The 57,671-nt window shown below is 69.6% G+C and carries 47 protein-coding genes; 27 read left to right on the top strand and 20 right to left on the bottom strand.

Annotated elements, in window-relative coordinates; genetic code table 11:
- Nucleotides 1–327 precede the first annotated feature (327 nt).
- A complete protein-coding gene (locus tag ACYVD1_RS17780; RefSeq protein ID WP_460773798.1) occupies nucleotides 328–2,049 on the bottom strand; it encodes an N-acetylmuramoyl-L-alanine amidase in 1,722 nt (573 codons plus the stop codon).
- A gap of 228 nt (nucleotides 2,050–2,277) precedes the next feature.
- On the opposite strand from ACYVD1_RS17780, the gene ACYVD1_RS17785 reads away from it, so the two are divergent.
- Entirely contained in the window at nucleotides 2,278–3,843 is a 1,566-nt protein-coding gene (locus ACYVD1_RS17785; RefSeq protein WP_460773800.1) for an NAD(P)H-hydrate dehydratase, read from the top strand.
- A gap of 57 nt (nucleotides 3,844–3,900) precedes the next feature.
- Nucleotides 3,901–5,286, top strand: coding sequence for a dicarboxylate/amino acid:cation symporter (locus tag ACYVD1_RS17790; RefSeq protein WP_460773802.1), 1,386 nt, complete (start codon nucleotides 3,901–3,903; stop codon nucleotides 5,284–5,286).
- 69 nt (nucleotides 5,287–5,355) lie between these two features.
- Here ACYVD1_RS17790 and ACYVD1_RS17795 read toward each other — a convergent pair whose 3' ends face one another.
- Nucleotides 5,356–5,847 (bottom strand): NUDIX hydrolase, encoded by a 492-nt coding sequence (locus tag ACYVD1_RS17795; RefSeq protein ID WP_460773804.1) that lies wholly within the window; start codon nucleotides 5,845–5,847, stop codon nucleotides 5,356–5,358.
- A gap of 35 nt (nucleotides 5,848–5,882) precedes the next feature.
- Nucleotides 5,883–6,521 (bottom strand): TetR/AcrR family transcriptional regulator, encoded by a 639-nt coding sequence (locus tag ACYVD1_RS17800; protein WP_460773807.1) that lies wholly within the window; start codon nucleotides 6,519–6,521, stop codon nucleotides 5,883–5,885.
- 130 nt (nucleotides 6,522–6,651) lie between these two features.
- Here ACYVD1_RS17800 and ACYVD1_RS17805 point away from each other — a divergent pair, with 130 nt between their 5' ends.
- The 3 genes from ACYVD1_RS17805 to ACYVD1_RS17815 all read left to right on the top strand — a co-directional run bounded on the left by ACYVD1_RS17805 (nucleotide 6,652) and on the right by ACYVD1_RS17815 (nucleotide 11,340).
- Nucleotides 6,652–7,614 (top strand): hypothetical protein, encoded by a 963-nt coding sequence (locus tag ACYVD1_RS17805; RefSeq protein WP_460773810.1) that lies wholly within the window; start codon nucleotides 6,652–6,654, stop codon nucleotides 7,612–7,614.
- The gene (locus ACYVD1_RS17810) at nucleotides 7,611–8,951 is read left to right on the top strand and encodes a methyltransferase family protein (protein WP_460773812.1); all 1,341 of its coding nucleotides are present in this window, start codon (nucleotides 7,611–7,613) and stop codon (nucleotides 8,949–8,951) included. The genes ACYVD1_RS17805 and ACYVD1_RS17810 overlap by 4 nt, the downstream gene beginning before the upstream one ends.
- A gap of 196 nt (nucleotides 8,952–9,147) precedes the next feature.
- Nucleotides 9,148–11,340, top strand: coding sequence for a PrsW family glutamic-type intramembrane protease (locus ACYVD1_RS17815; protein ID WP_460773815.1), 2,193 nt, complete (start codon nucleotides 9,148–9,150; stop codon nucleotides 11,338–11,340).
- On the opposite strand, the gene ACYVD1_RS17820 is transcribed toward ACYVD1_RS17815, so the two are convergent.
- The 4 genes from ACYVD1_RS17820 to ACYVD1_RS17835 all read right to left on the bottom strand — a co-directional run bounded on the left by ACYVD1_RS17820 (nucleotide 11,330) and on the right by ACYVD1_RS17835 (nucleotide 16,011).
- Nucleotides 11,330–12,172, bottom strand: coding sequence for an HpcH/HpaI aldolase/citrate lyase family protein (locus ACYVD1_RS17820; protein ID WP_460773819.1), 843 nt, complete (start codon nucleotides 12,170–12,172; stop codon nucleotides 11,330–11,332). The two genes, ACYVD1_RS17815 and ACYVD1_RS17820, sit on opposite strands and share 11 nt — an antisense overlap.
- A gap of 67 nt (nucleotides 12,173–12,239) precedes the next feature.
- Nucleotides 12,240–13,127, bottom strand: a complete 888-nt coding sequence (locus ACYVD1_RS17825) for an HTD2 family dehydratase (protein ID WP_460773821.1) — start codon at nucleotides 13,125–13,127, stop codon at nucleotides 12,240–12,242.
- 23 nt (nucleotides 13,128–13,150) lie between these two features.
- A complete protein-coding gene (locus tag ACYVD1_RS17830; RefSeq protein WP_460773824.1) occupies nucleotides 13,151–14,806 on the bottom strand; it encodes a FumA C-terminus/TtdB family hydratase beta subunit in 1,656 nt (551 codons plus the stop codon).
- Nucleotides 14,806–16,011: a CaiB/BaiF CoA transferase family protein gene (locus ACYVD1_RS17835; protein WP_460773826.1), complete on the bottom strand. Its 1,206-nt coding sequence runs from the start codon at nucleotides 16,009–16,011 to the stop codon at nucleotides 14,806–14,808. Before ACYVD1_RS17835 ends, ACYVD1_RS17830 begins: the two co-directional genes overlap by 1 nt.
- A gap of 92 nt (nucleotides 16,012–16,103) precedes the next feature.
- On the opposite strand from ACYVD1_RS17835, the gene ACYVD1_RS17840 reads away from it, so the two are divergent.
- Nucleotides 16,104–16,781 (top strand): GntR family transcriptional regulator, encoded by a 678-nt coding sequence (locus ACYVD1_RS17840; protein WP_460773829.1) that lies wholly within the window; start codon nucleotides 16,104–16,106, stop codon nucleotides 16,779–16,781.
- A 73-nt stretch (nucleotides 16,782–16,854) separates the two neighbouring features.
- Here ACYVD1_RS17840 and ACYVD1_RS17845 read toward each other — a convergent pair whose 3' ends face one another.
- On the bottom strand, nucleotides 16,855–19,233 hold the full coding sequence (locus ACYVD1_RS17845) for a molybdopterin-dependent oxidoreductase (protein ID WP_460773832.1): 2,379 nt from the start codon (nucleotides 19,231–19,233) through the stop codon (nucleotides 16,855–16,857).
- A 184-nt stretch (nucleotides 19,234–19,417) separates the two neighbouring features.
- Here ACYVD1_RS17845 and ACYVD1_RS17850 point away from each other — a divergent pair, with 184 nt between their 5' ends.
- From ACYVD1_RS17850 to ACYVD1_RS17860, 3 genes are all read left to right on the top strand, one after another.
- Complete coding sequence (locus ACYVD1_RS17850; protein ID WP_460773834.1) at nucleotides 19,418–20,365, top strand: HpcH/HpaI aldolase/citrate lyase family protein; 948 nt, start codon at nucleotides 19,418–19,420, stop codon at nucleotides 20,363–20,365.
- Nucleotides 20,366–20,473: 108 nt separating this feature from the next.
- Nucleotides 20,474–21,166, top strand: coding sequence for a response regulator transcription factor (locus ACYVD1_RS17855; RefSeq protein WP_460773837.1), 693 nt, complete (start codon nucleotides 20,474–20,476; stop codon nucleotides 21,164–21,166).
- 5 nt (nucleotides 21,167–21,171) lie between these two features.
- The gene (locus tag ACYVD1_RS17860) at nucleotides 21,172–22,626 is read left to right on the top strand and encodes a sensor histidine kinase (protein ID WP_460773841.1); all 1,455 of its coding nucleotides are present in this window, start codon (nucleotides 21,172–21,174) and stop codon (nucleotides 22,624–22,626) included.
- A gap of 442 nt (nucleotides 22,627–23,068) precedes the next feature.
- Here ACYVD1_RS17860 and ACYVD1_RS17865 read toward each other — a convergent pair whose 3' ends face one another.
- Nucleotides 23,069–24,721 (bottom strand): S1C family serine protease, encoded by a 1,653-nt coding sequence (locus ACYVD1_RS17865; protein ID WP_460773845.1) that lies wholly within the window; start codon nucleotides 24,719–24,721, stop codon nucleotides 23,069–23,071.
- 241 nt (nucleotides 24,722–24,962) lie between these two features.
- On the opposite strand from ACYVD1_RS17865, the gene ACYVD1_RS17870 reads away from it, so the two are divergent.
- Entirely contained in the window at nucleotides 24,963–25,568 is a 606-nt protein-coding gene (locus ACYVD1_RS17870) for a response regulator (RefSeq protein ID WP_460773849.1), read from the top strand.
- A gap of 55 nt (nucleotides 25,569–25,623) precedes the next feature.
- Here ACYVD1_RS17870 and ACYVD1_RS17875 read toward each other — a convergent pair whose 3' ends face one another.
- A complete protein-coding gene (locus ACYVD1_RS17875; RefSeq protein WP_460773927.1) occupies nucleotides 25,624–27,789 on the bottom strand; it encodes a SpoIIE family protein phosphatase in 2,166 nt (721 codons plus the stop codon).
- Between the two features lie 406 nt (nucleotides 27,790–28,195).
- Here ACYVD1_RS17875 and ACYVD1_RS17880 point away from each other — a divergent pair, with 406 nt between their 5' ends.
- Both ACYVD1_RS17880 and ACYVD1_RS17885 read left to right on the top strand, forming a co-directional pair.
- Complete coding sequence (locus tag ACYVD1_RS17880) at nucleotides 28,196–32,680, top strand: HAMP domain-containing protein (RefSeq protein ID WP_460773852.1); 4,485 nt, start codon at nucleotides 28,196–28,198, stop codon at nucleotides 32,678–32,680.
- Nucleotides 32,681–32,686: 6 nt separating this feature from the next.
- Nucleotides 32,687–33,328: a response regulator gene (locus ACYVD1_RS17885; protein ID WP_460747725.1), complete on the top strand. Its 642-nt coding sequence runs from the start codon at nucleotides 32,687–32,689 to the stop codon at nucleotides 33,326–33,328.
- 55 nt (nucleotides 33,329–33,383) lie between these two features.
- Here the strand turns inward: ACYVD1_RS17885 and ACYVD1_RS17890 are convergent, their stop codons facing one another.
- Entirely contained in the window at nucleotides 33,384–34,538 is a 1,155-nt protein-coding gene (locus tag ACYVD1_RS17890) for a GAF domain-containing protein (protein ID WP_460773930.1), read from the bottom strand.
- A 101-nt stretch (nucleotides 34,539–34,639) separates the two neighbouring features.
- Here ACYVD1_RS17890 and ACYVD1_RS17895 point away from each other — a divergent pair, with 101 nt between their 5' ends.
- Both ACYVD1_RS17895 and ACYVD1_RS17900 read left to right on the top strand, forming a co-directional pair.
- On the top strand, nucleotides 34,640–35,398 hold the full coding sequence (locus ACYVD1_RS17895) for an ANTAR domain-containing protein (protein WP_460773855.1): 759 nt from the start codon (nucleotides 34,640–34,642) through the stop codon (nucleotides 35,396–35,398).
- 93 nt (nucleotides 35,399–35,491) lie between these two features.
- Complete coding sequence (locus ACYVD1_RS17900; protein ID WP_460747727.1) at nucleotides 35,492–35,839, top strand: STAS domain-containing protein; 348 nt, start codon at nucleotides 35,492–35,494, stop codon at nucleotides 35,837–35,839.
- On the opposite strand, the gene ACYVD1_RS17905 is transcribed toward ACYVD1_RS17900, so the two are convergent.
- On the bottom strand, nucleotides 35,829–36,890 hold the full coding sequence (locus tag ACYVD1_RS17905; protein ID WP_460773858.1) for an anti-sigma factor RsbA family regulatory protein: 1,062 nt from the start codon (nucleotides 36,888–36,890) through the stop codon (nucleotides 35,829–35,831). The two genes, ACYVD1_RS17900 and ACYVD1_RS17905, sit on opposite strands and share 11 nt — an antisense overlap.
- A 17-nt stretch (nucleotides 36,891–36,907) precedes the next feature.
- Nucleotides 36,908–38,182, bottom strand: a complete 1,275-nt coding sequence (locus tag ACYVD1_RS17910) for a glycosyltransferase (RefSeq protein ID WP_460773861.1) — start codon at nucleotides 38,180–38,182, stop codon at nucleotides 36,908–36,910.
- An 802-nt stretch (nucleotides 38,183–38,984) separates the two neighbouring features.
- On the opposite strand from ACYVD1_RS17910, the gene ACYVD1_RS17915 reads away from it, so the two are divergent.
- A complete protein-coding gene (locus ACYVD1_RS17915) occupies nucleotides 38,985–39,746 on the top strand; it encodes a PP2C family protein-serine/threonine phosphatase (RefSeq protein ID WP_460773864.1) in 762 nt (253 codons plus the stop codon).
- Between the two features lie 96 nt (nucleotides 39,747–39,842).
- Here the strand turns inward: ACYVD1_RS17915 and ACYVD1_RS17920 are convergent, their stop codons facing one another.
- From ACYVD1_RS17920 to ACYVD1_RS17930, 3 genes are all read right to left on the bottom strand, one after another.
- A complete protein-coding gene (locus ACYVD1_RS17920) occupies nucleotides 39,843–40,484 on the bottom strand; it encodes a copper resistance CopC family protein (RefSeq protein ID WP_460773866.1) in 642 nt (213 codons plus the stop codon).
- Nucleotides 40,485–40,582: 98 nt separating this feature from the next.
- On the bottom strand, nucleotides 40,583–41,164 hold the full coding sequence (locus tag ACYVD1_RS17925; RefSeq protein WP_460773868.1) for a copper resistance protein: 582 nt from the start codon (nucleotides 41,162–41,164) through the stop codon (nucleotides 40,583–40,585).
- A 462-nt stretch (nucleotides 41,165–41,626) separates the two neighbouring features.
- Nucleotides 41,627–41,890, bottom strand: a complete 264-nt coding sequence (locus ACYVD1_RS17930) for a WhiB family transcriptional regulator (protein ID WP_460747734.1) — start codon at nucleotides 41,888–41,890, stop codon at nucleotides 41,627–41,629.
- 757 nt (nucleotides 41,891–42,647) lie between these two features.
- On the opposite strand from ACYVD1_RS17930, the gene ectA reads away from it, so the two are divergent.
- The 10 genes from ectA (at nucleotide 42,648) to ACYVD1_RS17980 (ending at nucleotide 53,127) form a co-directional block, all read left to right on the top strand.
- A complete protein-coding gene (gene ectA / locus ACYVD1_RS17935; RefSeq protein WP_460773871.1) occupies nucleotides 42,648–43,196 on the top strand; it encodes a diaminobutyrate acetyltransferase in 549 nt (182 codons plus the stop codon).
- A gap of 92 nt (nucleotides 43,197–43,288) precedes the next feature.
- On the top strand, nucleotides 43,289–44,557 hold the full coding sequence (gene ectB, locus ACYVD1_RS17940; protein ID WP_460773874.1) for a diaminobutyrate--2-oxoglutarate transaminase: 1,269 nt from the start codon (nucleotides 43,289–43,291) through the stop codon (nucleotides 44,555–44,557).
- Between the two features lie 151 nt (nucleotides 44,558–44,708).
- Nucleotides 44,709–45,110, top strand: a complete 402-nt coding sequence (locus tag ACYVD1_RS17945; protein ID WP_460773878.1) for an ectoine synthase — start codon at nucleotides 44,709–44,711, stop codon at nucleotides 45,108–45,110.
- Between the two features lie 457 nt (nucleotides 45,111–45,567).
- Nucleotides 45,568–46,431, top strand: coding sequence for an ectoine/hydroxyectoine ABC transporter substrate-binding protein EhuB (gene ehuB, locus ACYVD1_RS17950; RefSeq protein ID WP_460773934.1), 864 nt, complete (start codon nucleotides 45,568–45,570; stop codon nucleotides 46,429–46,431).
- A gap of 6 nt (nucleotides 46,432–46,437) precedes the next feature.
- On the top strand, nucleotides 46,438–47,175 hold the full coding sequence (gene ehuC, locus ACYVD1_RS17955) for an ectoine/hydroxyectoine ABC transporter permease subunit EhuC (protein ID WP_460773882.1): 738 nt from the start codon (nucleotides 46,438–46,440) through the stop codon (nucleotides 47,173–47,175).
- A gap of 65 nt (nucleotides 47,176–47,240) precedes the next feature.
- Nucleotides 47,241–47,846 carry an ectoine/hydroxyectoine ABC transporter permease subunit EhuD gene (ehuD, locus tag ACYVD1_RS17960; protein ID WP_460773936.1) on the top strand — a complete coding sequence of 202 codons (606 nt, stop codon included), beginning with the start codon at nucleotides 47,241–47,243 and terminating at the stop codon, nucleotides 47,844–47,846.
- Complete coding sequence (gene ehuA / locus ACYVD1_RS17965; RefSeq protein ID WP_460773885.1) at nucleotides 47,833–48,678, top strand: ectoine/hydroxyectoine ABC transporter ATP-binding protein EhuA; 846 nt, start codon at nucleotides 47,833–47,835, stop codon at nucleotides 48,676–48,678. Before ehuD ends, ehuA begins: the two co-directional genes overlap by 14 nt.
- A 195-nt stretch (nucleotides 48,679–48,873) precedes the next feature.
- Complete coding sequence (locus ACYVD1_RS17970) at nucleotides 48,874–49,815, top strand: lysostaphin resistance A-like protein (RefSeq protein ID WP_460773888.1); 942 nt, start codon at nucleotides 48,874–48,876, stop codon at nucleotides 49,813–49,815.
- A gap of 268 nt (nucleotides 49,816–50,083) precedes the next feature.
- On the top strand, nucleotides 50,084–52,138 hold the full coding sequence (locus ACYVD1_RS17975; RefSeq protein WP_460773941.1) for an RNA degradosome polyphosphate kinase: 2,055 nt from the start codon (nucleotides 50,084–50,086) through the stop codon (nucleotides 52,136–52,138).
- On the top strand, nucleotides 52,135–53,127 hold the full coding sequence (locus tag ACYVD1_RS17980; RefSeq protein WP_460773891.1) for an NUDIX hydrolase: 993 nt from the start codon (nucleotides 52,135–52,137) through the stop codon (nucleotides 53,125–53,127). The genes ACYVD1_RS17975 and ACYVD1_RS17980 overlap by 4 nt, the downstream gene beginning before the upstream one ends.
- Nucleotides 53,128–53,278: 151 nt before the next feature.
- Here ACYVD1_RS17980 and ACYVD1_RS17985 read toward each other — a convergent pair whose 3' ends face one another.
- Both ACYVD1_RS17985 and tnpA read right to left on the bottom strand, forming a co-directional pair.
- A complete protein-coding gene (locus ACYVD1_RS17985) occupies nucleotides 53,279–54,496 on the bottom strand; it encodes an RNA-guided endonuclease InsQ/TnpB family protein (protein ID WP_460773894.1) in 1,218 nt (405 codons plus the stop codon).
- Nucleotides 54,493–54,915: an IS200/IS605 family transposase gene (tnpA, locus tag ACYVD1_RS17990; RefSeq protein WP_460773944.1), complete on the bottom strand. Its 423-nt coding sequence runs from the start codon at nucleotides 54,913–54,915 to the stop codon at nucleotides 54,493–54,495. Before tnpA ends, ACYVD1_RS17985 begins: the two co-directional genes overlap by 4 nt.
- A 156-nt stretch (nucleotides 54,916–55,071) precedes the next feature.
- Here tnpA and ACYVD1_RS17995 point away from each other — a divergent pair, with 156 nt between their 5' ends.
- On the top strand, nucleotides 55,072–55,515 hold the full coding sequence (locus ACYVD1_RS17995) for an SRPBCC family protein (protein ID WP_460773898.1): 444 nt from the start codon (nucleotides 55,072–55,074) through the stop codon (nucleotides 55,513–55,515).
- Between the two features lie 77 nt (nucleotides 55,516–55,592).
- On the opposite strand, the gene ACYVD1_RS18000 is transcribed toward ACYVD1_RS17995, so the two are convergent.
- Nucleotides 55,593–55,820 (bottom strand): hypothetical protein, encoded by a 228-nt coding sequence (locus tag ACYVD1_RS18000; protein ID WP_460773900.1) that lies wholly within the window; start codon nucleotides 55,818–55,820, stop codon nucleotides 55,593–55,595.
- Between the two features lie 262 nt (nucleotides 55,821–56,082).
- Between ACYVD1_RS18000 and ACYVD1_RS18005 the strand changes: the two genes are divergently transcribed.
- Nucleotides 56,083–56,778: a M50 family metallopeptidase gene (locus ACYVD1_RS18005; protein WP_460773946.1), complete on the top strand. Its 696-nt coding sequence runs from the start codon at nucleotides 56,083–56,085 to the stop codon at nucleotides 56,776–56,778.
- A gap of 48 nt (nucleotides 56,779–56,826) precedes the next feature.
- On the opposite strand, the gene ACYVD1_RS18010 is transcribed toward ACYVD1_RS18005, so the two are convergent.
- On the bottom strand, nucleotides 56,827–57,183 hold the full coding sequence (locus ACYVD1_RS18010) for an STAS domain-containing protein (RefSeq protein ID WP_460747747.1): 357 nt from the start codon (nucleotides 57,181–57,183) through the stop codon (nucleotides 56,827–56,829).
- Between the last annotated feature and the right edge of the window lie 488 nt (nucleotides 57,184–57,671).

Genomic DNA, 57,671 nt, shown 5'->3' on the forward strand with positions numbered 1-57,671 from the left:
AACCCGCCGTCGTAGCGGAGCGGGTCAAGGTGGAGCGCCGTTGACGCGCGAAGCGCTCGATGGCGACGACCTTGAGGCGCGCAGCGGAGACGGCCACAATCGGGCGGCGGGAAAGGAGGACACCCCAACCCGCAAGGCAACCCCTTGACCCCCTGATCTCCCGAACCCCCTGATCTCCCGAACCCCCTGATCTCCCGAACCCCCTGATCTCCCGAACCCCCTGATCTCCCGAACCCCCTGATCTCCCGAACCCCCTGACCCCCCGAACAGGGCTTTCCGCACCGTCCCGAGCCTGGGCCAGTCCAGGAGTCCGTGATGCTAGCGGGGTCAGAACGGCCAGTAGAAGACGTCGGCGGTCGCAGAGGTCACGTGCGCCTCCGCGTCGCCGAACTGGGCTATCCGGATCCGCACACGGCGACCCTCGGACAGGTTTCCCTTCCAGGAGTAGGTGAAGTGCGCCTTGCCACCAGCGTGCACGGGGCTGTCGAGGGGACGGTTCCGCGCGATCTGCCATCCGCCGTCCCCGTCAGGCTCGTACTCGGTGGCGCGGATCTGCACCTCAGAGCCGGGGGTGACACCTTCCAGGATCACACCGACGGACAGGTCGTAGTAGGCGCCGTCGGTCTCCTCCACTCCGACCAGGGCGTAGAACTCACCGGTCTCGTCGTCGTGCCGCCGGTCGAAGCGCAGGCTGGCCCACGTGTCCGGCTCCAGGGACTGGCTGTCGTCCTTCTCGAACCTGCGGTGTCGGGGCATGTCGTCTCCTTCGATGCCGTCGGAGGGTTGCGTGAAGGTTCCGTCCTGGACCATCTGGTAGGCCCGGTCGCCGGGGCAGGACGTGGGGGTGAAATCGCGGTGCCCGAGCACGGTTCCCGCGATAGAGGTGTCGGATTCCATCAACCACTGCCGCAGAGCACGGACCGCGTTGACCTGTTCCGGGGTGATGCCGTCGTTCGGCCCGGTGGCCAAGGTGCAGGAGTAGTGCGAGGAGTTCCCTCCCGGCTGGGCCGCCTGGGTGCGGTACAGCCCGCGGCCTTCGATCACGTACCCGTGCGCGCAGGCCATGAAGGAGTTCCCGGTGAAGTACACCGTCCCCCGCCGCCGCGCCAGCCAGGTGCCGTTGGGTGTGGTCGGGCACCAGATGTGTCCGCCGTAGCGCTCTTCGGTGCGCGTGAGGTCGCCATAGGGGAGCAGCGCGCGCTGATCGGGCTCCACTGACCAGCCGTCCTCCTGGCAGCGCAGGTGTACGGTCTGCCCGGCCAGGACGGCGGCGAACTGGAGAGCCTCCGCCGAGTCCCGGTCCTGGAGCCGCCTCCAGTTCTGGAGCCGCCCCCAGTCCCGGCCCTTCTCCCAGCCCCCGTCCTGGAACCAGAAACGGCCGAGTAGCTGGGTGATCTGCGCAAGGGTGAGGGAACGCAGGAACTCGTGGTCGGGTGCGCTGCCGGTACCGGACCTCCAGCTCTCGGCCGTCTCCGCGACCAAGGAGTCGGGCCACTTGGGCTGGTCCGGCAGGTGGGCACAGGGCGCGGCGGTCCGGAAGAGGTCCTTCCCGTGGAGGGTGCCCGTAGTCGCCCAGACCTTGCTGAGTGCAGAAGCGTGGGGCGGTGTGCGCTCCACGGGCCAGCGGTGCTGACCGGTGGTGAGGGAGGAGTGCGCGCGCCCTTCCAAGCGGATGAGGGTGCGCTCGGTCGCGGGGAAGACGTTGACGGCCTGAACCGGCTGCCACTGGGACGTCCCGCTGCCGTGGTCGAGGGTGAGTACGGTGTCGCCCGCGCTGACCTGACGGAACGAACGCCAGCCGCCCTCGGTGAGGATCTCGGTCTCCTCATCCGCGCAGTAGCCGATGTCCGCCCATCCCCGGGAGGGGCCGGTGTGGAAGTCGCGGGTGTTGTTCCAGTAGGTGAGGCAGGCGGAGTGGTCTTGGTTGGGGAGCCCCTGGTCGGCGCTGTCGTAGTGGATAACGAGGCCGGACTGGGGATTGGCTTCGGAGGCCGGGGACGTACCCCAGCCCAGATCGGACCTGGACACGTAGTTGCTCGGTCGAGGCATACCTCCATTGTCCCCAGTGCGAACTTCTCTACGTGGTGATTCCGTGACAACGGGCGATAAGTACCAAAGATGAGCTCTGTACCCGCCACGCTTCGCCCGCCACCCGCCACCCGCCACCCGCCACCCGGAGTCCGGAGTCCGGAGTCCGGAGTCCGTGTGGCGGTGCGCGCACACCGCCGACCCGATGCGCCACGATGGGACCCCGACCCCGCCCCTCGGAGGTGACCGGTGCGCTCCGCCCACACCGTCAGTGTCGTACGTGATGCCGAACAGGCCCTCATGGACAGGCTGCCCGAAGGCGCCCTCATGCGCCGCGCCGCCTTCGGTCTCGCCGTCCACTGCTCCCGCATGCTGCCCCGCGTCTACGGGTCCAGGGTGACCCTGCTGGTCGGCGGTGGTGACAACGGCGGCGACGCTCTCTTCGCGGGGGCGACCCTGGCCGCACGGGGCGCCTTCGTGCGCGCGGTGCTCGCCGGGAAGCAGGCCCACCCCGGCGTGCTGGCGGCGTTGCGCGACGCCGCCCGCAGTGTCGTCCAGCTCGGGCAGTCCGACGGCCCCGGACCCGACTCGTACCGGAACGCGGTCTCCGACGATGCCGAGTCGGCGCTCTTCGACACCGACCTCATCGTGGACGGGCTCCTCGGCATCGGCGGCAGGGGCGGCCTGCGCGAGCCCTTCGCCGTGCTGGCCGCGCTGGCCTCGAACTCTCCGGCGCCCGTGGTCGCGGTCGACCTCCCCAGCGGTGTGGACGCCGACACCGGGGAGGTGCCCGGGCACGCCGTGCGCGCCGACGACACCGTCACCTTCGGTACGTACAAACCCGGCCTGTTCGTCGATCCGGGGGCCGAGCGGGCCGGTCGGGTCCACCTCGTCGACATCGGTTTGGCCCCGGAGCTTCCAGGTGCGGGCCTGTCCTGTCCACAGGCTGTGGACATCACGCGCCTCCTCCCCACCCCTTCGGCCGAGGACGACAAGTACCGCCGGGGTGTGCTCGCCGTTCGTGCCGGGTCCGACCAGTACCGCGGTGCCGCCGTCCTGTGCGTCGGGGGTGCCCTGCGCACCGGGGCGGGCATGGTGCGCTACGGGGGCGGCGAGGACGTCCTCGCGCAGGTGCTCTCGCGCTGGCCCGAAGCGGTCGGGGTGCACCTGGACCCGATGAGCAGCACGGACCTTGCACCCGGGCGGGTCTCGGCCGCGGTGGTCGGCCCCGGCCGCGGCACGCACCCCGCCCACGCCGACGAGCTTCGGGCGCTGTTGGAGAGCGACTGCTCGGTGCTGCTCGACGCCGACGCGCTCACCCTGTTGGCGGACAGTATGCCCCTCACCGACCTGGTACGCCGACGCACCGCGCACACCCTGCTCACCCCGCACGCCGGTGAGCTCTCCCGGTTGCTGCCCAAGGCCGAGCGCGCGGACATCGAGCAGCGCCGCCTCGAACACGCAGCCCATGCGGCTTCGCTGTACCACTCGACCGTGCTGCTGAAGGGGTCGACGACGGTGATCGCGCATCCCGGCGAGCCGGCGGTGGCCAACCCGACCGGTACCCCGCTGTTGGCTACGGCGGGTTCGGGGGACGTGCTATCGGGGGTGGCGGGGGCGCTACTCGCATCCGGGCTTCCCGCCCAGGAAACCGCCATGTGCGCCGCCTACCTGCACGGGCGGGCGGCGGTACTCGCGCGGGCGGGGGCGCCGATCAGCGCGTCGGACCTACTGGACGCGGTGCCGCTCGCGGTCGCGGAGGCTTCTGGAGCCGCCGGGCTCCTTCGGGGTCGGCAACCGGATCGTGACGTGTGACCAGCCGAAACCAAGGTATAAAACGGACATTTGCTTCCTAGCTGATTGAGGACGACGATGTCCGCGGACGTGACCGAAAGCCCTCCGAGCCCGCCGAGTCTGTGGCGCCGCTACCTCGACTTCCCCCTGATCTGGAAAATGGCGATCGCCCTCGTCGTAGGGGTGGTGGTCGGCCTCACCGTCTCGGTGACCGGCACCCAGTCCTGGGCCCTGCCGATCCTGGAGCCGCTCGGGGAACTGTTCCTGAACCTGCTCCAGCTCCTCGTCTTCCCGTTGATCATCTCGACCCTCATCGCGGGCGTGGTCTCGATCTCCCCGCAGCGGTTGGGGAGGATCGGGCTGAAGGTCTTCGTCTTCTACCTGGTGACCTCGGCACTGGCCATCTCGATCGGCCTCGGCATCGCCCTCGCGGTCTCTCCCGGTGCCGGGCTGAGCATGCCCGGTGACGGTGAGGAGGCGGCCGACCCGCCGGCGGTCTCCGAGACCCTGCTCAGCATCGTGCCGTCCAACCCGTTCGAGGCGCTGGTCGAGGGCAACGTCCTGGGCATCATGTTCACCGCGATCGCGTTCGGCCTGGCCCTGACCTTCATGGTCAACAGTAACGAGCACCGCACCCGGGAGCTGGGCATCTTCCTCCGCCGGGGTGTGGACGGGGCCGTGGAGCTGGTGTTCCGCGTGGTCAAGGGCGTCCTGCAGTACGCCCCGGTCGGTGTGTTCGCGCTGATCGCCGTGGTCCTCGCGGAGACCGGTTTCGAGGCCATCGGACCGCTCCTCCAGCTCACCGGTGTGGTGTACGGGTCGATGATCATCATGATCCTGGTCTACGCGGTCCTGCTCATGCTCTTCCGGGCGCGGGTGGGCCGTTTCTTCGCCGAGGCCAAGGAACCGATGCTCACGGCCTTCGTCACGCGTTCCAGCAACGGCACGCTGCCGGTCTCCACCCGGGCCGCGGACCGGATGGGCGTCAAGGAGGGTGTCTACGGTTTCACCCTCCCCCTCGGGGCGACCATCAACATGGACGGCACCGCGATCTACGTGGGCGCGGCGACCGTGTTCGTCGCCAACATCGCCGGGGTCGACCTCACCATCGGGCAGCTCGCCACGGTCGTGCTCACCGGTGTCCTCGCCTCGATCGGCACCGCAGGTGTTCCGGGCGCGGGGCTCATCATGCTGTCCATGGTGGTGACCTCCGTGGGCCTGCCGATGGCCCCGGTCGCCCTTGTGGCCGGTATCGACGCGATCCTCGACATGGCTCGGACCATGTGCAACATCACCGGTGACCTGACCGGTACCCGCATCATCGCGGGGACGGAGGAGGGCATGTTCCAGGATCCGGATGCTCCAGCACCGGAGGCCTCGGAACCGGACGCCCCCGAGGACCCCGGTGACTCCTCCGACGGGGAGCCCGAGAGCTCGTCGGCGGGTCCCCGGGACGCGACCTGACCCGACGGGCCTGGCCCGGACCGCGCCGTCACGCTGTGGCGGCGCGGTTCCGCGCTCTGCCGACCCGGTTCACCCGAGCTTGCGGGCGGCGTCCAGGCCCAGCTGGACGATGTCCGTGATGAAGTAGTCGCCGGGGTCTCGGGAGTCGCGCAGCAGGTGCACTTTCGAGTCGTCGACCCACATGAACTCGGTGTGCTTCTCGGCCTCCAGGACCGGGGCGTTCAGGTCGCCGTCCACGCGGACCAGGTAGTCGACCTCGCGGCGGGTCAGGCCGTCTCCCGGGTCCCAGTCGAGCCGGTACAGCTCCGCGACCACGCCGGACAGGGTCCAACCGGTCTCCTCGCGGACCTCGCGGGCCAGGCCCTCGAGCATGCTCTCGCCGTCCTCGACGTGTCCCCCGACCACGTCCCAGCAGTGCGGGAACACCTTGCGGGTGGCCGAGCGGCGCTGGGCGAACACGTGCCCGGCACCGTCGGTGATCACCGCGCCGGCGACCCAGCGGTTGCCGTCGGCGGTGTCGGGGAACTCGATCCCGTCGGCGACGTCCACGTTCACTGTCATTCGCTCTTCCTCACTGGGTTTTCCGTGGCCTTCCCTTAGGCCGTGTTTCCGCGCCGGGGTAGGCGCAGGGTGAGCAGCTTGGCCCGGGGCGCGAGGCTCCCGGCGAGGTCGAACACGGCTTCGGTCCGGCTGTGGTCCTCGTCCAGCACCGAGAACAGGTTGACCCCCAGGTAGTAGGTGATCGCCGCGTACGCCACCTCCCGGGCGGGCAGCAGCTTCCCGAGCGGGGAGCCGCCGACCACACGCTCCCACTGACCGGCGATGAAGTCGATCCACGGCTGTGCCCGCCGGTTGACCTCCGGGCGCAGGTCGGGTTTGGTGACCGCGGCAGCGACCAGTTCGGAGAACTCGGTGATGTAGCCGCGTTCCAGGTCGGTCCGGTAGATGCGGGTGGCGACCTCCATGAGCTCCTCCAGGGTGCGTGCCTGCCCGGCGAGCTCCTCGTACATGGCCATGCGTTCGGCGCTGGACCGGTCCAGCGCCGCCAGCAGCAGTTGGTCGACCCCGCCGAAGTGGTAGAAGACCAGGGCCGAGTTGGCCTCGGCGCGGGTGGCGATCGCCCGGGCCGACGCCCCGACGTACCCCTCCTCCCGCAGGATCTCGCTCGCCGCCGTGAGCAGGCGGTCCTTGGTCTCGGCGCTGCTCTTGCGGCCTCCGCCGCCACTCCTTGCCATCGTCCTCCCTCTCGATCGACCTTCATCATACGTTTTAATCGAGTGATTAAAACTTGTGCTTTAATCGTGGCATCGAAGCAGTGCGAAGGACCGTGCGACCAGAGGACCTTGCGACAAGGGAGTCCCCGCCATGACGCATCCACCCGAACCGGCCGACGCACCCGAACCGGCCCCGTACCGCCCCAGCCGCGCCCGCTGGATCCTGGCCGGGATCGTCCTCGCGGCATTCGGCGGCCTGCTCGCCGTGCGGGTCACCCAGTTCGGCGGCCTGGACCAGACCGCCCTGTTCTACGTCGGGCTGCCCGCGCTCCTGGCCCTGCTGGTCGTCCTGTGCGTCCGGGTCCGCAGCGCTATCGGCGCCGCCATGGCCGTCACCACCCTGGCCCTGCTGCTGGCCGGGCCGCTGCTCGGGGAGGGCGTGGTCTGCCTGGTCATCTCCGCTCCGCTGATCTACGGGGTGGTCTCCCTGGTCACCTGGCTGGTGGTGACGGTGCTCCAGCTGGACCGGCGCAACCCGCACGCGCTGGTCGCGATCCCCGTCCTGTTCGCCCTCGCCATGGAGGGGATCGGCGGGTTCTCGCTGCTGCCGAGTGAGAGCGCGGGCCGGGGTTCGGTGGTCGTCGACGCCGCCCCCGACCAGGTCGCCGACGCCCTCGCCGCCCCGCCCGAGTACGACGCACCGCGGGCCCTCTTCCTCACCGCCATCCCCTTCCCCCTGCCGCTGGAGGCCTCCGGGGAGGGCCTGGTTGAGGGCGACACCCGCGTCGTCGATTTCACCCCGCGCCGAACGCTCGCCTTCGGCGCTGAAGCCACCCCGCGCCACATGGAGCTGGCGGTCACGGAGAGCGAGACCCGCCCCGACGGCGGACGGGTGGTCTTCGACGTCACCGACGACACCGCCTTCGACAACTGGATGGAGATGGAGCGCGCCGTGGCCACCTGGGAGGAGACAGCGGAGGGGACCGCAATGACCTGGGAGATCGAGTACGAGCGCACCTACGACCCCTCCTGGTACTTCGGCCCGGTACAGGCCTACGCCACCGACCTGGCCGCCGAGTACCTCGCTGAGACCTTCGCTGAGGCGGCCCGGTGATCCCCGAAGAACTGCCCGCCCTCCTCGTCCGGGGCCTGGGCCTCGCACTGCCGGTGGTGGCGCTCGTCGCCCTGTGCCTGTGGCGGACGCCGGGGCAGCGGGAGACGGCGGCGATGATCGTGGCCTCCGGATGGGTGCTGCTCACCCTCATTCCGCTCAACCTGGTCGCCCAGCGGGAGGGGTGGTGGTCCTTCCACGCCGAGGGTGCCGTCTGGCAGGGCATCCCCGTCGACCTGCTGCTCGCCTGGGTCCTGCTGTGGGGTGCCCTGCCGGCGCTCATACTCCGGTTCCTGCCGGTCCCCTTGGTGACGGTGCTGCTGGTGTGGTTGGACGTGATCCTCATGCCGCTGGGCGAGCCCGTGGTGGTGCTGGGCGCGTGGTGGCTGCTCGGCGAGATCCTCGGTGTCGCGCTGTGCCTGATCCCCGCCCTGATGCTGGCCTACTGGACCCGGCGCCGCCAAGCGGTGCACGCCCGGGTGTGGGCCCAAGCCGTGCTCGCCCTCGGGCTCATGGTCGTCCTGCCCCTGTACGTCCTGGCGACCGCGCCCGTCCCGGCCTTCGCGTCCGCCCCGGCCATGGCTGATTTTCCGTGGGTTCCCTGGGCGGCGACCCCGGAGTCCCTGGCCGTCGGTGCCCAGGTGGTCGCCCTGGTCTGCCTGCCGGGCCTGGCTGCGGCGCGTGAGTTCGCGGCGGTGGGCGGGGGCACCCCGCTGCCCTACGACCCGCCCGCCCGCTTGGTTGCCAGCGGACCCTACGCCTACGTCCGCAACCCGATGCAGCTCACCGTCGTGCTGCTCTACCTGGTGCTCGGTGTCCTCCACCCGCCGCTGTTGCTGGGCGCGCTGGTGGCCCTCGGATACGCCGTGGGGTTCGCTTCCTGGCACGAGGGCGGGCAGTTGCGCGAGGCCTTCGGGGAGGAGTGGGACGCCTACAGCACGGCTACGCGTCCCTGGCTGCCGCGCTGGCGCCCGTGGGAGGGGCGGGCCCGGGGCACCCTCTACGTGGCGGTGGACTGCGGCATGTGCCGGGGCTTGGGGAGCTGGGTGGCGGCGCGGAGGCCGACGGCGCTGGCCATGCGGCCGGCCGCGGAACACCACGAGGTGCTGTACCGGCTCACCTACGAGAACGCGGAGGGGGTCCGGTGGAGCGGGGTGGCCGCCCTGGCACGGGCCATGGACCACCTCAACCTGGGGTGGGCGATGACCGGTTGGGCGCTGTCGCTGCCGGTGCTGCGCCACTTCGTCCAGCTGTGCGGGGACGCGTTCGGCGCGGGCCCCCGTCCGTCGCGGACGGTCCGGATAACCGAGGCACCGGCGCCCTCCCCGTCCGGGAACTGACACAGCCCCGTCCGGGAACTGACCCCCAGCTTCGCCCGGAAACCGGACTCCGGTGTCCAACGGCGGCCGCTAGGGCCGGACGCACATGTTCCGCGGAAGCCCTTCGCCGTTATGCTCGTGCGGGGCCGCCCCAGTGCCGGACAACTCCGGACATGGACGGCCCCCGTGTACTCAGCCCCCCGGCACGAGGAAGTCCATGGAAGTACAGGCGATGCTCGCGCGCGACCTCGTGCTGCGTGTCTGTGCCGGAGCGACCGAGTTCGACCTCCAGTGGGTGCGGGACGGGGAGAAGGTCACCACGCCCTTCTCCGTGCCGCGCGACCGCAACCTGATCCGCGGGATCGTCGAGGCCGGACGGGCGATGGGCGTCGACCGCCTTCTCGTCTGCCGAACCCGGGCCGAGTTCTCCTACGACCCGGTCACCGAGGTGCCCCTCGACACGGACACCCTCATCGCCCTGATCCGCGGCTGGGGGCCCAAGCCCACCGACTTCCTCGTCTGCGTCGAGGACTTCTCCGCCGCCGTCCTGGTCGCGTCCAACGAACTCACCGTCGCCGCGGGGCCCGCGGACTTCGTCCGGGAGATCGTCGGGCCGGACATCCCGCAGGCCCGAGCGGACTTCGCCCGCAAGGCGCTGGAGGGCAACCGGTCCGAACTGGTCCGGGCCGCCCAGCACCACAACTGCGTCGAACCCGGGGCACGCCACGCGCGCGCCCCCCGTGGGCCCGGGCCCGACCTGGCCGAACGCCTCTCCCGCTGGGCCGAACGCGCCCGTGAGCGCACCCCGGGGCCGGTGCGGTTCGGCCGCGGGCTGCGGGGCCTGTGGGGCTGGCTCATGCTCGGCGTGCTGCTCCTCGTGCCCCTTGCGGCCCCGGAGCTCGGCATCGCCCTGCCCGCCCTGTTGCTCACCTACCTGCTGCTGTTCCAGCTGGTCCTGCTGGCCCGCTCCAGAACCGTCTCCTTCGCGACGCTCCTCCGGGTCACCGCCCTGGGCGCCCTCCTACTGTGGCCGATCGCCCTCGTCTCCGCCCTGGTCAGCGGCGCCCTCGGCCTCGACACCGGTGACGTGTTCAGCCGGACCTATGTCGCGGTCACCGTCGAGGAGCTGGGTAAACTCACGCCGCTCCTGCTCTTCGTGCTGATCGCCCGGCGCCGGATGCGCCGCCTGTCAGCCGTCGACTTCCTCCTGCTGGCCGCGGCCTCCGGGGCCGGTTTCCAGTTGGCCGAACAGCTCCTCACCGACATCGCCTTCCCCTTGGCCGACGGGGGAGAGGGCACGGGCCTGATCCTGCCCGGCGGGGAGGTCGGGCCGGGGCTGGACGGAGCCGCTCCCGTGGTCTTCGCGGGGCACGCCGTGGTCACCGGGCTGATCGGCGCCACGCTCGGCCTGGCCGTCGTCGGCCGCCGCTACGGAAGCTGGCTCTGGCTGCTGCCGGTGCTCGCCACCGGGCTGGTGTACCTCGACCACCTCCACCTGAACGCCCAGACGGACGCGCACAGCCTGGACCCCGTCTCCACCTTCGTGCACGGTGTGCTCGGCGGCGGCTCGCTCACCCCGTGGCTGCTGCTGCTCGCCCTGCTCTTCGCGGTGGCCATGGACTACCGGGTGATCGGCGGCGCCGCGGAGACCACGCCGCCGCTCCCCGGCCGCGCGCCCCTGCCGAGGCTGCGCCGCTGGGCGCACGGAAAGTCGGTCTCCATGCGGGTCCGCGTGCCCGCCGACATCGCGCCGCTGTTCCGCCGTATCGCGCTCTCTTGGGTGGACCTGCCCGTCACCCTCACCATGACGTTCACCGCGATCGTGCACGAGCTCGCCACCGCCACGATGGCGGCCAAACAGGGGCCGGCCGCGCTCTGCGACGCCCTGCGCTTCCTCCGCTGGCGCCGGGCCAACGCGATGGGTGAGGCCCGCTCCGGCGGCGGGAGCTGGCGCCGCTACCCCTCCCAGGAGGAGCTCACCGGCAGCTCCCGCGAGCTCGCCCGCCGCATCGGCCTCGCGGGCACCGGCGGCATCGTCATGGCCGCGGCCCGGCTGCTCACCCTCACGGGCGCCACGCTCGCCCTGCCGGGGGCCTCGCCCGCCCCGGATCCCGGCGCGACCCCCGCCTACGCCGTGCACGCCGTCGAGGTCTTCCAGAACTGGATAGCCGAGGCCGACACCGCCACCGTCACCTGGGCGGCCCTCACCGCCTCGGCCCTGCTCAGCCTCCTCACCATGGGCAACGGTGTCCCGCACGCACACCCCAGGATGGGCGAGTTCCTGAGGTCCCCCACCGCCAACACGGGTGCCATCCTCGGCATGCTCGCCCCCGGCCAGGTGGGCTACGCACTCCTCGGCCTCGCCGGAACCCTGCTGCCCCGGACGGTGAACCGCCTGATCAGCCGCTGACCGCCAGGATCGACCGGGCTCGGGCGATGACGGGGGCGCCGACCATGCCTCCCTCGAAACCGAAGGCACCGCCCCGCGAGGCCGCCGCGGAAAGGACACGGCCGGCCCAGGCGATCTCCCCTTCGGTGGGCCGGAAGGCGGACCTGACCGCCGGGACCTGCTTGGGATGGACGCACGCTTTGGCGTCGAAGCCCGCGTTGGCCGCCTCGACGGCCTCCGCGCTGAGTCCGGACTCGTCGTCGGTGTCCACGTACACCGTGTCGATCGCGGGCAGGCCCGCCGCGCGGGCGGCGAGCAGCACCGTCCACCGGGCGTGGTCGAGTACGGGAAGCCGTCCCCGTCCGTCGCCGGTACGGCCGCCGAGGTCGGCCAGCAGGTCCTCACCGCCCCACATCAGCCCCGCGCAGTTGGCCGCTTGGGCGATCGCGGGCGCGGCCAGAATCCCCGCGGCGGTTTCGCACAGGGCGATGACGGGTCGCGGCCTCAGCATTTCCACCTCGTCCCGGGAGGCGGTCATCGGCAGCATCACGACGGCCTCGGGAAAGTCGATGAGGGCCCGCAGGTCCTCCGTGTGCCAAGGCGTCGAGGCGGCGTTGACGCGGACGATGACCCGGCCGGTCCCCAGGGTGTCGAGGACTTCCAGCGCGTGGCGGCGCCCGATGCCCTTGTCGTCCGGTGCGACGGCGTCCTCCAGGTCGGCGATCACCGCGTCCGCCGCTTCGGCGGCCTTGCGGACGCGATCGGGCCGGGTGGCCGGGCAGAACAGCGGCGCTGGGCCCGGGAACGCGGTCCGCGCGGTCACGGTTCGGTCGTGACTGTTCGACTCGGTCATGGAGACTCCTCAGTCGTCGAGCCCGGCCCCGGTCGTCGCAGCTGCGGACCGGTAGGCGCGGTGGGGGTCAGGGTGCGAGGACGGCGGACCCGCGGATGGCCTGGGGTCCGCCCTCGGCCGCGGCGGACAGCATGAGGCCGCCACCGTCTCCGGCGTTCCCGTCGGCAACGACGCGCTGTCCCGAGAAAACCGGTGTGACCAGGCGGAACTCGAACGACTCCACGGTCCGGTCCGGGTGGAAACGGCGGGGGACCTCCATCAGGAGCAGTGCCAGGAGGGGGCCGTGCACGACCAGGCCGGGGTAGCCCTCCACGTCCGTGCAGTAGGGGAGGTCGTAGTGGATGCGGTGGGTGTTGTAGGTCAGGGCGCTCACGCGGAACAGCAGGGCGGGGTCGGTGTCCAGGGCGATGCGTTTCCCGCCCGGCGCCGCCCCGTCGGACGGCTCCGCGGGCGACTTCGTGGCCGCAGCGGAGGGCGGGGACGACTCGGACCGCAGTGTGGCGGGTTGGGAACGGTAGACGATGTCCTGGTCCTCGACCAGGAGGACCCGGTCACCGCGGGAGAACTCGGAGCGCACGGTCACGAAGACCATCTCTCCGCTGCGCCCCTGCTTGACCCGCACCTGCTGGAGCGCCGACCTGCGGGTGACCTCGTCCCCGATCCGGATCGGGGCGTGCCAGCGCACCCGGGAGCCCGCGAACATGCGGCGCCGGTCCGGGACGGGCGGGAGGAAGGCGCCGTCGGAGGGGTGCCCGTCCTCGCCGAGGGCCGAGCGGCTGGGGTGGTCCAGCAGGTGGAACCAGTGCCACATCGGGGGCAGGGCATCGCCCCGCTTGAGGCTCATCGGGAGGTCTAGCGCGTGCGAGAACGCTTCGGCGGGCCACGCGTCGATGGTCCCGGTCACGCTCATGGGCGCGGGATCCCAGCCTTCGACGGCCGTGCTCAGCAGGGACATGGGACTCCTTGGGTCGGGCGGATTCAGGCCCCGGGGCGCGGGGTGATGTGCAGGGTCGGGGAGGCGATGGGCGCGAAGAAGTCGTTCCCCTTGTCGTCGATGACCACGAACGCGGGGAAGTCCTCGACGCGGATCCGCCACACGGCCTCCATACCGAGGTCGGAGTGGTCCAGGACCTGGACGTCGCGGATGCACTCCTCGGCCAGCCTCGCGGCGGGGCCGCCGACGGAGCCCAGGTAGAAGCCGCCGTACTTGCGGCAGGCGTTCACCACCGAGTCCGAGCGGTTGCCCTTGGCCAGCATGACCAGGGATCCGCCGGCGCGCTGGAACTGTTCGACGTAGCCGTCCATGCGTCCGGCCGTGGTCGGTCCGAAGGAGCCGGACGGCCGGCCGCTCGGGGTCTTGGCCGGGCCGGCGTAGTAGACGGGGTGGTCGCGCAGGTACGAGGGCATCGGCTCGCCCCGTTCCAGTGCGTCCCGGACGCGGGCGTGCGCGATGTCGCGGGCCACCACGATGGTTCCGCTCAGCTGGACGCGGGTGCCGACGGAGACACCGGAGAGCTGGGAGCGGATGCCTTCCATCGGGCGGTCCAGGTCCACGTGCACCGCGTCCTCGGAGAGCCGCTCGTCGGAGACCGGCGGCTGGAACCGGGCCGGGTCGGTCTCCAACCGCTCCAGGAACGCGCCCTCCGGTGTGATCACGGCTTTGGCCTGGCGGTCGGCCGAGCAGGAGACGGCCAGGGCGATCGGAAGTGAGCCGCCGTGGCGGGGCAGGCGCACCACGCGCACGTCGTGGCAGAAGTACTTGCCGCCGAACTGGGCCCCGTAACCGATCTGCCTGGTCAGCTCGTGTACGCGCCGCTCGAAGTCGCGGTCTCGGAAACCGTGCCCCAGGGATGAGCCATGCTCGGGCAGCGAGTCGAGCTGGCGGGTGGAGGCCAGCTTCGCCGTCGTGAGCGCCTGGTCCGCGCTCGAACCGCCCACGACGATCGCCAGGTGGTAGGGCGGGCAGGCAGCGGTCCCCAACGAGCGGAGCCGGTCCTCCAGGAAGGCGAGCATGCGCTCCTCCGCGAGCACGGCCTTGCTCTCCTGGTGGAGGAAGGTCTTGTTCGCGCTGCCGCCGCCCTTGGCCATGAACAGCAGCTCGTACCGGGGCTCGTTGCCCGGCAGGAGCTTGACGTCGATCTGCGCTGGCAGGTTGGTGCCCGTGTTGACCTCGTCCCACATGGTCAGCGGGGCCATCTGCGAATAGCGGAGGTTGAGGCTGGAGTAGGCGTCGTACACCCCGCTCGCGATCTGCCGGTGGTCGTCCCCGTCGGTCAGCACCGCGTTGCTGCGCTGGCCGATGACGACGGCGGTTCCGGTGTCCTGGCACATCGGGAGCACGCCCCCGGCCGCGACCGCTGCGTTGCGCAGCAGGTCGGAGGCGACGAAGCGGTCGTTTCCGCTCGCCTCGGGGTCGTCGACGATGGTGCGCAGCTGCGCGAGGTGGGAGGGGCGCAACAGGTGGGCCATGTCCTCCATGGCCTGCCGGGTCAGGTTCCGCAGCGCCGGTGGCGCGACGTCGAGGACGGGCCGGCCGGAGTGGTGGTGGGTCCGGATGCCCTCGGTCGCCACGAGGCGGTACTCCGTGGTGTCCGGTCCCAGGGGGAGCGGGTCGGTGTAGGGGATCTCCGCCATCACGCCCTCCCCGGTCCGGCGGTCCCCGAGGGCGCGGCGCCGGTGGTGGGAGGAGTAGCGGGGACGGCAGGCGCGGCGAGTTCGGCGCGGATGGCGTCGGTGTGCTCGCCCAGCGCGGGGACGGGGCCCATCTCGGGCTCCACACCACCGGGTATCACCGGTGGGAGCAGGGCGCGAACCGGGCCGACCGGGGTGTCGACCTCGCGCCAGCGGTCCCGCGCCGCGAGCTGGGGGTGGTCGGCGAACTCGGCCATGGTGCGCAGGCGGGCGTTGGCGATCCCGGCCCCGTCCAGCCGTTTGGCGGCCCCGTCCGCGGTCAGGTCGGCGAAGGCCGACTCGACGGCCCGGGTGACCCGGTCCTGGTTGCGCACCCGGTCGCTGTTGGTCGCGAAGGCGGGTTCGGTCGCCAGCTCCGGTCGGCCGAGTACCCGCGTGCACAGCGAGCGCCACTCCGGGTCGTTCTGCACCGCCAGGAACACGTCGGAGCCGTCACCCGCACGGAAGGGGCCGTACGGGGCGATGGACGCGTGGTGCGCGCCGCTGCGCTTGGGCGGCGCGCCCCCGTGGTTGGCGTAGTAGTACGGATAGCCCATCCACTCGCCGAGTGCGTCGAGCATGGCGACGTCGACGTGGGTTCCCGTCCCCGTGGCCTCGCGCTCGTACAGGGCGGCGAGGATCCCCGAGAAGGCGTACATGCCCGCGGAGATGTCGGCGATCGACACGCCCGTCTTGGCGGGTTCGTCCTCGGAGCCGGTGATCGACAGGAGCCCCGCCTCGCACTGGATGAGCAGGTCGTAGGCCTTCTTGTCGCGGTAGGGGCCCTCCGGTCCGTATCCGGAGATCTGGCAGGTGACCAGCCGCGGGTTGCGGGCGCGGAGCTGGTCGGCGCCGAACCCCGCCCGCTCGGCGGCACCGGGCGCCAGGTTCTGCACGAACACGTCGGCGCGCTCGATGAGGTCCCTCAACAGCTCGGCGTCCTCGGGGTCCTTGATGTCCAGGGCGAGGCTCTCCTTGCCCCGGTTGGTCCACACGAAGTGGCTCGACATCCCGTTGACGGTGGTGTCGTAGCCGCGTGCGAAATCTCCCGACCCGGGGCGCTCCACCTTGATCACCCGGGCGCCGAGGTCGGCGAGCTGCCGGGTCGCGAAGGGGGCCGCGACCGCCTGTTCGATCGAGACGACGGTGACACCGTCCAGTGCCGGCATGGGGTTGACTCCTCCAACGTCGCCGAGCTGAGCTGGTGCCAGGGAGAATAATTTATAAAGAACAAAATGCCAAGGTGCGCTAGCCTGAGGACATGTCGATCGAGCGTGTGGAGACCCCCACCAAGTCCGAGGTCGCCTACACGGCGCTTCGTGACGCCATCCGCTCGGGTGAGCTCGCCCCGGGAGAGCGCCTGCGCCTGCAGGACCTGGCCGGGAGGCTCGGCATGAGCCTGACTCCGGTCCGGGACGCGTTGCGGATGCTCGCGGCCCAAGGCCTGATCGAGCAGCGGGCCAACCTCGGCGCCGTCGTCGCCCAACAAACCCCGGAGCGGGCCGAGGACGTGTACCGGCTGCGGCTGGTCCTGGAACCCATGGCGGCGCGGCTGGCGGCCGGACAGGCGACCGACGAGCAGCTGGCCGCCATGGAGCGGGCCCTGGAGGTCCTCGACCGCGCGGTCGAGGAGGGGCGCGACGAGGAGATCACCCAGCTCAACGCCCGGTTCCACCGGGCCGTCTACGGCGCGGCCCGGTCCGAGTACCTGCTGGAATTCATCGACCGCCTGTGGGACGGGGTCCCCTACCAGGCCATCAGCCTCGTCGGCCGGGCCCACGCCTCCTCGGAACAGCACCGCGCGATCATGGCGGCGCTCCGGGAGCGGGACGGGGAGCTTGCCGCCGAGCACATGCGCGCCCACATCGCGGACGCGGCCGAGCACACGATGCGCCAGCTCACCGCGGAGTCCTCGGCGGAGGCCCCGGCCAGGGCCTGACGGAGGCCCCGCCCAAGGCCTCGGCCCGGCCCGCCTCCGGATCCGCTACCGGGGCCGGGGCGGACACGCGGCCTCACCGCTCCGGCGGACGAACACCCACGGGCGGTTCGAAGGCGCGGATCCTCGGCGGGGTCCCCTCGTACGGTTCAACCCGGACCCGTACCAGCTGGCCGGTGCAGGCCTGGCTCAGGGACGACGTCCCGACATCCTCGGTGAGCGCGTTCGGGTTGCCGTGCGCGCACGTGACGTCGTGGCCGGACGGGTCGTACCAGGCGCCGGTCGACAGCTGCACCACGCCGGGGCGCAGGGCGTCGCTCACGACCACGCCGGCCAGGCACGAACCACTCGGACTCGACACCCGCACCAGGTCCCCTTCCGCGACCCCGGCCGTCTCGGCGTCCTCGGGCCCGATGCGGAGCGGTGCGCGGCCGTCGATCTTCTGCGACGCGCTGTAGGCGCCCATGTCCTGCTGGCTGTGCAACCGCCCGCTGGGCTGGTTGGCGATCAGGACCAGCGGCCAGTCCTCACTGCCGGGGGCGCGGTGCTTCCCGCCCCCGCCACGGGCCCGGCTGTCGCGACCGGTGACGGCGGGGCCGGGGAACCACACGGGATGCCCGGGGCAGTCCTCGTAGCCGAAGGACGCGATGGTCTCCGAGTACAGCTCGATCCGTCCGCTGGGAGTCCGCAGCGGGTTCGAGTCCGGGTCGTCGCGGAACTCGCCCATGTGGGTCTCGTCCTCGACCCGGGCGGGCATCTCCAACCTGCCCCGCTCCCAGAACCCGTCGAAACCGGGTACCTCCAGGTCCCTGCTGGCCAGCAGCGCACGCCACCGCTCGTAGGCCACCCGCATCCACTCACGGCTGCTGCGGCCCTCGGTGAACTCCTCGCGCAGGCCCAGGCGCTCGGCGAGGTCGGCGTAGGTGTCGTACTCGTCGCGGGCCCGGCCGTGCGGCGGCACCGCCCTGGGCATGGCGCGCAGCGCCAGGTCGCCCCGGCTGGCGGCCATGTCCTCGCGTTCCAGCGCGGTGGTCGCCGGGACCACGATGTCCGCGTGCCTGGCTGTGGCGGTCCAGTGGGTCTCGTGCACCACCACGGTGTCCGGACGTCCGAAGGCCCTGGTCAGCCGGGGCAGGTCCTGGTGGTGGTGGAAGGGGTTGCCGCCCGCCCAGTAGACGAGCCTGATGTCCGGGTAGTGGCGGCGCTCGCCGTCGTAGTCATAGGGGTGTCCCGGGTGCAACAGCATGTCGGACACCTTGGCCACCGGGATGAACGAGTCCACCGGGTTGTTGCCCTGCGGCATGCGCGGCAGTCCCATCGGGGTCGCGCCGCCCCCGTAGTTGCCCATGGACCCGTATCCTGACGCGAAGCCCCCACCGGGCAGCCCCACCTGCCCGAGGCAGCAGGCCAGCGCCAACCCGGCCCACAGCGGCTGCTCTCCGTACCGGGCGCGCTGCAGGGACCAGCCCACGTTGATCAGGGTGCGCTTCCCAGCCATCCGCAGGGCCAGCGACCGCAAGTCGGCCGCGGGAACACCGCTCACCCGCTCGGCCCACGCGGGGGAGCGCTCGACCCCGCCGGGGCGCCCCTGTCCGTCCCGTTCGCCCATCACGTAGGCGCGCAGCCGGTCGGCGCCGACGGTGTACCGGTCGAGGAAGTCCGTGTCGGCCATCCCCTCGGTGAACAGCACGTGGATGAGGCCCAACAGCACCGCGGTGTCGGTCCCCGGCTCCAAGGACACCCACTCCGACTTCAGCTCGGCGGGGGTGTCGTCGCGCAGCGGGGACACCGACACGAACTCCACGCCGGCATCCGAGGCCGCGGCCATCGCCGGGCCCGCGGTCTGGGCTGCGCGGCCGCCGGAGGACGTCCAGGTGTTGGACAGCCGCAGCCCGCCGAAGCTCACCAACAGCTCGGTGTGCTCGCGGATCCGTTTCCAGGACGGCACGCGGCTGAAGATCCGGTTCGCGGCGGGGGTGCCGATGAGGCGAGGGAACAGCACCTCCAGGGCGCCGTGGCTGTACGTGGTGCGGGAGCGCGTGTACCCGCCGATGGTGTTGAGGAAGCGGTGCAGCTGGCTCTGCGCGTGGTGGATCCGACCCGCACTGCCCCAGCCGTAGGAGCCGCCGTAGATCGCCGCGTTCCCGTGCTCGGTCCGCACCCGGTCCAGTTCACCGGAGAGCAGGTCCAGCACCGTGGACCACTCCACCTCGACGTAGGCGTCCTCCGGGTCGCCGCGGCGCGGGTCCGGGCCGGGACCGTGCTCCAGCCACCGGCGCCGCACGGCCGGGCGGGCCACCCGGGTGCGGTGGTGCTGGGCCGCGGGGGTGTTGCCCATGACCGGGGCGGGTGCCGGGTCCTCCGGGTCGGGACGCACCCCGACCACCCGGCCGCCCTCGACCTCGACCTGGTAGCTGCCCCAGTGGGTGCTGGTCGGGTGAAGCGTGGCGGACATGTGCACTCTCCTCGTGGCTCCCGGGCCCGTGGTTCCCTCGGCCCGAACCACACTCTATGCACCACCCGGACCCTGCCCCGTGCCCCGCACGGTGCGATGATGCACGCGTGCCACAGGCGGCACGCACGATATTGGACACAGCACGGCAGCAGGCACAGCACAACGGACGGGAGCGGGGACGACGATGGGCGAGCTGAGGTCGCGGCGTTCGGTACTCGCGGTTCCGGGGTCCAACCCCCGGTTCGTGGAGAAGGCCCGGGGGCTGGACGCCGACGCGTTCTTCCTGGACTTGGAGGACGCGGTCGCGCCCCTGGAGAAGGCGGCCGCCCGCGACAACGTGGTCAGGGCGCTCAACGACGGCGGTTGGGACGGCAGGGTCCGCTCCGTGCGGGTCAACGACATCTCGACTGAGTGGGCCTACCGCGACGTCATCTCCGTGGTGGAGGGTGCTGGCGCCAACCTGGACGCCTTGGTCCTGCCCAAGGTGACCGCCGCACGGGACGTCCACTGGCTGGACACACTCCTCACCCAGATCGAACGCGCCGTGGACCTGCCGGTCGGCCGCATCGGCATCGAGGCGCAGATCGAGGACGCCAAGGGCCTGGTCGCCGTCGACGAGATCGCCGCGGCGTCGCCCCGCTTGGAGACCCTGGTCTACGGCCCCGCCGACTTCATGGCGTCCATCAACATGAAGAGCCTGGTCGTGGGTGAGCAGCCGCCCGGCTACGACACCGGTGACGCCTACCACCACGTCCTCATGCGCATCCTCGTGGCCGCCCGGGCCAACGGCCTCCAGGCCATTGACGGCCCCTACCTCCAGATCCGCGACGTGGACGCCTTCCGGCGCGCGGCCGGACGCACCGCCGCCCTGGGGTTCGACGGCAAGTGGGTCCTGCACCCGCTGCAGGTGGAGGCGGCCAACGAGGTCTTCGCGCCCTCCCAGGAGGACTACGACCACGCCGAGCTCATCCTGGACGCCTACGCGCACGCCACCACCGTGGACCGCAGGGGCGCCGTCATGCTTGGTTCGGAGATGCTCGACGAGGCCTCTCGGAAGATGGCCCTCGTCGTGGCGGGCAAGGGGCGCGCCGCGGGGCTGTCCCGGACACGCGAGTTCCACCCGGACGCCTGACCGGGAGCCCGCCGGACGTTCTTCCGGGAGCCTGCTCGGGGCTCTGACCACCGGTCCCGTCGGCCCGTCTCTTACCGAGCTCTCACCATGGTGGGCCAACATGGGGCCATGGAAAGCACCGCCACTGTCCTGGTCGCCGACGACGACCGGGCCATTAGGGAGTCCCTGGAACGCGCCCTCCAACTGGAGGGGTACACGGTGCGAACGGCCGCGGACGGCGTCCAGGCCCTGGCCGCCGTCCACGCCGAGCCGGTGGACCTGCTCGTCCTCGACGTCATGATGCCCGGGGTCGACGGCCTCGGTGTGGCCAGCGTCCTGCGCGCGGAGAACGACAGGACGCCCATCCTCATGCTGACCGCCCGTGTGGAGACCCCGGACCGGGTCGCGGGCCTGGACGCCGGTGCCGACGACTACCTCGCCAAACCCTTCGAACTAGACGAGCTCTTCGCCAGGCTGCGGGCACTGCTGCGCCGCGCCACACCAGTGCCTGAGGACGAGGAGGGCCCGCTGCGCGTCGGCGGGCTCCGCCTGGACACCCGGGCCCGGCGGGTCTGGCGGGGAGAGCGCGAGATCGAGCTGTCCAAGACCGAGTTCGACCTGCTCGAACTCCTCATGCGCAACACCGGGATCGTTCTGGACCACGCCACCATCTACGACCGCATCTGGGGTTACGACTTCGGCCCGGAGTCCAAGAACCTCGCCGTCTACATCAGCTACCTGCGCCGCAAACTGGAGGACGGCGGGCCCCCGCTCATCCAGACGGTCCGGGGCGTCGGGTACACGCTGCGTCTTCAGGGGTGAGTCACGTGTCCGATCACGAGACACTGCGGCACAGTGTCCTGCTCAACCCCCGGGACTGGCGGCTGGGTACGCGGTTCGCCCTCCTGTTCGCACTGGTCGCGGCGGTCACCATCGCCCTGGTCGGCACCCTCGCCTACACCACGGCGGCGGCGCTCATCCGGGCCGACGCCAAGAGCGAGTTCGACACGGCGGTGCAGAAGCTCGCCGAGCAGCTCGTCATCTCCGCCGAGGACGAGCCGACCACCCCGGACAGCAGCACCCTCACCTTCCTGGCCCCGGGCAGCATGGACGCGCAGATCCTCACCCCGGACGGAACCTGGGCGCGTCTGCTCGCCAACACCGACGAACCCGCCACCTTCCACCCCACCACGGAGGACCTGGCTGTCGCGCGGGCCCAGGACGCCGGGACCGTCGACACCCGCGAGACGGAGGTCAACGGCCAGGAGTACCGGGTGGGCACGGTCTCCGTGGGGGAGGAGCGCGGTGCGGTCCAGCTGTTCCAGCGCCTGTCGCCCATGGAACTGATGATCGGGCGGTTGGCCACCCAGACCCTGTGGGTGGGGCTGTTCGTGGCCCTGTGCGCGGCGTCGGTGGGCTGGCTCGTCGGCCACCGCCTCACCGGCCGGCTGGTCCGCCTCACCGGTGCCGCGGAGTACGTCAGTTCCACCGGCCGCCTGGACCCCGTCACCCCGGACCGCGGCGGGAACGGTCCGGATGAGCCCACCCGTGACGAGGTGGGCCGCCTCGGCAGTGCCTTCAACGGGATGCTCGCCCGGTTGGCCCGTTCCAAGGACGAACAGCGCCGCCTGGTGCAGGACGCCGCGCACGAACTGCGCACCCCGCTCACCAGCCTGCGCACCAACGTGCAGGTCCTGGGCCGGGTGGATCGGCTCAGCCCGGAGGCCCGCCAACGGCTCATAGACGACCTCCAGGGCGAGACCCGCGAGCTCACCGACCTGGTCAACGAACTCGTCGGGCTGGCCACCGGCAACCACGAGGACGAGTCGGCCAGCGCGGTCGCCCTAGCGGACGTCGCTGAGCGGGTCGCGGCCCGGACCCGCCGCCGCACCGGGCGGGAGATCGTGGTGGACGCCGACGCCAGCGTCGTGTGGGGCCGCCCCGGTGCTCTGGAGCGGGCCCTGGCCAACCCCGTGGAGAACTCCGCGAAGTTCGACCCGGACGGCACCGAGCCGATCGTGATCCGGGTCCGCGGCGGCGTGGTCGAGGTCCTGGACCGGGGTCCCGGTGTGGACCCCGCAGAGATCTACCACCTCTTCGAGCGCTTCTTCCGGGCTACCGTCGCCCGCAGCCTGCCCGGTTCCGGCTTGGGCCTGGCCATGGTCAAGGAGATCGCCAACGCGCACGGCGGTCAGGTGTTCGCCCGCAACCGCCAGGGCGGCGGTACCGCGATCGGCTTCCACCTGCCCCTCCACCAGCGGGGTCCACACCCTTCCGAGTAGGTCCGCCACCGGTCGGGAACCGCTTGTCCGGCCGTAGGGCCCCCTTGCCGCCCCGACCACACGTCCCCCGTTTCCTGACTGCCGCCGACCCGCCGTCGCAGGTCAAGGTGGAGCGCCCCTCGACAGCGCGCCAGCGCTTCGACGGCGACGACCTTGAGGCGCGCAGCGAAGACGGTCACCGTCAAGCGGCAGGAAACGGGGAAACCCGCACGGGCGCGGAACACACACCCCAGTAGGGCTTCCCGCGCCCCAGTAGGGCTTCCCGCACCTACGGAAACGGTCCCCTAGCCGACGGGAATCCCGGACCAGCAGCAGAGCCCGGACCTCGGATATCGCCCAACCGTCCGAAACAACTCCACCATGGGGCCGGAAACACGGGCGGGGCGGAGCGGCCCGCTGGCCGCTCCGCCCGTACTGAGGTCGTGAGGGGAAGACGCCCCCGTCAGTCCTCCTCGGCGTCCTCCTCGGAGGCCGCTTCCGCACTCTGCTCGCCGAGCGTCAGCTCGACCTCCTGTTCATCGCCGCTGCCGCCCGAGAGCACGCCCAGCGTGATCTCGTCACCGGGCTGACGGGAGCGGATCTGGGCGATCAGCTGGTCGGGCGAGGTGACTTCCTCCCCTTCCACGGAGACGACCACGTCACCGGCCTCGAGCCCCGCCTCTTCGGCGGATCCGCCCTCGGTGAGCTCCATGATCTCGGCTCCGCCGCCGCGGCTGGGCGCGATGGTGGCCTGGATGGCCGGGTAGCTCGCGCTTCCGTTCTCCACCAGCTGCTCGGCGATCGGCTGGACCTGGTTGATCGGGATGGCGAAGCCCAGACCCACCGATCCGCTCTCCTGGGAGAGCCCGGCGATGGCGGTGTTGACGCCGATCACCTCACCGGCCATGTTCACCAGCGGACCGCCGGAGTTGCCGGGGTTGATCGCCGCGTCGGTCTGGATCGCGTTGATCACCGTCGAGGTCTGACCGCCGCCGCTCTCGGTGGCGCCGGTGTTCACGGGACGGTTGAGCGAACTCACCACGCCGGTGGTCACCGTGCCCGACAGGCCCAGCGGAGAACCGATCGCCACCACGTCGCCGCCCACGCCGACCTGGTCGGAGTCGCCGAGCGTCGCCGGGGCGAGGTCGTCGCGTCCCTCGGCCTGGATCACCGCGATGTCGGAGACCGGGTCGGCTCCGAGCACCTCCGCCTCGGCCGCGGTTCCGTCACTGAACTGCACCTGGATGGGGCCGCCCTCGCCGGCCTGCACGACGTGCGCGTTGGTGAGGATCTGCCCGTCGGACGAGATGATCACGCCGCTTCCGCCTCCGGCGCCGGTCTGGATGGAGACCACGCTGGGCATGACCTCGTCGGCGACGTCGCCGACGGCGCCCTCGGTGGCGCTCGACCCCTGTTCGCCGGTGAGTGAACTGATCGGCGAGCTCGCTCCGCCGGGCATCAGGTACGCGGTTCCCAGCGCGACCGCCGGGCCCACGATCAGGCTGGTGACCAGGGCGGTCACCGCGGCGATGGCGATGATCCGGCCGGTACCCCGCTTCTTGGGCCGGGGCTGGCCGGGGAAGGGCCCCTGGCCGAACTGGCCGTGGGGGTGCTGCCCGAAGCCCGGCTGCCCGAAGCCCTGGTGCGGCCCCGGGCCGTGCGGACCCGGATTGTGGGGTCCGGTGTTGTACGGCCCGCCAGGACCGCCGAACGTGCCGTGTTGCGCGCCCTGGAAGGGTCCGCTCTGGAAGGCGCCTGTCTGATGAGCGCCCGTCTGGTAGGACCCCGGCTGAGCGCCGGGCTGAGCCCCCGTATACGCCCCCGGCTGCGGGCCAGACGGCGCTCCCGCGTTCGGTCCCTGCTGCCCTTCGGGCTCGGGGAAGACATAGGAGGCGCGGTCGGTGTCGTTGGGTCCCGTCGCCCAGCTCGGCGTGGCGCCCTCGGGCAGTGAGAAGCGCGGTGCGGCTGAGGCCTCAGGGCCTACCGGGGCTTCGGGGTCTACGGGGTGGTCCGCGGGTCGCTCTGCGGCGCCGGACCCGGTGTGACCGTGCTCGGTGTCGCCGTGCTCGGCTCCCGCACCGGTCTCCGGGCCGTCACTCGGATCGTTCGGGTGCAACTCATCCTCCGGCTGGCGGGACGATGTACTGACATGCTTCATCATGTGGCCCGTGGGTTAGAACAGGGTGAGAGCCCGATACAGAGCGGTTTCGAGTCTGGTGGTCCGCGCTCCCGACCACGCAAACGCGCCTCCCCTGCCTCGGATTCCCCTAGGAGGCCGGGGTCTTATACGCCACAATGTCCGGAACGATACCTTGCTCGCGCTTCCTTATAGCGCGTGCGACTGGGAAGGCCCGCCCGTGATCAAGTTGGTTCTCGCCGATGACGAACACCTGGTGCGCGGTGCGATCGCCGCGCTGCTCGGGTTGGAGGAGGACCTGGAGGTCGCGGCCGAGGTCGGGCGCGGCGACCGGGTGGTGGACACCGTCCTCGAACACGGGGCCGCGGTCGCCGTGCTGGACATCGAGATGCCGGGCGCCACCGGTTTGGAGGCCGCCGCGAAGCTGAGGACGGAGGCGCCCGGGTGCGGGGTCGTCATCCTCACCAGCTTCGGCCGCCCCGGCTACCTGCGCCGTGCCCTGGCCTCGGGGGCCCGCGGGTTCCTGGCCAAGGACGCCCCGGTCGAGCAGCTCGCCGGTGCCATCCGCAAGGTCCACGAGGGCGGCCGGTACATCGATACCGAACTGGCCGCCGCCGCGATGCTCGGGGGCGAGAGCCCGCTCACCGACCGCGAGGCCGAGGTCCTGCGGGCCGCCGCGGACGGGGCGACCGTCGCCCGCATCGCCAAAGGCCTGCACCTCACCGAAGGCACCGTACGCAACTACCTGTCCAACGCCATCGGCAAGACCGGCGGTGAGAACCGGATGGCCGCCATCCGTACCGCCCAGGACATGGGCTGGCTCTGAGGCCGGCCCGGGGGCCGAGCGGCCTCGTGGTCCGGCGGTCCGGCGGTCCGGCGCCCTAGAGGAAGCGCAGCACCAGCATCGCGGTGTCGTCGACGTTGCCGCCCGGTGCGTACTCCTCCAGTTCGCGGTCGATCCGGCTGATCACCGCCTGGGCGGTCAGCCCGGCCGCGTTGGAGAAGATCTTCATGAGTCCCTCGTCGCCGAGCATGTCCGCGCCGCTGCGCCGCTCGGTGACACCGTCGGTCACCGCGAGCACCACCTCGCCGGGCAGGATGTCCACGCTCTCGGTGCTGAAGCCCACGTCCTCGAAGGCGCCTAGTAGGGGCTGCGAGCTACCGAAGGGGACCACGTCGCCCTTCTGGTTCAGCCGCAGCGGCAGCGGGTGGCCGGCGGACACCATGCGCACGCGCATGCCGCCCGCCGAGTCCGTGGCCGGGGTCATCTCCCCGTAGAGCATGGTCAGGAACCGGGTCGAGGTGTTCTCGTCCAGGATCGCCATGTTGAGGCGCTGCATGATGTGCGCGGGGGTGAAGCCCTCACGGGCCAGCGCGCGCAGGGTGTGCCGGGCAAGCCCGGTGACGGCCGCTGCCTCCGGGCCGGTCCCGCACACGTCGCCGATGGCGAAGCACCAGCGGCCGCTGGCGGAGAAGACGTCGTAGAAGTCCCCGCCCACCTCGCTGCGCTCGTCCGAGGGCCGGTAGTAGACCGCGTGGTCCACCCCGGGGATGACCGGCTCCTTGTCCTTGGCCGGCAGGAGGCTGCGCTGGAGTGCCGTGCTCATCGCCGTGTGCCGCTCGTGCAGCCGGGCGTTCTCCATCGCCGAGGCGACACGACGGCTCAGGTCGTCGGCGACATCTGCCTCCTCACGGGTGAAGTCGTCGGTCTCGCTCTTGCCGATCGTTATCCGGCCGAGCGCCCGACCGTGTGCCACGAGCGGGATGCTGATCGCCGGGCCGCGGGCGAGCGTGCCGGACAGCTGCTCGTCCAACCCTTCGTCCGCCAGCTCCTTCGGGCTCCACAGGGGACCCGGTTCGCGCTGTTCGCGCGGCGGCAGTGCGGTCAGCAGGGACCGTAGGACGTCGTTGAGGTTCTCATCGCTGTGTACCACGTGCGTGAGCTTGGAGATCCCCAGCTCGTTGATGGTGTGGATGGCGCACCAGCGGCCGAGGCGCGAGGTGATCAGCTGAGCGGCCAGCGCTCCGGTCATCCGCTCGTCCAAGGTGCCCGCGAGCAGGTCGCTCGCCTCGGCCAGGAAGCTCAGCGAGGCGCGTCGGCTCAGTTCGACCTCGGCCAGCCGGGACCGCTCCACCGGGAGCGCGATCAGGTCCGTGCCCTCTTGGAGCCGCTTGGCCGCCGCCGGGCCGAAGTGCCGGGCGCGTGTGGAGGCCACGCCCAGCAGGCCGGTCACCCGGCCGTCCACGATGAGGGGCGCGGTCACCAGCGACCGCATCCCGGCCTTGGCCAGAGCGCCGCGGGTGGCGCGGGCGATCATCAGGTCGTCGTTGATCACCGGGCCCGGCTCGGGCGCGGCCGACGGGAAGATCTCCTCGGTGCGCACCCGCAGCGGGCGCCAGTGGGCCCCGCCGGTCAGCCCGACCGCCGATCGCACCTCCCACATGGTCTCGTCCGATGTGGCCAGCGCGATGTAGGCGGCGTCCCCGCCCAGCGCCGTGGTCGCGTACTCCACGGTGCGTTCCAACAGCTGGGGCAGGGACAGGCGGGAGCCCAGCGCCGAGTCCAGGGCCGACCACGCGGGCGCCCGCACGGGGCGCGTGGGTCCGCGGCGCACCGGAGGGGACTCCAGTGACGGATGCTCACCCGACTTGTCCTCGATACGGAACCAAACGGCCTTGTCGTTTCGCCCGTAGCTGACACCCCAGCTGGAGGCGATCGCAGAGGCCAGGGCCAGCCCCAGGCCGCCGCTGCGCTCGTCGCCGGTGGAGGGGGAGGTGTCCACGGAGAGCGGACCGGCCTCCGGGACGGCGCGCTCGGGAGAGGAGTCGGTGACCATGACCTCGGTCGAACCCTCCGAGCGGCGCACGGTCACCTCCAGCGCCGAGTCCGCGTGAATGACGGCATTGGTGACCAGCTCGCTGACCAACAGGATGATGTCGTCGAAGGGGTCGGGTACACCCCAGGTCAGGAGGGTGTCGTGCACGAACTCTCGGGCGGCCGCCGCGGTCTCGGGAGCAGGGGGAAACTCTCGTCGAGCGACCTTCAACGCGTCATGTGCTGCCAAGCCGTCGGTGTCCTTCGTCACTGTGCGCGGGTGTGGGAATGGTGGCCACTGCCACGATACGCGTGTGCCGGGCCCCGCTCGTCGCGATCCACCGGAACCCGTTCGTCACGGCCCCGCATCGGCGCCCATCGGCGTGCGAGAGGGACGTGAACATGGCGAACCCTCCTGTGTACGAGACCTCGGCCAGTTAGTGTAAGTCGACACATCCGCTTCTTTCGGGTGGTACTTCGCGACGGTAGCGTGACGGTGTGTCACCTAGGGTGCGTGATCGCTCGCGCGCCTCCGTGTCCCGTGCGCTATGCACGGGACCGTCCCACTGTGCGTGGTTCGGGCCGGGATCGGCGCGGGTTCGGTTGTCGAAGTGACTTGCGGGATTGAGGAGGGGTTCATGCCCGAGGCGGTCACGGAACTGGCCGATGATCAGCTCGACGAGATACTGAGTGCGCTGTACCGGATGAGGGACGGCGACTTCAGCGTCCGGCTCAGGTCGCGGGGCAGCGGCAAGCTCCGCGAGATCGCTTCGGTCTTCAACGAGGTGGTCGACCACAGCGAGCAGCTCAGCACCGAACTCCAGCGGGTCGGCGACGTGGTCCGTGACGAGGGTCGGCTCAACGAGCGGGTCAACGTCCACCCGGCCCGGGGAGCCTGGGGCAACAGCGCCCGGGCACTCAACGTCCTCCTCGACGAGGTCGCCGAGCCGGTGACCGACGTCGCCCGTGTCCTGGACTCCGTCGCCGAGGGCGAGCTGAACCGCAGGGCGTCCACCGTTGGGCGGCGCGGCGAGCTCAAAGGTGACCTGTTGCGCTTGGCCAACACGGTGAACCGGATGGCCGACCAGATGAGCGGCTTCACCGAGGAGGTCACGCGCGTGGCCCGCGAGGTGGGCACCGAGGGCAAGCTCGGCGGCAGCGCCCGTGTGGAGGACGTCTCCGGCGCCTGGCGCGAGGTCACCGAGTCGGTCAACCAGATGGCCTCCCGCCTCACCCTCCAGGTGCGCGACATCTCCACGGTGACCACCGCCGTCGCCCGGGGTGATCTGAGCAAGAAGATCACCATCGATGTCCAGGGCGAGATGCTGGAGCTCAAGGACACCTTCAACACGATGGTGGACCAGCTGTCCACGTTCGCCGACGAGGTCACCAGGGTGGCCCGTGAGGTGGGTACCGAGGGCAAGCTGGGCGGTCGCGCCAACGTCCGGGGGGTCCAGGGCATCTGGAAGAACCTCACCGACAACGTGAACTCGATGGCGGACAACCTGACCAACCAGGTCCGTGACATCTCCAAGGTGACGACCGCGGTGGCCAGGGGCGAACTGACCCGCAAGGTCGAGGTGGACGTGCAGGGCGAGATGCTCGCCCTGAAGAACACCGTGAACACCATGGTCGACCAGCTCGACTCCCTGGCCGACGAGGTCACCAGGGTGGCCCGTGAGGTGGGTACCGAGGGCAAGCTGGGCGGCCGCGCCAACGTCAAGGGCGTCTCGGGCATCTGGAAGGACCTGACCGACAACGTCAACTCGATGGCGAACAGCCTCACCTACCAGGTCCGCAACATCTCGCAGGTCACCACGGCGGTGGCCAAGGGTGATCTGAGCAAGAAGATCACGGTCGACGCCCAGGGCGAGATGCTCGACATGAAGGACACCATCAACAAGATGGTGGACCAGTTGTCGACCTTCGCCGACGAGGTCACCAGGGTGGCCCGTGAGGTGGGTACCGAGGGCAAGCTGGCCGGCCAGGCCCACGTCCGCGACGTGTCCGGGGTCTGGAAGGACCTCACGGACAACGTGAACTCCATGGCCAACAACCTCACCTACCAGGTGCGGCAGATCTCGATGGTCACCAGGGCGGTCGCAGCCGGCGACCTGACCAAGAAGGTCACCGTGAACGCCAAGGGCGAGATGCTGGAGCTGAAGGACACCATCAACGTGATGGTGGACCAGCTGTCCGCGTTCGCCGACGAGGTCACCAGGGTGGCCCGTGAGGTGGGTACCGAGGGCAAGCTGGGCGGCCGTGCCAGCGTCAAGGGCGTCTCGGGCATCTGGAACGACCTCACCGAGAACGTGAACTCGATGTCGCACAACCTCACCACCCAGGTGCGCAACATCTCCGAGGTGACGACGGCGGTCGCCGCCGGTGACCTCACCAAGAAGATCGACGTCAACGCCCAGGGCGAGATCCTGGAAGTGAAGACGACGGTGAACACGATGGTCGACCAGTTGTCGGCCTTCGCCACCGAGGTCACCCGTGTGGCGTACGAAGTGGGCAGCCAGGGGCAGTTGGGCGGTCAGGCCAAGGTCGAGGGTGTCACGGGAACGTGGAAGCAGCTCACCGACAGCGTGAACGGCCTGGCGGGCAACCTCACCACGCAGGTACGCGCGATCGCGGAGGTCGCCAACGCCGTCGCCAAGGGCGATCTGACGCGCAACATCCAGGTCGACACCCGCGGGGAGATGGAACAACTCAAGGACAACATCAACCTGATGGTGTCCAACCTGCGCGAGACCACCGCCGACCAGCGCGACGCCGACTGGCTCAAGTCCAACCTGGCCCGCATCTCCGGCCACATCCAGGGGCACCGCGACCTCAACGAGCTCGCCCGCCTGATCATGACCGAGGTGACGCCGCTGATCCAGGCCCAGCACGGTGCCTGCTACCTCCCCGAGGACCAGGACCACCAGGACATCTTCCGCCTCTACGCGGGCTTCGGCTTCCAGCCGTCCGAGGACCGGCAGCGCATCCACAAGGGTGTCGGGCTGGCCGGTGAGGCCCTGTCCCAGCAGGTCGAGCAGCAGGTCTCCAACATCCCGCCGGGCTACGTCATGGTCGAGTCGGGGATCGGGGAGTCCCAGCCGCGCAACCTGTACATACTCCCGATCGTCTCGGAGGGGCGTTCGCTCGGTGTGGTGGAGTTCGCCTCCTACAACGAGTTCCGGGAGATCCACAAGAACTTCCTGCGGCAGCTGGTGTCCCTGCTCGGCACGACGATCAACACCATCCTGGCCAACACCCGTACCGAGCACCTGCTCGAGCAGTCCCAGCAGCTCACCAGCCAGCTGCGCGAGCGCTCCAACGAGCTGCAGCGCCAGCAGGAGGAGCTCCGGGGCAAGAACGCGGAGCTGCGCCAGAAGGCCACCCAGCTGGCCAACCAGAACCGCGCGATCGAACTCCAGAACCAGCAGATCCAGCGCTCCCGCAACGCGCTGGAGGAGCGCGCCCATCAGCTCCAGGTCTCGTCCAAGTACAAGTCCGAGTTCCTGGCCAACATGTCGCACGAGCTGCGCACCCCGCTGAACAGCCTGTTGATCCTGGCCCGGCTGCTCGCCGACAACGCCGAGCAGAACCTGTCCGCCAAGCAGGTCGAGTTCGCCCAGACCATCCACAAGGCCGGAAGCGACCTGCTGCTCCTCATCGACGAGATCCTCGACCTGTCGAAGGTGGAGGCGGGCCGCGCCCAGGTCCAGCCCAGCGAGGTGTCGATCGCGCAGCTGGTCGACTACGTGGAGGCCACCTTCCGACCCGTGACGGGGGAGCAGGGGCTGGCGTTCGCGGTGGACGTCTCCCCGGACATACCCGGGACCCTGTGGACGGACGAGCAGCGCCTCCAGCAGATCCTGCGGAACCTGCTGTCCAACGCGGTGAAGTTCACCCCGCAGGGCGAGGTGCGGCTGCTCATCGAACCGGCGTGGGCGCTGGAAGACACCGACATCGACATGTTCGTGGCCAACGAGGAGGTCATCGCCTTCACCGTCGCGGACACCGGGATCGGGATCGCCGAGGACAAGCTGCAGGTGATCTTCGAGGCCTTCCACCAGGGGGACGGGGGCACGTCGAGGCGGTTCGGCGGGACCGGGCTCGGGCTGTCCATCAGCCGGAACTTCGCCCGGCTGCTGGGCGGTGAGATCCGGGTGCGGAGCGTGGCCAACCAGGGTTCGACGTTCACGCTGCTGCTGCCGGTCCGCATCCCGGAGGAGGCGGGCGACGTCGGTGACGAGCTGACCCAGTTGCACCCGCTTCCGGTGCTGGAGCCGAACCGGGTGGAGAGCCAGGCCCTGCCCGGAGGAGGGGACGACGCCGGCGGCGGCATCCCTGAGGACGGCCTCGACCTGCCGGACGAGGACTTCGACGCGGTGGTCGCCGCCCTGACCGACTCCGGGGAGCCCGCGGAACCGCTGCCGATGGTGCAGGTGCTCAAGGGCCCCGAACACGCCGCCGACGCGGCGGACGACGAGGAAGGGGACGGGCAGGACACGGCCGAGGCCCGACCGGACCCGGAGCGGCGGGCGGTCCTGAGCGGCCAGCGGGTGCTGATCGTCGATGACGACGTGCGCAACGTGTTCGCTTTGACCAGCGCGCTCGAGGCCCAGGGGCTTGAGGTCCTCTACGCTGACAACGGTCACTTGGGGATCGAGCGGCTGGAGGCGAACGAGGACATCTCCTTGGTCCTGATGGACGTGATGATGCCCGAGCTGGACGGTAACCAGACCACTCAGCGGATTCGGGAGATGCCCCAGTTCGAGGACCTGCCGATCATCTCCCTGACGGCCAAGGCCATGCAGGGCGACCGGGAGCGCAGTCTCGCGGCGGGGGCCACCGACTACGTGACCAAACCGGTGGACCTGGACCACCTGCTCGACGTGATGCGCAGGTGGCTCACGGCCGGGCCGGAGGAGACGCGGGCCGGTGCCGCGGCCGATGACGCCGATGTCGACGGTTCGGGGGGCGGCCATTCCGGGGGCGGTGAAACGGGCCGGTCTCCGGACGGGCACAATGGCGCCACGGATGACACCGGTCACAGTGACACCAGGGATAACAGTGAATCGAACGGGGAAACCGGCAGGACCGGAAACAACCCGACCGAAGACTCGGAGTAGCCAGCAGTGACTCAGAAGGCCAACATCCTTCTCGTCGACGACCGAGACGAGAACCTCATCGCTTTGGAGGCGGCCCTCACCTCCCTCGACCAGAACCTGGTCCGGGCCAACTCCGGTGAGGAGGCGCTGAAGCAGCTTCTGGGTACTGACTTCGCGGTGATCCTGCTGGACGTCATCATGCCCGGGATGGACGGGTACGAGACCGCCGCGCACATCAAGCAGCGGGAGAAGACGAAGGACGTGCCGATCATCTTCCTGACCGCTCAGGAGGTCGATCGGCACCAGGTCTTCCGCGGTTACTCGTCGCGGGCGGTCGACTTCCTGATCAAGCCGTTCGACCCGTGGGTGCTGCGCTCCAAGGTCGAGGTCTTCGTCGAGCTGCACCAGCTGAAGGCGCAGATGCGCGAGCAGGCCCGCTCCCTGCAGCGGGTCCTCAACCAGGAGACCGGGGAGCCGGGCAAGGTGCTCGCGGAGCAGTTGTCCCAGCGCTCCCGGCAGGTCCAGGCCGACTTGAGCGCGCTGCGGGAGCACGTGGTGGACAAGTACCAGGAGATCGACCAGCCGCTGGTGGACGCCGTGCGCAGGGTCGACCGCTCGGCCGGTCGGCTGTCCACCCTGGTGGACACCCTGCACGGTCCCGACGACTAGGTGGCTGGGCGGCGGTTTCCGTCGGGCCCGGTCCCTGTCCGGGGCCGGGGCCTGCCTAGGGCTTGGGCTCCGCCGGTGCCCGGGGCGGGAGGGCCAGGCCGATGTGCTCGCCGATCTCCTCGATGAGGCCCAGGTCGGCGAGGCGGAAGCTGCCGCGGTTGCTGCGGCGGATGAGGGTGAGCGCCCCGCGGACGCCCCGGCTGCCCCTGAGGGGCACGGACAGGAGCGACCCGGCCCCGAGGACGGACAGCAGGGGCGCGCCCGACGGTGTGTGGCCCAGGACCGTCTCGTCCTCGATGAGGGGGAAGAGGAGTGACTGGCCGCGGCCCAGAACCTCGCCGGGGATGTCGGATGCGCGGGGGGAGAGAGCGTGGACCTCGTCGCGTTGGCTGGCGGGGGCGTCGGCGGGGCCGATGACCGCGGCGCGGCGGGCCGCTTCGGGGTCCTCGGGGAGGTCGCAGACGTCGATGACCACCCAGTCGGCGTAGGAGTCGGCCAGCAGTTCGGCGGCGTCGGCCAGGGCTATGCCCGCACCTCGGAGGAGGAGGCGGGTCATGCGGTTCAGTACGTCGAGTCTGCGGGCGGCCAGGACGACGACCTGGTCCTCCACCTGGGATTCGAGGGGTGCCGGGCCTTCCTCCGCCGCGGTGCTCATGGGCGGGGACATCGCCACGAGGATCAGCGGCTGCGCCTCGGTGGGCAGTTCGAGGCGGGTGAGGGTGAGGTGCACGTCCTCGGCCCAGCCGCGCTGGGCCAGGCGTGACTCCAGTACCGCTGGGCCGTCGCCGCGCAGGACAGCGGCCAGCCAGACCTTCATGGCCGCCCGCTTGCGCAGGTCGACGAAGTGGGTGAAGGGTTTTCCGGTGAGGTAGCCCGGCGCGCTGCCCAGTTGGGTGGCCCCGGCCGCGTTGATCCGCCGGATGTAACCGTCGTGGTCAAGGAGGACGACGGGGACGCTGAGCTCGTTGAACACGGCGCGCAGCAGGGGCCGGTCACCGTCCTCGACGGGGCGCCGGGGCTGGGGCGCCTCCTGGACCAGTTGGGAACCGGCCCCCTTGAGGAGGCGTTCGGCGTACTCGAGTTCGGCCAGTGCCGCCTCGGCGGTGCCCCGGGCATCGTCGGGGTACGTGGCGTGAGTGCTGCGCAACGCTGCGATGCGCTCACCCAGCGCAGTGATCTCGCGTTGCAGTTCGGCGAGGTGTTCCGGCACGCTCACGGTCTCCCGGTCGTCTTGGCAACGTTTTCCGTTCGAAGTCTTCCGAAGGTTACCTTTGGTGCTGGGGCCCGGAACGTCTGGAGGAGGTTCGGACGATGTGGATCGAACACCTCGCGCGTGACATCGGCGCGTTGGGACAGGCGGAGAACACGACCTTGGAACGGGCCCTGGACCAGATGAGCAGGGCAGCTGCCCTCGGGGTCCCCGGGTGCTCGGCCGCCTTGGTGGTGGTCTGGCGCGAGGTGGTCGGACCGGACGGGTCCATCCGGCACGTGGTCATGGAATACGGCGCTTCGCACTCCGATCTCTCGGAGGCCTTCGAGCACCAGTACACGACGGACGAGGGGCCGACGGTGGAGGCCGTCCGGGAGATGCGCCAGGTCCGGGTCGACGACGTGCTGCGCGAACAGCGCTGGCCCCGGTACACGAGTATGGCCGTCCAGTGCGGCGACCGCTCGTCGGTCACCCAGCCCAGCATGCTTCTGGGTGAGGACCGGGTCCTCACCTTCGGTGTGCACTCCGGCCGGGCCGACGCCTTCGACGAAGCGGTCGTCACGCAGCTCACGGCGCTGCTCGCCGAGCACGCGGCGATGGCGCTGCACACCGCAGGCCGTCAGGCCGACGCGGCCCGGGAATCGGCCCATATGCGCCGGGCGATGTCGGCGCGTACGGTGATCGACCAGGCCAAGGGCATCATCATGCACGCCCGGGGGTGCGACGCCGACGCCGCCTTCGCCGCCCTGCGTGAGGTGGCTCAGCGCAACCGCAAGAAGGTCGTGGACGTGGCCCGGGACCTTGTCGCGGAGAACACCGGGCCGCAACGATCGGGCCGTCCGCGGGTGAACGGGCACTGAAGTGCGCGGAGATGAGTCTCTAGCGTGACCGGGAACCGTCATGATGAGGGCTCCGAGTCACTCGGTGCAGGCGAACGACAAGGAGAACCGAGCGTGACGCCAGACATCCCGATCCGCCGCGAGGATGACGTCGTCATCGTGACGCCCGCGGGGGAGATGGACGCGATCACCTCCCCGGCGCTGGCGGAGGCGCTGGACGAGGTCCTCACTGCCCCGCTGCCCAAGGGGGTGGTGGTTGACCTCGCCAAGGTGGGCTTCTGCGACTCACGCTGTATCGGTGTCCTGGTCTCGGCCTTCCGCCAGGCCAGGGACCTGGGGTTGGGCCTCGTGGTCACCGAACCTCAGCAGCAGGTCAACCGGCTGTTCGTGATAGCCGGCATCGACCAGGTCATCCCGATCGACGCGAGTACCGGGGACGCTGTGGGGGCACTCAAGGGTTGAGCAGCCGACCCTGCCCCGCCTGTTCGCCGGGCCGGGCCCGGCTGCCGTACTCCCGGCTGTCGGATGCCGGGCTGTCGCCTGTCCGGCCGTCGACGAAGTGCAGCCGTACCAGGGACCCCGCGCTGTCGCCGCAGATCTCCATGTAGTCGCAGGTCTGCCGCGTGATCCACAGGCCGTAGCCGCGGGTGCGGAGGTTGTCGGCCGGTCGGTACCCGGCCAACGGGTCGATGAGGCCGCCCCGTTCGTCGAAGACGTCGCACACCCACCGGTCCACCGAGCGCCACACGCGCAGGGTACCCTTCCCGGCTCCGTGTTCGATCACGTTGGCGGCGAGTTCGTTCACCGCCACGACCAGGCTGTCCAGCCGGTCCGGTTCCACGCCGAGGGAGTCGCCGAGAGCGGTGAGGTCACCGCGCAGCCGGGGCAGGGACTGGCCGATCTCCAGGCGGTGCACGGGGCCGTCCACTGGGAGCGGCTCCGGCGAGCGGGGGCGGGTACCGAAGGCGGCGCTCCCGCGGTAGGCCGGGTTGGGGCGCGCACCGCCGGATTCCACGAGCTCCGGGTGCGTTGCGCGGACGGCTGAGCGGGCGCCCGGGCTGAGGGCGAGCTCGTCGTGGACGCACAGCAGCCGCATGCGCATCGGTGCCAGCGCGGTGCTCAGAACCGACTCCCACCGGTGCCACTCGCGGAGTTCCATCGCGGAGTCGGCGGTGCCCCCCGCGCCGTCGGCGCTGCCCCCGGTGCCCGGGTCGCGGTCGCCTTCGGCCAGCGGCGGTTCGGCGATCACCTCGACCGGGACGGGGTTGTGGGCCAGGGCCATCCGGTGCAGGGCCGCCAGGGCACGCCCCGGCGCCTCGTAGAGGTTGTCCCTGTCCGTGACGACCACCCGTCCGCGCTCGTACGGTGTGAGCCCGCTGACGAGCGCGGACGGGTCGGCGACGGCGAGCACGACGTGCGCGTTTTCGCGTACGGCGGCCCGCAGCCGCTCCCGTGCCACTTCGTGGAACCGTCTCTCGCGGCGAAAGAGCAGTCCCTGGTGTTCGAACGTCATCGTCGGGGTGGAATCGCTCAGTTGATCGATCCGGACAGGAGCAGGTCCGCCTCGTCCTCGTCGGGCTCGTCGCGCTCGCTCTGCTGCGGCCGGGAGCGCTCGTAGGCGATCTCGGTCTCGACGGCGATGCGCTGCCAGGTGAACCGCGAGCGCGCGCGGTCCACTGCGGCGATGCCGTAGGCGGTGCTCATGGTGGGCGTGTTCAGGACCGCGCGCACGGAGCGGGCGACCTCCTCAGGGCGGCCGAACCGCATGAGGACGCCGCTGGTGCGGTGCAGAACGGCCTCGGGGACCGCTCCGGTGGCGGTGGCGACCACGGGTAGCCCGCAGGCCATGGCCTCCAGCACGGCGCCGCCGTAGGGGTCGTAGGACGCGGCGGATACGTAGACGTCGGCCGAGCGCAGCAGGCGGGGGAGTTCCTTGCGCTCCACCGGTCCGGTCAGGTGCACGCGGTCGTTGACCCCGGCCTCCTTGGCCAGCAGCTCGATCCGCTGGGCGTTCCCGTCCAGGGCCACGTCCTGGTCGTCCGCGGTGGAGACGAGCAGCAGCTCCGCCTCGGGCAGACGGGTCATCGCTTCGACGAGGCGTTCGGCGCCCCCGGTCTCGGTCAGGGAGGTGACCGAGACCAGCCGGGGCCGCTCTTCGCGGCGCGTCTGCCAAGGCTCCGCCGAAGCGCTGCCCTCGACGCTGAAGTGGTCGGGGTCCACGCCGAAGGGCACGACGCTCACGTGGTGGCGGGGCACGCCGAGGTGGGCCAGTTCGCCCTGCTGGTCGGTGGAGTTGACCAGGACGTGGTCGGCACGGGATGCGAGGATCGACTCCATCCGGGCGCGGTCCGGCCGGTGGGTGAGGCCGGAGCGCTGTTCGCTGGCGTTGAGCGAGTGGAAGGTCTGGACGATCGGGGTCTCGCTCTGGTCCTTCTCGCTGTGCGCCTGTGCGTGCAGTGCGGCCAGACCGCTGGTCCAGCCGATGGCGTGCAGGACGTCGGGGGTCTCCTCGTCGAGGACGGCGGCGAGTGCGGTCCCGAAGGCCCCGGTGTGCTCGGCCTGCTCGCCGTCACCGAGCGGCTGGGCGGGGCCGGCGTCCAGATAGGCGACGGAGACGCCGCGCGCCATGCGGGTACGGCCGTCCGGCTGTTCGGGATCACTCCGGCGCACATAGACGGTGACCTTGTGACCGCGCTTGGCGAGCTGCCGGGACAGAGCGCACACGTGCAGGCTCGCGGGGCAGGCGGGTTCGCCCCGGTGGGCGGGGAGGGGGTTGGCGTGTTCGGCGACCATAGCGATCTTCACTGGGCTGAACTCCTTGGACACCGCCGCGGTGTCCGTTGTGGATGGGCCCGGGGGGACTCCGGAGCGGGGAATCGGAACCCTCCCGAGCATGACTCTCTTGCGGTGGGACGTGCTGCTCAGGGAACGGCGCCGGGGGCCGCGGGACCGGGCCCTGGAGGCTCAGGGCGTTGCGGAGGGGGCGGGCGCCGGGCAGCACTGGGATCCGTGCGCTCGGAGGGCGCGGGGCCAGCGGATACCGGGGAGGGGGGAAGAAGGGTTCGACGCACAGAGGACCACACCAAACGACCGTCGAGGGAGTTTCGAGCCACCGGGCGTACCTACTTGTGAGGAGCGCGCGGCGCGGGCCGTGTGTGTCTGCGTCTTAGACACCCAACGAACCCCATTCTGCCAGACCAGGGGTGCGGCGACAACGTGTGCTGGAGCCCTCAGTGCGTCCGGATGCGCATACCGAACCACTGTGCGGGACTCAGCGGCTCCGCTTTGGAGACCCGCTGGGCTGCGGGTTCGCCGAACCTGGCGATAGGCCCTGTTGGCCGGGTTCCAGCACCGCTACTGTCGGATCGGTACCGGACGCCGACACAACACACGTCCCTGGCTCAACCGACACAACACTTTCGGCGTCGAAAACCGGTGCGGGAACTGCATATCCGGGTGTTTTCCGCCATGATGTACGCGGATTTTGACCGACTCCGGCGATGGCTCGGTACGGTTACAGAATCCAGACGTTGAACGGGACTCGATCAAGGTCCGGCGCCGGACGCCGGGCAACCGGCCACGGCCGACGAAACGGGAGGAATGGCGTATGGGTGTCGCTGGTGGGGAAGTCATTGTCACGGCCCTCACGCACCGGGGCGCTATCCGCCCCGCCAACGAGGATTCCGTGGTTATGGGTGCACTCACCGTCGCCAGCGCGAACATGACCTCCCCGGTCCGCTGTGTGCTGCCGGTGAGCGAGCCGGTGATCCTCGCGGTCGCGGACGGGATCGGCGGTCAGGCAGCGGGGGAGATCGCCTCCGAGCACGCGGTGCACCGCATGGCCGAGATGGGGCCGCGCCTCAACGGACCGGAGGAGATCGCCCAGTTGCTCTCCAACGTCGACGAGGAGATCAAGGACCACGCACTGCAGCACACCGAGTTCTCCGGCATGGGGACCACGGTCGCGGGGGTCCTGCTCAACAGCGACGGCAACTTCTGGTTCAACGTCGGAGACTCCCGTACCTACCGCTTGGAGGGGCGCCACCTGCGCCAGCTCTCCGAAGACGACTCCCCTGCGCTTCCTCCCTCCGAGGACGGCCGCCCCGTCACCACCAACTTCATCACCCAGTCCCTGGGCGGCAGTTCGGGTGGTTCGATGGTCCCGCACGTGGGCCGTGACGAGGCCGCCGACCCCAGCGCCTGGCTCATGTGCAGTGACGGCCTGTCGGACCTGGTGATGCCCGATGAGATGGAACGGATGATCGCCGAGGCCGGCAGCGACGAGGCCGCCGTGCACGCCCTGTGGCAGGCCGCCATGGAAGCGGGCGGCAAGGACAACATCAGCATCCTGCTCGCCCGCCGCAGGTAGGCCGTCCCCGGATCAACCGCTGAGGGCCCGCACGCTCCACGCGTGCGGGCCCTCAGCCTTCGGTGACCGCTTGTTCGGGTTACTTCCGGGCCACTACTACTGCCCCGAACCCTCTCCCGAGGGCGCTCCGGGGCGGTTGCGCATGCGCACGATGACGAGGACGACCGCGCCGATGGCCGCGATCGCGGCGATGACGCCGGCCAGGACCATGATCGGAGAGGTGCCGGCCTCGTCGGCGGCCGTGTCCTCAGCGGAGGCGGGGGACTCGTCGATGGACTCCTCCTCCGCCGCCTCGTCCTCGGCGGCTTCCTCCTCGTCCGCTTCCTCCTCCTCGTCCGGCGCGGCTTCCGCGACGGCCTCCTCGGTCACCGTGAAGGTGAGGGTGTCCTGGATGGGGTGGCCGTCCGAGGAGACGACGCGGTAGCCGATGCTGTACTCGCCCTCCTCGTCCAACGGGGCCAGGCCGACGGAAACGTCGGGTCCGTCGAAGTCCAGGCCGCCGTCCTCGTAGGTGGTCTCTCCGTCGGGACCGGTCACGACGATGGCGTTGCCCTCACCGGTCTCCAGCGGGTTGTTGTTGAAGGTCAGGACGACCTCTTCGGGAAGGGCGTCGAGAGTGGCGCCGTCCTCGGGGTCGGAATCGATGAGGACGTCGTGGGCGAGCGCGGGCGAGGGTGCCAGCAGCAGGCCGGCCGCGGCGAAGGGGACGATCAGGGCTGCGGTGCGGGATTTTCTCATGGTCTTCTCTCAGGCCGATCACGTACGGTTCGCACCCGGAAGGCACGGGTTCTGGCCGTGCTTGCCGGGTGTCTTCGACAGAGCCCGCCTCGATCAGGTCAGAGGCGGAGCGCGGACGAACCGGGAGGCCCGCGGGGACCGTGCGCCGACGGCACGGGGGGAGTGGGCGCCGTGGGCCGGGGCGCGGTGAGCGCCCGACCGGGGACGCCGAACGTGAGGTCGGGTACGCGCAGCAGGTGTGGCATCGCCCGGGAGACGGCTGTGGCCAGGGACCAGAGGGCGTTCTCGCCGTAGGCCAGCAGAGCGGCGGCGAGTAGGGCCGCCCACAAGTGTGCGAACAGCATCCCCGGCGCGAAACCGAGGGTGTGCGCGAGTAGTCCGTGCCCGGTGTGGTCGGCTCCGGGGTCGAGGGCCACGTGAGCGGGCCCCGCCGTCCCTTGGAGGATCAGGTGCAGGGCGACCTGTGCGAGGGCCATGACGGCGAAGATCTCGCCGAAGCTCCGCATGATCCGCGTGAACCGCCACAGGAGGCCGAAGAGGAACGCCGTGGCCAGGAGGAACCCTCCGGCCCCGGCGGGGGCTTCGGCCCAGAGGTTGTGTCCCACCCAGGCAAGCCCCGTGGCCGCAGCGGCGAGGATCGCCGTGCGGTTGAGGCGGAGTATGCCGTGAGCGGGTCGCACGTTAGTGAACCTAGGCCGTGCCTTTCGGTGCCGCAAGACCCCTCAACGTGAGGTTGTGCTCCCCCGCTCTCGGGACCTGGGGCCGGAATCGGCGCAATCGTGGGTGGGCGGAAACCTGGAGTGGAGGTTTGGGGGCAGCGGTCTGGGGCGGAGGTCTGGGACAGAAGAGAGCCGCCGGACGCGGTCCTTCGCGCGCCCGGCGGCTCGTTCGGCACCTCGACCTTTCGGCGCCTAGGCGGTCGGTACCTAGGGCATGTTCGGCGGACACATACCCTGCTGCGCGTCGCCCCAGCGGCACTGTCACTGCGCATCTCTCAGTCGACAGCCGAACCCGGGCGGGCCCCCGCTGTGCGATGCTGCCGAGCTTGCGAGGCAGTGCACAGTAGGGGAACTCCTTCTTCGGCCTTGTGCCAGCACCACTGGATGCGCCGCTCGCGACGGGCAGCATCCACCGAACACGCCCTAGACCGCCGGTGCCAGCTCGCGGCGCATGTATCGGCGCTGTTCGGGGGTGGTTCCGCCCCAGACTCCATGAGCTTCACCGGCGCGGAGCGCCCACCGCAGGCATTCTGGGCGAACAGTACAGCTGCGGCAGACGGCGAGGGCCTGCTCGGTGTCGGTGCGGCCGATCCCGGTGCTGCTCACCGGGAAGAAGATCTCGGGGTCGTACGAGCGGCAGTTCCCCTGCTCGACCCAGTCCTCGCTGTCGTGGTACAGGCGGTTCACAGGTGCCTCCGATCCCTTGTCGGTGTTTCCCGCCGTGGCTCCACGGTGGGTTCAGCGAAGTGCGTGGCCGCGCTGCCGTCCCGGGGCGTCGGACCCGCGTGGGCTGCGGCGAGGCGATGCGACCAATTGTAGTACTACATGAGGTCGTACTACACAGAGTCTGGTAGAAACTCGGCGATTCATCAAGGACGTTCGGCGGTGATGGGGCCCGTGTGTCCCCACTCGGCCGTCAGGCGACGTGGGCGGGCAGGGGGCGGCAGCTGGCGTACCGCTCCGTGGCCGAGCGATTTTCCTGCGTACAGGTGGCTGCGAGGGGCGCCCGGCATGCCGTGTGACGTGCGCTGCAGTCCCGGGTGGACGTTATGTCGCGAGCTTTCCACCGAATTGGTGTGACTTAACGCACGCTTAATATTGCCCGTTCAGGCTCTATGTTTGACCCTGACGGCTGTTGGAGGCCGGTGCGCGGGCCCGCCCTCACCCTGGGCGACGCGGGTCCGCGGGGAGGGGTGCTAGAGGGCCGAACCTCCTGATGGGCGGGGTGTGAGCAGGCCGATTGGCCGCTACCGCGCGTCACTTGGGTAGGCTGATCGAGGCGGAATCAAGCTGCTAAATAGACGAGCCCTACCCGATCTGAAACCACTTAAACATCTGCGCGGAATCTCCTTGAAAAGTCATTGACCTTCGTTCGCTAAGTTCGATCGACGTGCCACATCTACGAACGAACCTCCAAGCACGCGACCGAACTGAAGGCGGGGCAATGGGCTCCAAGACCGCAGAGGCCGCGGGCCGTGAGGGCGTGCGCCTGACGCACCCCTCCCCGGAGGACGGGCCACACATGTGGCGGTTGGCCGGCGGGACGGGGATGGATGTCAACTCCCCGTACGCCTACACGCTCTGGTGCCGGGACTTCGCCGCGACCAGCGTCGTGGCGCGGGACACCGACGGCCGGGTGGCGGCCTACGTCACCGGTTACGTCCGTCCCGACAGCCCGGACACGTACTTCCTCTGGCAGGTGGCCGTCGACTCCGCGTACCGGGGTCAGCGTCTCGCCCGCCGGATGCTCGACTTCATCGGCGACAGCATCGCCGAGCAGGGTCTCCAGTACCTCGAAGCGACCGTCACTCCCGACAACGAGGCCTCACGGGCCCTCTTCGCGTCTTTCGCGCGGGGCAGGGACACCGAGGCCGTCTGGAGCCCGCTCTTCGGCGTGGAGCACTTCCCGAAGGAGGGCGATGAGCCTCACGAACCCGAAGACCTCGTCCGCATCGGGCCCTTCGGCTCGAACGCGACCGACACCGACGACTGACCATCCGCACCGGATCGAAACGCGATCCTGACCCACCCCTCGTCTAAGCCATGAGCCCACGAAGTTGGGGAAAGGAACCAAGGAACATCACGATGGAGACCTTCCAGCGCCTCGAGTCCGAAGTCCGCGGATACTGCCGGAACTGGCCGGTCGTCTTCGACAAGGCTGTCGGAAGCCACGTCTACGACGAGTCGGGCAAGCCCTACCTGGACTTCTTCGCCGGAGCCGGATCGCTCAACTACGGTCACAACAACCCCGCGCTGAAGACGCCGCTCATCGAGTACCTGACGAACGACGGGATCGTTCACAGCCTCGACGCCTATAGCGCCACCAAACGCGAGTTCCTGAAAACCTTCGAGGAGATCATCCTCAAACCGAGGAACTTGGACTACAAGATCCAGTTCCCCGGCCCGGCCGGCAACAACGCGGTCGAGGCCGCGCTCAAGCTCGCCCGTAAGGTGACCGGCCGCCAGACCATCATCAACTTCACCAACGGTTTCCACGGGATGACCCTGGGCGCCCTGGCCGTCACGGGTAACTCCATGAAGCGCGGCGGCGCCGGTGTGCCGCTCGACCACGTGGCGACCATGCCGTTCGACAACTACCTCGACGGCCAGACCCCGGACTTCCTGTGGCTGCGCACCCTCCTGGAGGACAGCGGCAGCGGTCTGGACGCCCCGGCCGCCGTCATCGTCGAGGCCGTACAGGGCGAGGGCGGCATCAACGCCGCCAGCGCCGAGTGGCTCCGCGGGCTCTCCGAACTCTGCAAGGAGTACGGGATCCTGCTGATCCTGGACGACATCCAGATGGGCTGCGGCCGCACCGGCAAGTTCTTCAGCTTCGAAGAGGCCGGGATCACGCCGGACATCGTCACCCTGTCCAAGTCCATCAGCGGCTACGGCCTGCCGATGGCGCTCACGCTGTTCAAGCGCGAGCTGGACGTGTGGGAGCCGGGCGAGCACAACGGCACCTTCCGCGGCTTCAACCCCGCCATGGTCACCGGTAGCGAGGCGCTGCGCCGCTTCTGGAGCGACGACGCCTTCTCCGAGGCCACCAAGGCCAAGGGCGAACTGGTCGAGGCCCGTCTCGCCGAGATGGCCGCGGAGCACGCCGACTTCGGGGCGCACGTGCGCGGCCGCGGTCTGGCCCGCGGCCTGGCCTTCGACGCCGAGGGCGACATCGCCAATAAGCTCGCCGCGGAGTGCTTCGACCGAGGCCTGCTCCTCGAGACCTCCGGTCCGGAGGACGAGGTCGCCAAGCTCCTGCCGCCGCTCACCGCGACGGACGAGGAGCTGACCGCTGGCCTGGACATCATGGCCGACAGCGCCCGCGCCGCCGTCAAGGTCGCGCAGCCCGCCTAAGCGGCAGCACGCCGAGCCGGTAGATTCCGGTTGGCAAGCCTCACCTTTTCGGTACCGGGGTCGGCCGGTGTCCCTACCCGGGGCGCTGACCGGCCCCGTACCGTGTATGACCAGCGCACTCAGCGCGCACCAGAGCGTTAAGGAGACAGAAGTGATCGTTCGCAGCCTGGACGAGATCAGCGACACCGAGGACGACATCCAGCAGGAGAACTGGCGCAGTCGTCGGATCGTGCTGGCTCGGGAGAAGGTCGGCTTCTCCTTCCACGAGACCGTCCTGTACGCGGGCACGGAGTCGACGTTCTGGTACGCCAACCACATCGAACTCGTGCACTGCATCGAGGGCGAGGCCGAGCTGACCAACGAGGAGACCGGGGAGAAGCACATCATCACCCCGGGCACCCTGTACCTGCTCAACGGCCACGAGAAGCACACGGTCCGTCCCAAGACGGACTTCCGCGTGCTCTGCGTCTTCAACCCGCCCGTCACCGGGCGCGAGGTCCACGACGAGAACGGCGTCTACCCGCTGGTCGTCGAGGAGGACGCGAACGCCTAGGGCGTGGAGCGTTGCGCACTCCTACGTGGGCGGGGTCCGGGTTTCGGGCCCCGCCCACGCGTATGTCGACGGTGGGACCCCTGGGTGACGGGAATAGAGACCCAAAGTCACCCCGCACAGGTGACCAGCTCGGAGGGGGTTCACTGCCCGGTCACCCGATGAGTCACAGCTCATAACCAGTGCATAACGGACTAAACATGTGTAGTTACGGCACGGCGGGCCCGGGGAGAGACACCCCGTACCAGAGCCGCCGTCCCGTGCACCCGGGGGCGGCCACGGACGCGGTACCGCACCGCGGATCTGCCCGCACGAGGCGATTCCACCATCCGAATACGCGGCGCCCTCGCTCAGTCCTTCGGGCGACGGCACCGCTCTTGCGAGTTTTCGAGGAGCAGTCGTGAAGAAGCAGGTACCAGCGCGCCGACGAGGAACCTGGGCACGCCGAGACGCCTTCCGTCTGGCAGGGGCCGGTGCGGCAGCAGCTGGTCTCGCGGCTTGCAGCCGGGTCGACGAGTCCGGTAACGGCGAGAACGGCGGCAACACCCTCGAGCGCCTGCGTGAGCAGGGGTTCGTGTCGGTCGCCCTCGCCAACGAGGTCCCCTTCGGCTTCATCGACGACGCCGGTGAGCCGGCCGGGCAGTCCCCGGCCGTCGCGGCAGCCGTCTTCGAGGAACTGGGCATCCCCGAGATCCAGGCGGCCTCCACGTCGTGGGACGGTCTGATCCCGGGGCTGCAGGCCAACCAGTACGACGTCATCGCCGCCGGTGTCTTCATCACACCGGACCGCTGTGGCGAGGTGGCCTTCACCGAGCCCACCGCGATCACGCCCGAGGCGTTCCTCGTGGAGGAGGGCAACCCGCACGGCATCGAGCACTTCGAGTCGTTCGTCGACAACCCGGACCTCACGGTCGCGGTCCTCAACGCTTCGGTCGAGCAGGACTACGCCGAGTACTTCGGGGTCCCCGACGGCCAGATGGAGCTCATCCCGGACCAGACCACCGCTTTCGAGCTGCTGGAGGCGGGCCGTGTCGACGCGGTCTCCATGCTGGCGGTGTCCCACACCTACCTTCTGATCGAGCGCGACCTGGAGGGCGAGTACACCGTCACCGAGCCGTTCTTCCCCGTCGTGGACGGTTTCGAAGAGCGCGGTTGGGGCGGGCTCTGCGTCCGTCAGGAGGACGAGGAACTGCTCGAGGAGATGAACCGCGTCATCGCCGAGTTCACGGAGAGCGGCCGCCTGCTGGAACTGGGTGAAGAGTGGGGCTTCACCGAGGACGACCTCCCCGACGGCACACCGACCGAAGAACTCTGCGAGGGCTGATCCCTCGTGGAATGGCTTGAATTCCTCTACAACCAGAGGGAGCGCTACCTCGACGGGGCCCTGATCACCATCCAGCTCACCCTGCTGGGCAGTGCGCTGGCGTTCGTCCTGGCCATGTTCTTCGGGATCATGGGCACCATGCGGCACTGGCTGCCGCGGGCGGTCGCCACGGTCTATGTGGAGGTCTTCCGGGGGATCGCGGCCCTGGTTCTGATGTTCTGGATGGCCTTCGCCCTCCCGGTGGCGACCGGCTTCCAGTTGGACGGGTGGTTCGCCGCCGTCCTGGCACTGGGCATCAACGTGGGCGCCTACGGTGCCGAGGTGGTGCGCTCCTCGATCAACGCGGTGCCCAAGGCGCAGATCGAGGCGACCATCGCCCTGAACCTGTCGTGGGTCCAGCGCATGCGACTGGTCGTCGTCCCCCAGGCCTGGGCACAGATGCTGCCCACGTTCGGCAACCTCATCATCGAGCTCATGAAGGCCACGGCCGTGGTCTACCTGATCGGAGTCGTCGACCTGACCGCCGCGGCGCGGCAGATGCGCGACGCGTCCGGTGAGACGGTGTTCGCCTTCCTGGGCGCCTTCATCTTCTACTACCTGATCGCGCAGGTGCTGATCTTCGGCATGCGACTGCTTGAACGGCGTGCCAACCGCAAGCTGGGCAGGGTTCCGCCCGGCGGTGGCGGAGTCCTGGCACTCCTGCGGCCCCCGTCGGTGGGCACGAAGGTGGGGGTGGCCAAGTGAACGAGTCCAACGGCGCTTGGGAGTTCATCAACAGCATCTGGGACTTCGAGTTCACCGGCGAGGTCATGCCCGACCTGCTCTCCGGACTGTGGGTCACGGTCCAGGTCACCGTCCTCGGTTACCTGATCGCCCTGTCCCTGGGGCTCGGCATCGCGATCATCCGCAGGATCCCCGTCGTCGGGTCGCTCGTGCACTTCGTGATGGAGTTCATCCGGACGACACCGCTCCTGATCCAGCTGGTGTTCGTGTTCCTGCTGGCCCCGGCCAACGTCTCCGGTTTCACTGTCGGTGTCCTGGTCCTTGGTGTGCACTACGCGGCCTACACGGCAGAGGTGTACCGCTCGGGCATCGAGGGCGTCGCCAAGGGGCAGTGGGAGGCCGCACGCGCGCTGAGCCTGCCGACCAGCAGGACGTGGGGCGCCATCGTGCTCCCGCAGGCGATTCGGAAGGTCATTCCGGCGCTGGGCAACTACCTCATCGCGATGTTCAAGGACACGCCCCTGCTGATCGCCATCGGCGTGGCTGAGCTGCTGACTGAGGCACAGCGGGTCGGTAGTGCTAGCTTCCGTATCGTGGAAGCCTTTACCATGGTCGGATTCCTGTTCCTTTTGGTGAGTATTCCGTCCGCCATTCTGATCCGACGATTGGAGCGACGCTATGCCGCCGTCTGATACCCCCGAGAACACGACACAACCGGGCTCGGAGGGCCAGGCCGGAGCCGAGGCGGGCCAGCCGCTGATCGTGTTCGACAAGGTGGTCAAGCGGTTCGGGGACCTCACCGTGCTCGACCACCTCGACTTCAACGTCGAGTCCGGTGAGCGCGTCACCCTCATTGGCCCGAGCGGTTCCGGAAAGACCACGATCCTCCGGCTGCTGATGACGCTGGAGAAGATCACCGAAGGGCACATCTGGATCGGTGGCGAGCCGTTCAGCCACATGCCCAAAGGCTCGGGGCTGACTCCGGCCAGTGAGAGCTACCTGCGGCAGCGCCGCAAGAGCATCGGCATGGTGTTCCAGCAGTTCAACCTGTTCCCGAACATGTCGGTGCGGAAGAACATCATGGAGGCGCCGGTCAACGTCCTGGGCCTGAGCAAGGACGAGGCCAGCGCCCGGGCGGAGGAGCTGCTGGACCTGGTGGGTCTGGGTGACAAGATCGACGCCCACCCGACCCAGCTGTCCGGCGGTCAGCAGCAGCGGGTGGCGATCGCCCGTGCGCTGGCGATGCGGCCGGAGATCCTGCTCCTGGACGAGGTCACGTCGGCCCTCGACCCCGAGCTGGTCGCCGGCGTTCTCGACGTGCTGCGCGAGGTGGCCGAGACCACCGACATCACGATGCTCTGCGTGACCCACGAGATGGGCTTCGCCCGGGACGTGTCCCACCGCGTCCTGATGTTCGACCAGGGCCAGATCGCCGAAGCCGGGCACCCTGACCAGATCTTCGGTGACCCCCAGGAGGACCGGACCAAGTCCTTCCTCAAGTCGGTCCTGGAGAACGGCCAGTAGGGCCTGCCCGCGCGGGCCCCGAGGGCGCCGGTCGGATCACCGCGGTGATCCGACCGGCGCCCTCCCCTTTGTGCGGGCTTGTGCGGGGCGTCGCGGCGAAGAGACTTGCCTTGCAACATACCGTAGTCATTAGGTCGCTTTTAGTTTCCCCTGGGGCAGAATGTGTGTTCTGAGGCAGGGGGGACTCTTGTGACCATGGTGCGAAGATGGGGGCTCGCCACGGCGGTCGCCTTCGCCGCGGTCCTGATCGTGGGGGCGCTACTCGCCCATCCCGTTCTGCGGGCGGACGTCTTCGGTGATTCGGCGATCCTGCTGCTGGTCTCCTGGCTTCCCATGCTGATCGGCGGTGTGATGGCCTGGGGGATCGTCCAGGCGTTCGGCCGCCGCCAGGAGCTCGACCGCCGGATCGTCGCCGCCATGGACGGCCATCCAGTCAACCGGGAACTCGGCTGGATGGCCCTCCTGCTGGTCTGTTTCGGCGGGTCGATGGTGGTGCTGTCCACGATCTTCGACTTCTTCGGCGCCGAGACCGGGACCACCGCCGACCTTGCGATGTCAGTGTCGCTCGTCTCCCGGCTGCTGTTCCTCTTCGCCATCCCGCTGCTGGTCATGGACCGCTCCGGACTCACCGTCGACGGCAAGGGCACGGCCATGCCGTCCATCGCGCTGAAGGTGTCCGAACCCTGGCGCTGGACCGGCCTGATCCCCGTGGGAGCCGCACTCGGGCTGATCGCCTACCTGCTCGTGCCGCACATCGGGCTTCCCGAAGCCTCTCTGACCCTGTACGGCATGGTGCTCGCCTTCACCGTGATCGCCCTGTGCGAGGAGATCTTCTTTCGGGGCATGATGCAGACGCGGCTGGAGCTGCTCATGGGCCGCTGGGGCGGAATCGCCGCCACTTCGGTGGTGTTCGGGCTGACCTATGCGATCATCCAGCCCTACGACGCCGTCTCGCAGCTGCCCGGCCACGACCTCGTACACGACACGGGCCTGGCGCTGCTCACGTACACGACCGCGAGCCTTCTCTACGGCTACTTGTGGGCGTGCTTCCGGAACACGTGGCTCAACGTCTCCATGCGCGTGGTGATGTTCGTCCTCATCCTGCCGCCCGACCTGCAGCTCGGCATCGCCCAGTAGTGACCCCCGGTGGCGCGGAGCGCGCATTGGCGCGTTCAAGAGCGAAAACTTGCCGACCGTCTGCCGAGGTTCACGGACAGGTGGGTAGACCTGCTCTATAGCGGTCGCATTCCGGTCATTTCCACCTCATCGGCTTGTCACCTTGTGGTCATGAACAAGGGGGAGTCTGCCAGCTGTGAGCACGGATTCAGCACCAACACCAGAGGTACGCGCGGCCCCGGAACCGCGCGTCGAGGAACCACCCGTCCTTGAACCGCCCGCCGAGGAACTGCCCGCGGACAGGTTCATGGACCGGGAGGAGGGATGGCTCCGGTTCAACCAGCGGGTCCTCGAACTCGCTGAGGACGAGGAGATACCGCTGCTCGAGCGGACCCGGTTCCTCGCGATCTTCTCCAACAACCTGGACGAGTTCTTCATGGTCCGGGTCGCCGGACTCAAACGCCGCTTGGCTACAGGTCTGTCCGTTCCCTCGGCCAGCGGACACCACCCGCGCGACCTCCTCGAACGTGTCTCCCTGTTCACGCACGAGCTGATGCTCCGCCAGTCGGCCTGCTTCGAGCAGAGCGTCGCCCCGGCCCTCGCGGCGGAGGGTATCCGCATCGTCCGGTGGAACGAACTGGACACCGAGGAACGCGAGTACCTTCACGGCCAGTTCCGCCGTTCCATCTACCCGCTGGTGACACCGTTCGCGGTCGACTCGGCCCACCCGTTCCCGTACATCTCCGGGCGGTCGCTCAACCTGGCCGTCACGGTGCGGGACCCGCGCGACGAGCGCCGCATGTTCGCCAGGGTCAAGGTGCCCAGCGCGCTTCCCCGGTTCTTCGAACCGAGCGCTCAGGGAAGCGGCCGCTTCGTCCCGGTCGAGGACATCATCGCCGCGCACCTGCCGCAGCTCTTCGAGGGCGTACAGGTGGTCGAGCACCACGCCTTCCGGGTCACCCGCAACGCCGACCTCGAGGTCGACGAGGACGAGACCGACGACCTGGTCCAGTCCCTGGAGAACGAGCTCCTGCGCCGGCGTTTCGGACCCCTCGTGCGCCTGGAGGTCGAGCAGACCATCAGCGAAGAGGTGCTGTCGATCCTCCGGGAGGAGCTCGGCGCCGAGGAAGAGGAGATCTACCGGGTGCCCGGGCCGCTCAACCTGGCCGGGCTCGCCCAGATCGCCGAGACCGACCGCCCCGACCTGAGTTATCCGCCCATGGTCCCGGTCGAGCCGAGGGCGCTCACCTCCGGCGACCTGTTCGAGGCGATCCGAGAACGCGACGTCCTGGTCCACCACCCCTACGAGTCCTTCGCCACCACCACCGAACGGTTCCTGACCCTGGCCGCCACGGACCCCAAGGTGGTGGCGATCAAACAGACCCTCTACCGCACCAGCGGGGACTCGCCCATCGTCGAATCGCTCATCGAGGCGGCCCGCGAGGGAAAGGAGGTCGTGGTCCTGGTCGAGGTGAAGGCCCGCTTCGACGAGCAGAACAACATCCAGTGGGCCCGCAAACTCGAACGTGCGGGCTGCCACGTGGTCTACGGGGTGGTCGGCCTCAAGACCCACTGCAAGCTCTCCATGGTCATCCGCCAGGACGACGACGGGCTGCTGCGCCGCTACTGCCACGTGGGCACCGGCAATTACAACCCGACCACCGCGCGCGTGTACGAGGACCTCGGGCTCTTCAGCGCCGCGGCGGACGTGGGGGAGGACGTCAGCGACCTCTTCAACAGCCTCACCGGTTTCTCCCGCAAGAAGCACTACCGCAGGCTCTTGGTCGCCCCCGCAGCCCTGCGGCAGGAGCTGATGCAGCAGATCGGCACCGAGATCGAGAACAGCCTCAGGGGGGAGCCCGCGCACATCCGCATCAAGGTGAACTCCCTGGTCGACGAAGAGATCATCGATGCCCTGTACCGGGCTTCGCAGGCCGGGGTCAGCGTCGACCTGTGGGTGCGCGGCAGCTGCGTCCTGCGCGCGGGAGTCCCGGGACTGTCCGACAACATCCGGGTGCGCAGCATCCTCGGCCGGTTCCTGGAACACTCGCGGCTGTTCGTCTTCGCCGACGGCTGGCGGCCCAAGGTGTGGATCGGCAGCGCCGACCTGATGCCCCGCAACCTCGACCGGCGAGTGGAGGCGCTGGTCCGCGTCTCGGACCCCGAGCAGTGCCGTCGCCTGGTGGGCATCATGGACTTGGCGATGTCCGACAACACCTCCTCCTGGCGGCTCGAGCCCGCCGGCACCTGGACGCGGGTCACCCGCGACGGGGAGGGGCAACCGCTGGTCGACCTCCAGGACGCCCTGCGCGGCGACCGGCACCTGAGGGTGGTGGACGCGTGACTGCCCACGAGCCCGGAGCCGGAGCTGGTGGCTCCGGTATCCGAGTGACCAGCGCCTTCCCGCCGCGGGACACCGCGGTGGGCGGATACTTGGAGCCGATCCGGGCGGGAGGGGCCGTGCTGTGGCGCGGTTCCCCCGAGGAGCGGGAGGTCGTCCTCATCCGGCGCCCCGACCGGGGCGACTGGACACTGCCCAAGGGCAAGCTCAAGAACGGCGAGCACCCCATCATCGGCGCGGTACGCGAGGTGGAGGAGGAAACCGGCCTGACCCCCGTGCTGGGACGCCGCCTCCCCCCGCAGCGCTACCTCAAGGAGGGCTGGCCCAAGCAGGTCGAGTGGTGGGCGGCCACCCCGTCGCGGCCGGGCGGGGACATCGACTACGAGCCCAATGAGGAAGTGGAGACCGTGGAGTGGGTCGCCGTCGAGGAGGCCCGTCAACGGCTCACCTACGATCACGACGTCCAGGTCCTGGACAACTTCCGCGCCGGTCCCGCTGAGACTTTCCCGATCGTCCTGTTGCGGCACCTGTCCGCGGGGGAGAAGCGGGCGTGGACCGGCAGCGACCTGCTGCGCCCGCTCGACGAGACCGGCCGGGCCGACGCGCTGGCCCTGCCGCGGGTGCTGGCGGCCTACGGGGAGCCCGGGGCGATCTCCTCGGCCGCCGCGCGCTGTACGGAGTCCCTGCTTCCGTACACGGTCGAGTGCGGCGTGGAGATGCGCACCGAACGCGCCATCACTGTGGGGCGCCAGGGCCGGGGGTACGACGTGGCGGAGGCCCAAGAGGCCTTCGTGGAGATCCTGAAGGAGGGGCGGCCCACCGTGGTGTGCACGCATGGGGAATTGGTGCCGCACCTGATGACCGAGGCGCTGGTCCGGTTGGGTGCCCCGCTGTCGCAGCAGCGCGGCCTGCGCAAGGGTTCGTTCTGGGTAGTGCACGTGTCAGCGGACGGTGCGCTGGCGGGGGTGGAGCGGCACGGGGTCCGGGAGTAAACCGGGAGATCGGTGGATCGGACGGCGCTCCGGCGCCACCCTTCGCCCAGGTGCAGCCCCTCCCGGGCACGCACGGCCTGCCGAGCGCTGTCATGATGCGGTCGTGACTCCTCCCACCGCTGAAGCGGCGGGCTGCTCCTGCATTCTCCACTCAGGGGACAGGAAGGACCAGCCCGGCCCTGATACCAACGTTGACCGCTCCCACCCGGTCGGCGTGCTCTGTGTAGCCGCACTGGACGCAACGGAACTTCTCTTGTGTCGGGCGGTTGTCCGCACTGGTGTGCCCGCACGATTCGCGTGGGCAGCAGCGCGACGTGTTGCGGGGGTCGACCGGGACCAACTCACGACCGGCGCTCTCAGCCTTGTGCGCGAGGATTCCCAGGAACACCCCCCAACCCGCATCCTGAATACTCTTGTTCAGCCCGGCCTTAGCGGCGGCGTTGTTCGGAAGGGACGCGCCTTGCTGTTCGGGGTCGGGCTTGGGCGCGGGCTTCGTGGCCATACCCGTGATGTTCAGGCGTTCGTGTGCGATCGCGTCGAACGAACGGATGAGGTCAAGCGCGACCTTGTGGTGGTGATCGACGCGTTGGCGCCGCACCTTCGCGTAAAGGCTGCTGACCCGGGCCTGTGCCGCACGGTGCTTACGCGTGCGGTTCTGCGCCTTGACCCGCTTAGGGAAGGCGGACAGGTCGCGCTGTGCGCCGGCCAGCTTCTGAGCCGAACGCGCGAGGAACCGGGGATTGTCAACGTGCTCACCCTCGCTTGTGGTGAGGAAGGAGGCCACACCCATGTCGATACCGGCCACACGCCCGGTCGGCTCCAAGGGTTGGGCCGGCACCTGGTCGCATGCCAAAACCACGAACCACCGGCCGCCCTCGCGCTTGACGCTGACCGTCTTCACACTCCCCTTGACCGGGCGGTGCTGGTGGACACGCACATGCCCCACCCCCTGGAACCGCACACGGGTCACCGCATCTTGGGGTGTGGAGTCCCACCGGCAGCCGTCCCCGTCCTTGGGAAAGACCACCGTGTCGAAGTGGCCCACTCCACGAAACCGGGGATATCCGGGCTTGTGACCAGCCTTGACCCGCCTGAAGAACGCCTGAAAGGCCTTGTCCAAGCGCCGCAACGTGGCTTGCTGGGAGGAGAACGACCAACGCCCCTGCCGCTCGGGGTCAAACGCGCGGATCTCTTTGAGCTGTGGCGACTGGTCACCGTACTTGATCTTCGTCTTCGAAGGGTGGGCGTAGGCGTCGCGGCGTTCCTGCAATGCTCCGTTGTACAAAGAGCAGTGGTCGCGCAGCATCTGCGTGAGAGATGCCTGTTGGCGCTTGGTAGGGCGAAGAAGGAACTTGTACGCGCGGATCACGTACTGTCTCCCTTCTTCCACGGGCGTTCCCACTGGGTGTCGATGTACCGCTGCACCCCTTCAGCGCTTACGGCTCCCACGGATGCGGCGAAGTACGACGACGACCACAGGGTGGGGAGCTTCGACCTCACGTGGGGGAACTCCTCACGCAGAACGCGCGATGTGTACCCCTTGAACTGGTTGGCGACGTATGACGCCGATGCCTTGGGGTCGTGCTTGACGAACAGGTGCACGTGGTCGGGCATCACCTCTACTGTGATGATCTGCCAACCGCGCTCATCCGCCTTGGACCTGATCAGTTCCTCTAGGCGCTGTGCCACGCGTGGACCGAGTACCGGGCGGCGGTACTTCGAACACCACACGACGTGGAGTCCGAGGTCGTACACGCCACCGGAGAACCGGCGAACCTTTCGAGTCACAGACACGAGAGCAGTATACACGCGCCACAGGTCTACTTGCTGTGTCCTGTGGTGGACGCCGGACCGCCTAGCGGCGGTTCGGCTGCCCTTGTCCCGCTACGCGGGAAACCTGATTCCCCCACCGGCTAAAGCCGGTGGTCCCCTCAGGAGGATTTGATGGCCAAACACATGGTGGCGCGGAGCATCGTTGTCGACGCTCCGGCCAAGACGATCTTCGACCTGGTCGCCTCACCGTCCCAACACGCCCTGTTCGACGGTTCGGGAACCGTCCAGGAGGCGGTGTTCGGCCCGGAGCGGCTGGCGGAGGGTGCCGAGTTCGGCATGGACATGAAGATGCTCGGGGTTCCCTACCGGATCACCAACCGGGTGGTGGAGTTCGAGGAGAACCGGCTCATCGCGTGGAAGCACAGCGGCACGCACCGCTGGCGGTACGAGTTCGCCGAGCTGGCGGGCGGGAGGACCGTCGTCACCGAGACCTTCGACTACTCGCGGGGGCTGGCGGCCTTCTACGTCCTGACCGGGGTTCCGGCCAGGAACGCCCGCGGGATCGAGCAGACGCTGGAGCGCCTCAAGCACACCGTGGAATCCAAGGTGGCCTGACGCGGCAGCCGAATGCTTGGGCCCCGGTCGCGTGTGACCGGGGCCCAAGGGAATGCTCGACGAAGCGTCGAGGACGGCTAGTAGTAGCCGTAACCCTTGTCCTTGTCCTTGTCCTTGTAGTCGTAGCCCTTGTCGTGCTTGTCGCCCTTGTCCCAGTAGCCGTAGCCGTGGCCCTGCTCGACCACGGTGCGCTGGAGGTCGTAGTAGCCGTAGCCCTTGTCGCCAGCGGAGGCGGGGGAGGCGGCCATGCCGATGGCGGCACCGGACACGAGGGTCATGAAGGTGAGGGCAGCAACGCGTTTCATGCCAAATCCTTGCTGTGAGTAGTGAACTACTAACTGACAGTGGTGACCTTAAGCGTGGCGGCCACATTTGGCCAGTTCATCTGGGTCATTGCCGTGAGGGTTTTCGGATCACCCGATGGGCACGGTGACCCCCGAAATGCCCTAAAGTTCGGCAAGGGCCCGCGTTCTCCGCGCCTCCCGGCCACCGAGGTGCCGGTTGTACGGGCTCAGTGACGGGAACCGGTTGACGCAGGAATTCGGGAGACCAGTGGTGGGAACGAGCTTGGGCGATGTGTGGCAGGACGTGCTGACCACACAGTCCGCCCCGGATCAGTGGATCATCGTCACGACGGCGGTGGTCGGCTTGGCGGCGGTCCTGCTGGGGCCTCCGTGGCGGGTGGCGCGCAACGTCGTCACGATCGCCCATGAAGGCGGACACGCCATCGTCGCGCTGCTCAGCGGGCGCCAACTGACCGGGATCCGGTTGCACTCGGACACGTCCGGGGTCACGGTCTCCCGGGGCAAGCCGACGGGTATCGGCATGATCCTCACGGTCTTCGCGGGTTACGTCGCTCCGACCGTGATCGGGCTGCTCGGCATCCTCATGCTGATGTCGGACCGCATTACCGCGCTGCTCTGGCTGAGCATCGTCGTGCTGGCCGCCATGCTGCTGATGATCCGCAACTTCTACGGGGCGCTGTCTGTCGTGCTCACCGGCGCCCTGGTCTTCGGTGTCAGCTGGTTCACGCCGGAGGACGTCCAGGCGGCTTTCGCCTACCTGTTCATCTGGTTCCTGCTCTTCGCCGGGGTGCGGCCGGTCATCGAGCTCCAGTCCCAGCGGATGCGCAACCCTTCGCCGCACTCCGACGCCGACCAGCTGGCGCGGCTCACCGGACTGCCGGGCACCTTCTGGGTGATGGTGTTCCTGCTGGTGAACGTGGCCGTGACCGGTCTGGGCGTGTGGATGCTGCTCTTCTGATCCGGCCTGTGCGACCGGCCCCCGTGTGGACCCGCCCGGGACGGCCGGTCAGCTGGCCGCCTGCGGGGCGGCCAGCGCCTGGGTGACCGACGGGAACACCGGGACGCGGGTGTCCAGCGAGGTCACGCGCAGGGTCTGCATGACCCTCGGCAGCGGTGCGGCGATCACCAGCAGCGCCTGCTGCTCCTTGGCGGCCTTGTGCGCGCGGATGAGTACGCGCAAACCGCTGGAGTCGATGAACCTCAGGTTGGCGCAGTCCAGTACGACACGGCCGAAGGGCTGAGTGGTCAGAGCTGCTGTGACCGCTTCCTGGAAGCGGCCTTCCGTGGCCATGTCGATCTCCCCGTCCAGGGTCAGGACCTGTCCGGACTCGTGGAGGGCGGTGGAGATGATCAGGTCGGGCATGGCGACTCCGGCGTACTCGGGCCTTGCCCGATGGGTCGGCGAGGCAGGCCGCACGCCGCCCCACCGGGGACGCGTGGTGACCGGTGCGTTGGTTGCGTTACCGCGTGAGCCAAGCTGATGGTTCATCAAATTCCTTGCGTGATGCCCCGGGCTGGAAGCCGGGGGAGGAAACGCCTTTCTCGCCTGGTTTACTCGGAAAAGCACGGCAGTCTGGGAACGCACGGCCGGTGGCCGAAAGTTCCTGGTGCTGTGCGTGTCATCAGTGATGACGGCAGCTCGAGGGCACGGATGTCGGTGTGCGGCAGTCCCGTGCTCGCCGGGCCCGCCGGTGATCGATGGCCGTTTCCGGCCCTCTGCTCGTGCGAACTCGCCGGTGTTGGCGGGCATTCCCGGCCGATGCCGATGGGGCGGCCGGGCAGACCCCTCCGGGCCCGCCTCCCTAGCGCCTGTCGCGGCACTGGGATCTGTGTCACCGGGGTCGTCCGGCA

Source organism: Nocardiopsis nanhaiensis, from assembly GCF_054778635.1.

Excerpts from the sequence above, each read along its gene's own strand:
- ACYVD1_RS17780 (WP_460773798.1), bottom strand. The coding sequence starts at position 2,049 with ATGCCTCGACCGAGCAACTACGTGTCCAGGTCCGATCTGGGCTGGGGT.
- ACYVD1_RS17790 (WP_460773802.1), top strand. The coding sequence starts at position 3,901 with ATGTCCGCGGACGTGACCGAAAGCCCTCCGAGCCCGCCGAGTCTGTGG.
- ACYVD1_RS17795 (WP_460773804.1), bottom strand. The coding sequence starts at position 5,847 with ATGACAGTGAACGTGGACGTCGCCGACGGGATCGAGTTCCCCGACACC.
- ACYVD1_RS17800 (WP_460773807.1), bottom strand. The coding sequence starts at position 6,521 with ATGGCAAGGAGTGGCGGCGGAGGCCGCAAGAGCAGCGCCGAGACCAAG.
- ACYVD1_RS17805 (WP_460773810.1), top strand. The coding sequence starts at position 6,652 with ATGACGCATCCACCCGAACCGGCCGACGCACCCGAACCGGCCCCGTAC.
- ACYVD1_RS17815 (WP_460773815.1), top strand. The coding sequence starts at position 9,148 with ATGGAAGTACAGGCGATGCTCGCGCGCGACCTCGTGCTGCGTGTCTGT.
- ACYVD1_RS17820 (WP_460773819.1), bottom strand. The coding sequence starts at position 12,172 with ATGACCGAGTCGAACAGTCACGACCGAACCGTGACCGCGCGGACCGCG.
- ACYVD1_RS17825 (WP_460773821.1), bottom strand. The coding sequence starts at position 13,127 with ATGTCCCTGCTGAGCACGGCCGTCGAAGGCTGGGATCCCGCGCCCATG.
- ACYVD1_RS17830 (WP_460773824.1), bottom strand. The coding sequence starts at position 14,806 with ATGGCGGAGATCCCCTACACCGACCCGCTCCCCCTGGGACCGGACACC.
- ACYVD1_RS17835 (WP_460773826.1), bottom strand. The coding sequence starts at position 16,011 with ATGCCGGCACTGGACGGTGTCACCGTCGTCTCGATCGAACAGGCGGTC.
- ACYVD1_RS17840 (WP_460773829.1), top strand. The coding sequence starts at position 16,104 with ATGTCGATCGAGCGTGTGGAGACCCCCACCAAGTCCGAGGTCGCCTAC.
- ACYVD1_RS17845 (WP_460773832.1), bottom strand. The coding sequence starts at position 19,233 with ATGTCCGCCACGCTTCACCCGACCAGCACCCACTGGGGCAGCTACCAG.
- ACYVD1_RS17850 (WP_460773834.1), top strand. The coding sequence starts at position 19,418 with ATGGGCGAGCTGAGGTCGCGGCGTTCGGTACTCGCGGTTCCGGGGTCC.
- ACYVD1_RS17855 (WP_460773837.1), top strand. The coding sequence starts at position 20,474 with ATGGAAAGCACCGCCACTGTCCTGGTCGCCGACGACGACCGGGCCATT.
- ACYVD1_RS17880 (WP_460773852.1), top strand. The coding sequence starts at position 28,196 with ATGCCCGAGGCGGTCACGGAACTGGCCGATGATCAGCTCGACGAGATA.
- ACYVD1_RS17895 (WP_460773855.1), top strand. The coding sequence starts at position 34,640 with ATGTGGATCGAACACCTCGCGCGTGACATCGGCGCGTTGGGACAGGCG.
- ACYVD1_RS17905 (WP_460773858.1), bottom strand. The coding sequence starts at position 36,890 with ATGACGTTCGAACACCAGGGACTGCTCTTTCGCCGCGAGAGACGGTTC.
- ACYVD1_RS17915 (WP_460773864.1), top strand. The coding sequence starts at position 38,985 with ATGGGTGTCGCTGGTGGGGAAGTCATTGTCACGGCCCTCACGCACCGG.
- ACYVD1_RS17920 (WP_460773866.1), bottom strand. The coding sequence starts at position 40,484 with ATGAGAAAATCCCGCACCGCAGCCCTGATCGTCCCCTTCGCCGCGGCC.
- ectA (WP_460773871.1), top strand. The coding sequence starts at position 42,648 with ATGGGCTCCAAGACCGCAGAGGCCGCGGGCCGTGAGGGCGTGCGCCTG.
- ectB (WP_460773874.1), top strand. The coding sequence starts at position 43,289 with ATGGAGACCTTCCAGCGCCTCGAGTCCGAAGTCCGCGGATACTGCCGG.
- ehuD (WP_460773936.1), top strand. The coding sequence starts at position 47,241 with ATGCCCGACCTGCTCTCCGGACTGTGGGTCACGGTCCAGGTCACCGTC.
- ehuA (WP_460773885.1), top strand. The coding sequence starts at position 47,833 with ATGCCGCCGTCTGATACCCCCGAGAACACGACACAACCGGGCTCGGAG.
- ACYVD1_RS17970 (WP_460773888.1), top strand. The coding sequence starts at position 48,874 with ATGGTGCGAAGATGGGGGCTCGCCACGGCGGTCGCCTTCGCCGCGGTC.
- ACYVD1_RS17995 (WP_460773898.1), top strand. The coding sequence starts at position 55,072 with ATGGCCAAACACATGGTGGCGCGGAGCATCGTTGTCGACGCTCCGGCC.
- ACYVD1_RS18000 (WP_460773900.1), bottom strand. The coding sequence starts at position 55,820 with ATGAAACGCGTTGCTGCCCTCACCTTCATGACCCTCGTGTCCGGTGCC.
- ACYVD1_RS18010 (WP_460747747.1), bottom strand. The coding sequence starts at position 57,183 with ATGCCCGACCTGATCATCTCCACCGCCCTCCACGAGTCCGGACAGGTC.